Raw genomic sequence first — 56459 nt, 5'->3', positions numbered from 1 at the left:
CAGGAATGAGAGATTTAAGCCATAAATCAAAAGCATGGCGGTTGATATTAATGTAGCTACGCTGATAGTTACGCGTCAAAGAGGCTGCAACATCAACCGTTTTAACGCTAAATATTTGTGGGTTAGCGATGACATCAACGGGTAAGGTTATCCCGTCGCGGATAAACGAACGCTGGGCATCCGGGGCTAACAGACCGCCGCAGGGTTTGGTGAAACCTTCGTTGCCGCACTGGTGTTTTTTATCCAACGCGATCACGCGCATTTTTCCACTCAACTGCCGCGCCAGCGCTGCGCCTGCCGGGCCTAACCCGATAATGGCTACGTCAAAATGTTCCATCTTTCTGTCCGCAAAAATGAAGATGGCGATACGCTAAAGCCTGAAAGTGAAGTGCTTGTGAAGTATGATTGCTGAAATCGTCTTGTATCAGGGCATTCCATGAAGCAAATCACCTTTACGCCGCGTAATCATCAGCTTACCAATATCAATACCTGGACACCGGACAGCCAGTGGCTGGTCTTTGATGTGCGCCCTTCCGGTGCCTCTTTTACCGGCGACACAATTGAGCGCGTCAATATTCATACTGGCGAGCTGGAGGTGATTTATCGGGCCATGCAGGGATCGCACGTTGGCGTGGTGACCGTTCATCCAAAGTTGGAAAAATATGTGTTTATTCATGGGCCTGAAAATCCTGATGAAACATGGCATTACGACTTCCATCATCGGCGTGGGGTGATAGCTACGCAGGCAAAAGTGGAGAATCTGGATGCGATGGATATTACCGCCCCATATACGCCGGGTGCGCTGCGCGGTGGTAGCCATGTGCATGTATTTAGCCCGAGCGGCGAGTTTGTCAGTTTCACCTATAACGACCATGTTTTGCATGAGCGCTCACCGGCGCTGGATTTACGCAATGTCGGTGTGGCTGCGCCCTATGGTCCGGTGACGGTCTCCGCGCAGCATCCCCGTGAGTACAGCGGGAGCCATTGGTGCGTGCTGGTAACCCAGACGACACCCACGCCTAAACCGGGTAGCGATGAGATTAACCGCGCCTATGAAGAGGGCTGGGTAGGGGAAAACAGACTGGCGTTTATCGGTGATACGTTATCAGTCACGGGCGAGAAAGTGCCGGAGTTATTTATTGTTGATTTACCACAGGATGAAAGCGGCTGGAAACAGCCGGGCGACGCTCCGCTGGAGGGCACTGAGGCAACAATGCCTGCGCCGCCATTCGGTATTAATCAACGCCGCCTGACGTTTACTCATGCGCGCGCCTTTCCCGGTCTGCTAAATCAGCCGCGCCATTGGGTGCGCAGTAATCCAAAGGCATCTGAGATTGCGTTTTTAATGCGTGATGACGTCGGCATTGTGCAACTGTGGCTGATTTCCCCACAAGGAGGGGAACCGCGTCAGCTTACCCGCTGCGCCACGGATATTCAGTCAGCATTCAACTGGCATCCGTCGGGGAAATGGCTGGGGTTTGTACTGGATAACAAAATTGCTTGTTGTGATGCTCAGACGGGAGAGGTAGATTTTTTAACGGACCGTCACGGCAACCCACCATCGGGCGATGCGATCATCTTCTCTCCTGATGGTCGACAGGTTGCATGGATGGAAGACGTCGAGGGTTTCCGCCAGCTGTGGGTGACAGAGACTGGACGTTAACTTAAGGTGCAGGCATTTCAGCCGGAGGGATAACGGCGTTCGCGGCCTGCGTTCTCTTCTCGCTTTTTTCTACACGGGATCTCACCGAGTTATCTTTGCGAAAGAGATCCCACGGAAGTAATACTGTATCCAGTACTGCGGTAAACGGCATATCCAGAATCGCCAGTGACTTGGTTCCCCAGTTTGTATCACTTTCGCTAATCATTGTGGCGCTGGCGCGCGTGCCAGGATACGTCCCTTCTTTGCCCCCGGTATGCGACATAATGCTGGAACAGCCGCTCACAAACGCCATCCCGCTGCACATTGTCAGTGTTACCAACATTTTTTTTATCATCATTTTTTCATCTGTATTTATTGTGTTTGCATGGTGAGTTAAAGCGATCCGTTGCGAAAATAACATCACCATTTCGTCACACTGTGGCGGCTATCGCGATTTAACGATAACAACTGCTCCCACCAGTGTATGCAATAGACAACAAACTGCAAAAAAAGTCAGATGAATACGCTTGAAAAGTTTGTATTAAGACCCATTTTTAGAGTGTAGACAAATGAAGGGCATGCCTGATGGGTGTCCTGGCTACCTGACCTGTCCATGATGGAAGGTCTATTATTCTCGCTGATTTCAGGAGCTATTGATTATGCGTAACTTTGATTTATCCCCGCTGTACCGTTCTGCTATTGGTTTTGATCGCCTGTTTAACCTGCTGGAAAACAATCAGGGCCAGAGCAATGGCGGCTACCCTCCGTATAACGTTGAGCTGGTAGACGAAAACCATTACCGAATTGCGATTGCCGTTGCTGGTTTTGCTGAAAGCGAACTGGAAATTACTGCCCAGGACAATCTGCTGGTGGTGAAAGGCGCCCATGCGGACGATCAAAAAGAACGTACTTACCTGTATCAGGGGATTGCCGAGCGCAACTTCGAACGTAAGTTCCAGTTAGCGGAGAACATTCATGTTCGCGGCGCGAACCTGGTGAATGGTCTGCTGTATATCGATCTCGAACGCGTGATTCCCGAGGCGAATAAGCCGCGCCGCATCGAAATCAACTAATTCTGTGGGCCGCTTCAGGCGGCCCTGCTAAGCAATCGGCTTGCCGTCAGGGAGCCAAAAGGTACTTACTCGCTTCTTAGAAGGAGATTATTATGCGTAACTACGATTTATCCCCACTGCTGCGTCAATGGATCGGTTTTGACAAACTGGCCAATGCCTTGCAAAACACGGGCGAAAGCCAGAGCTTCCCGCCTTATAACATCGAAAAGAGCGATGATAACCACTACCGCATTACCCTTGCGTTAGCCGGTTTCCGCCAGGAAGATCTGGATATTCAACTGGAAGGCACGCGCCTGACCGTGAAAGGTACGCCGCAGCAGCCGGAAAAAGAGACCAAATGGTTGCATCAGGGGCTGGTCACTCAGCCGTTCAGCCTGAGCTTTACGCTGGCTGAAAATATGGAAGTCTCCGGCGCAAGCTTCACTAACGGCTTGCTGCATATCGATTTGACCCGGAATGAACCTGAAACCATCGCTCCACAACGTATCGCCATCAGCGAACGTCCCGCATTAGACAGTTAAATAGCTCCATGCCTTTGCCCCGCCAGAAATGACGGGGCTTTTTTGTGCCTCAGCCCACATGAAACTATTATCTGGGAGGGCAGGATGCCGGAAGCGCTGCCATTGCCAGAAAAAAGCATTCAGCAATTTCAAATCGACGTGAAGAAAAACAGTAAAGAACGCCCTTCTCAAGCGCTCCTGGGCGCTTTGTAGCATGATAATGTGCGCCACTCTGCATTCATGCCTGAACGGTTCAGTCATAATCCTCGTTAAATAAAATGTTATTCACAGGGAACAGGAAAATGAGTGATATAGCATTGACGGTCAGCGTTCTGGCAATGGTGGCAGTTGTCGGATTATGGATCGGCAACATAAAAATACGTGGTGTTGGTTTTGGCATCGGAGGCGTGCTGTTCGGCGGTATTATTGTCGGGCATTTTGTCGATCAGGCAGGGATGACCCTGAGCGGTGACATGCTGCATTTTATTCAGGAATTTGGCCTGATTCTTTTCGTCTACACCATCGGTATTCAGGTGGGGCCGGGCTTTTTTGCGTCACTGCGCGTTTCGGGCCTACGGCTGAATCTGTTTGCCGTGCTGATTGTTATCATGGGTGGCCTGGTCACCGCGATCCTGCATAAGATTTTTGCCATTCCCCTTCCCGTGGTGCTGGGCATTTTTTCCGGTGCGGTCACCAATACTCCGGCGTTAGGCGCGGGGCAGCAGATTCTGCGCGATCTGGGTACTCCTGTTGATGTGGTGGATCAGATGGGGATGAGCTATGCCATGGCTTATCCTTTTGGTATCTGCGGTATTTTGCTCACTATGTGGCTGATGCGCCTAATTTTTCGCGTTAACGTCGATGCCGAAGCCCATCAGCATGAATCCACGCTGACCAACGGACACGCGCTGATTCAGACGATGAATATCCGTGTGGAAAACCCGAACCTCAACAATATGGCGATTCAGGATGTCCCAATCCTGAACAGCGACAAAATCATCTGCTCACGTTTGAAACGTGAAGAAACATTGATGGTGCCGTCGCCGGGGACGATTATTCAGATGGGTGACCTGCTACACCTGGTTGGTCAGCCTGCTGATCTGCACAACGCGCAGGTAGTGATTGGGCAGGAGGTGGACACATCGCTGTCGACGCGAGGTACCGATTTACGCGTTGAGCGCGTGGTGGTGACCAACGAACAGGTGCTGGGGAAACGAATCCGCGACCTGCATTTCAAAGAACGTTACGACGTGGTTATCTCCCGTCTGAACCGTGCGGGGGTTGAGCTGGTAGCCAGCAGCGACGCCAGCCTGCAGTTTGGCGACATCCTCAATCTGGTCGGCCGACCTTCCTCGATTGATACTGTTGCCAATGTGGTGGGTAACGCCCAACAAAAACTGCAGCAGGTGCAGATGCTGCCGGTATTTATCGGGATCGGGCTGGGTGTTCTGCTGGGTTCAATCCCGCTATTCATTCCGGGGTTCCCGGTGGCGCTAAAACTGGGGCTGGCCGGTGGGCCGCTGATTATGGCGTTGATCCTGGGGCGTATTGGCAGCATTGGTAAGCTGTATTGGTTTATGCCCCCCAGCGCTAACCTGGCGCTGCGAGAGTTGGGTATCGTGCTGTTTCTCGCAGTGGTTGGTCTGAAGTCAGGCGGTGATTTTGTTCATACCCTGACGCAGGGAGATGGCCTGAGCTGGGTGGGCTACGGTATTTTCATCACCGCGATTCCGCTGATTACCGTGGGGCTGCTGGCGAGGATTTTCGTCAAAATGAACTACCTCACGCTGTGCGGCATGCTGGCTGGCTCAATGACCGATCCGCCTGCACTGGCATTTGCTAACAACCTGCATGCTACCAGCGGGGCTGCGGCGCTGTCGTATGCGACCGTTTATCCGCTGGTGATGTTCCTGCGAATTATCACGCCGCAACTGCTGGCGGTGATTTTTTGGGGGATGGGTTAAAGAGCGAGTATCCGGCCTGCATCACCTGTAGGCCGGGTAAGATGAACGTCGCCATCTGGCATGCAAACTAAACCGGTGAAACGTTGCCGAGAAAGGAGAAGATCAGAATAAGCAGGATGATGGCGCAGATAATTCCAATACCAAAAAGCAGGGCGTGAAAGGCGAGCGTTCCGCCACCAAAGCACATCGCACCACAAATACCCCAACGATTTTCTTTGCGCATGCCGCCAATAAATGCACATACCAGCGCGATGACGGCAAGAGCAATGCCGCTGTTATCCAGTATCTTATCGATATCTGTTGCTGGTTTTTCCACTGCGGCAGACGCTTGTTCGCCTTTCAGTCCAGCAAGAATACCGTTTTTAACGGCAGATACCTTCTCTGATACCACGCTTTCAAGCGTAGGAGGCGGGGCGGAAAAAGGGCCGAAAGAAAAATGAAAAATGCCAAGGATCAATGCAATGGCGCCAAAAAGCATTCCCAATGAGCTACATTTGTTTTGCGATAATATGTCCATCAGACCTCCTTGTGCTGGATGGCATAAAGAGTATCAGCAATACCATGTTCGCAATTCTGAAAGTGAGCAGCGTTGTAGCTGAACTGTGAAAGTAAAAAGGAGTCCTGATGAAAATTTCCCGCCTTGGAGAAGCCCCGGATTACCGCTTCTCACTGGCAAATGAGCGTACCTTTCTGGCGTGGATCCGTACCGCGCTGGGGTTTCTGGCGGCGGGGGTTGGTCTCGACCAACTGGCTCCGGATTTTGCCACGCCGGTAATTCGTGAGCTTTTGGCGCTGTTGCTGTGCCTGTTTGCCGGTGGTCTGGCGATTTATGGCTACCTGCGCTGGCTGCGTAATGAGAGGGCGATGCGCCTGAAAGAGGATTTGCCCTATACCCATAGCCTGTTAATCATCAGTCTGATTTTGTTTATTGTCGCGGTGATTGTCATGGGACTGGTGCTGTATGCCGGATAGCCGTAAGTCGCGACGTATCGCCGATCCGGGGTTACAACCGGAGCGAACATCGCTGGCCTGGTTTCGTACGCTTCTGGGTTATGGCGCGCTAATGGCGTTGGCGCTGAAGCACAACTGGCATCAGGCGGGCTTCCTGTTTTGGGTTTCAATTGTGGTGCTGGCGATGGTGGCGATCGTTCTGTGGCGCTATACCCGCAGCCGTAATCTGATGGATGTTACGCATAGCGATTTTTCTGAATCTCGCGCGGTGCGTGACAAATTTATGATCTCCCTCGCGGTGTTATCCCTCGCAATACTGTTTGCTGTAACGCATGTCAGCCAACTTATTGCGTTTATCGGGAATTTAGCATGACAGGATGTCAGGTCATGGCCAAACCAGCCAGCTCTCGTTGTAACCTGGATTGTCGTTACTGTTTTTACATCGATAAACCCACTCAACCCGAAATGGATGACGCCACCTTAGAGACGTTTATTCGTCAGCATATCACCGCACAGCCGGGGGCTGACGTGATGTTCGCCTGGCAGGGCGGAGAGCCAACCCTCTGTGGCATCGACTTTTTCCGCCGCGTAGTGACGTTGCAAAAACAGTACGGGGAAGGGAAGAAAATCCATAACGCGTTCCAGACCAACGGGATTTTGCTCAACGACGAATGGTGTCAGTTTTTGCACGATAACGGCTGGCTGGTGGGGATTTCGTTGGATGGCCCCGCCGAGTTGCACGATGCTTATCGTGTTAACCGCAGCGGAAAACCGACTCACCATAAGGTGGTGGACGCCATTGCCAGGCTCCGTAAGCATCAGGTGGAGTTCAATCTGCTGGTAGTGGTTAATTCTCTGAACAGCCAGCGACCAGGGCAGATGTATCGCTACCTACGCCAGCTTGGCACACCTTTTTTGCAGTTCATTCCGCTGGTTGAAAATGATGAAGACGGCGAGCTTACCGCCGAATCCGTCCCGCCTCAGGCGTGGGGAACCTTCCTGAATTCCGTCTTTGATATCTGGGTCAGAGAAGATATTGGCCGCGTATTCGTCCAGTTATTTGATTCAACTCTGGGCGTATGGTGCGGACACCCGGCGCAGATGTGTTCGCTAAGCTCCACCTGCGGACATGCTTTTGCTCTGGAAGCGAATGGCGATTTGTATCAGTGCGATCACTATGTTCACCCTGATTTTCGCCTGGGTAATATTCATCGCACGTCGTTGAGTGAGCTCAACGCCAGCCCGAGGGCAGCGGCGTTTGGTCAGTCCAAGAGAACCACGCTGAGCGCGGAATGCCAGGCGTGTTCGCTATTACGCTTTTGCCATGGTGATTGCCCAAAGCATCGCGACAGCAGTGGAAAGAGTGCGATTTGCGGCGGATACAGCGCTTTCTTCAATCATACCGCGCCGCATATGCGCGTGATGCGTGACCTTCTGAAGCAACATCGCTCACCGATGGAACTGATGGCGATGCTGCGTTAAGTTCAGCGGCGTTTAACGTCCTTTGGTCAGATACTGCGCCATTTCGGCTTCCGGCACCATGCCGCCGCCGGTCGCCCACACCAGGTGGGTGGCGTTATTGAGCTGCTCCGCGCTGAAGCCGTGCATTTGCTGATAGTCAGCAGAAGCGCAAACGTGCTGCGGACCGGCCATCCCGGCCAGCGCCGACGGCTCAAGGCGAATGCCTTCTTCCTGCGCCAGCCAGCCCAGCATGTCGTACATAGTCTGATCGTCCAGGGTGTACAGACCGTCGAGCAGACGTTCCATTGCCCGGCCAACAAAGCCGGACGCGCGGCCCACCGCCAGCCCATCAGCCGCTGTCAGGTTATCGATACCAATGTCCTGCACAGAAATCGTATCGTGCAGCCCGGTATAAATCCCCAGCAGCATGCACGGTGAATGGGTAGGTTCTGCGAAGAAACAGTGCACGTTATCGCCGAATGCCAGCTTCAGGCCAAACGCTACCCCGCCAGGCCCACCGCCGACGCCGCACGGCAGGTAAACAAACAGCGGATGGTCGGCATCCACCACGCGCCCCTGCTGCGCGAACTGCGCCTTCAGACGCTGGCCGGCGACCGCATAACCTAAAAACAACGTGCGGGAATTTTCATCATCGATAAAGAAACAGTTCGGATCGGATTGTGCCGCCTTACGGCCCTGCTCAACCGCCACGCCATAATCTTCTTCATACTCCACGACCGTCACGCCGTGGCTGCGCAGTTTGGCTTTTTTCCATGCGCGAGCGTCTGCAGACATATGAACCGTCACCTTAAAGCCGATACGGGCACTCATAATGCCGATCGACATCCCAAGGTTGCCAGTGGAGCCTACGGCGATGCTGTACTGACTGAAGAACTGTTTAAACTCAGGCGAAAGCAGAATGCTGTAATCGTCTTGTGTGGTCAGCAGACCGGCTTCCAGCGCCAGTTTTTCCGCGTGGGTTAGCACTTCATAAATACCGCCACGCGCTTTAATTGAGCCGGAAATCGGTAGATGGCTGTCTTTCTTCAGCAGAATTTCGCCGTTGATGCGCTGCCCATACTCTTTTTCCAGCCGCTTTTGCATCGCCGGGATCACGGCCAGTTCAGATTCGATAATGCCGCCGGTGGCTGCGGTTTCCGGGAATGCCTGCGCCAGATACGGCGCGAAGCGCGTCAGACGAGCGTGGGCATCCTGAACATCGTGCTCTGTCAGGCCAACATACGGTAAACCTTCCGCAAGAGAGGTAGTGCCAGGGTTAAACCAGGTCGTCTCCTTGAGAGCGACCAGATCTTCCACTAAAGGATGCTGGGCGATAAGTGTTTGAATGTTTTCCATAGTCAGTCTCTTTGCGCTTAGATAATAAAGGAAAGCAGGAATGTGCAAACCAGTGCAATAACGGACGCGATAAATGTCGCGGTCGTATAATATTTGAACGTCTCATTTAGGGTGGCGCCGCAGTACTGCTTCACCAGCCAGAAGAGGGAATCGGTGACGATCGTGCAGCCAATCGCGCCGGAACCGATGGCAATGGCGATGATCTCCGGGCTAACGTTGGGGTAGAGCGGCAGCATCGGGGCCACGATTGCCGTCGCACCCATCATCGCCACCGTGGCAGAGCCCACCGCAGCATGCAGGATTAACGCCACCAGCCAAGCCAGCAGAATCGGGTGCATATGCATGTTCGAGAGGATCAGCGCGAGAGTATCCGCCAGTCCGCTGCTCTTGAGGATAGCGTTGAATGCGCCGCCTGCGCCGATAATCAGCAAAATGTTAGCAATGGAGCCAAAACCGTTTTCGGTGTGGGTCAGCAGCGCACCCATGCCAATGTGCTGACGCAGACCGAGAATGTAATAGGCCACGAAAACGGCAATAAACATCGCGGTGATCGGGTTACCAATAAACTCCAACAGCGTATAAACCGTGCTGCCTTTCGCCATGTTCAGCTCAGCGACGGTTTTTACCAGCATCAGGCCAATCGGCAGCAGTACGGTAAACAGCGTAGCGCCCAGCGATGGCAGCGTACTTTCGTCGCGCACCTTGAGGTCGGAAAACTCAGCCGGAACCGGTTTAAACGGCAGACGGTTACCGAGGAATTTCAGATACAGCGGACCGCCGATCAGCGAAGCCATTAAGCCCACCAGTAAGCCGTAGACAATCACGGTGCCAATGTCCGCGCCCAGCTTGTTCGCCACGAACAGGGCGGCTGGATGCGGCGGCACGACGCAGTGTACCGCCATCAGCGCTGTACATAACGGAATCGCCAGCTTCAGTAGCGAGGTATTGGTTTTTTTGGCAATTGAAAAGGCCAGAGGAATCAACAGCACTACGCCGACTTCAACAAACAGCGTGATCCCGCAAATCAGCCCGACCAGTACCATAATGACGTCAGCGGAAAGCCAGCGACAGCGCTGTAGCGTCAGGCCGATACGTTCGGCCGCGCCGGACACTTCCATCATTTTGCCAAGAATGGTCCCAAGGCCGATAACCGCGGCGAGGAAGCCCAGCGTACCGCCGATGCCACTCTCAATGGCATTGACCATATCCAGCGGCCCCATACCCATCATCGTACCCACGAAGAAGCTGGCTAACAGCAGCGCCAGAAACGGGTGGAATTTGAACTTCACGATGGTCAAAACGATTAACACGATGCTTATCAGCAGCGTGCTCACAACCCAGATTTGAGAGTGCATAACTCACCTTGCCCTGTGATTAATATAGGGTTATTGGACAAAAATAAGGCATGGTCTGACAAACGATATAAATCCCCTTTCACATGAACCAGATTGCATCAAGTAGGTGATTTACGTCTAATTACGCTTTGTTTATGCGATATGGTTCACCTTGATTCATCTTTGTGCTGATTTTTGCAGCGAACTTTTTTACACTCCGGCGAATGAATCAGGAGGACAGGAGGTGAACATGGATCCCTTACGCGAGGTCAGAAATCGGCTGCTCAACGGCTGGCAGTTGTCAAAGCTGTATACCTTTGAAGTGGCGGCCCGACATCAGTCGTTTGCGCTGGCGGCAGATGAGCTGTCATTAAGCCCAAGCGCTGTCAGCCATCGCATTAATCAGCTGGAAGATGAGCTGGGTATTCAGCTGTTTGTTCGTTCGCATCGTAAAGTGGAACTCACCCACGAGGGCAAGCGGGTGTTCTGGGCGCTGAAATCATCGCTGGATACGCTGAATCAGGAAATCCTTGATATTAAAAATCAGGAGTTGTCCGGGACCCTTACTGTGTACTCACGGCCTTCTATCGCTCAGTGCTGGCTGGTTCCGGCGCTCGGCGACTTTACCCGTCGCTATCCGTCGATTTCGCTGACCATGCTGACCGGGAACGACAACGTCAATCTGCAGCGTGCCGGGGTCGATCTGGCTATCTATTTTGACGACGCACCCTCCGCGCAGCTCACGCACCACTTCCTGATGGATGAAGAGATCCTGCCGGTATGCAGCCCGGACTACGCTCGCCGCCATGACCTTACCGGTTCGCTGGTGAATTTACCGCACTGTACGTTGCTGCATGACAGACAGGCGTGGAGTAACGACTCCGGGACCGATGAATGGCACAGTTGGGCGCAGCATTTTTCGGTGAATCTGCCGACATCGTCGGGAATTGGTTTCGATCGTTCTGATTTGGCGGTGATTGCGGCGATGAATCATATCGGCGTGGCGATGGGCCGAAAGCGGCTGGTGCAAAAACGCCTCGACAGCGGAGAGCTGGTTGCGCCTTTTGGCGATATGGCGCTGAAATGCCATCAGCACTACTACATCACTACCCTGCCTGGCAGACAATGGCCGAAAATCGAGGCGTTTATTCGCTGGCTTCAGGAACAGGTTAAATAAGCGGGTCGCGAATATTTTTTACGCTTTCTCGCTACACGCAAAGTGAAAAAGCATGCTAAATACGTGATATCACTCCTGATGATTTGCGTAAGGACGACCGTGTTAAAGCCGATTGTTTCCCTTTTACTGTTAGCCAGCTCCACCGTGTGTGCCGCGCAACCTGTGCTGACCGCGGCGCAGTATGCGCAGCAGCTTGGCGTTGGGATGGACGTAGACTGGGCGCGCACCGATCGGGGTATCCGTGAATTCGATCCGCTGGTGGTGCGGGATTACAAGGCGAAAGGGTTAACCCACGTGCGCATTCGCGTAGCGGGAGAGCCTACGGAGGCGCGGCTTATACATCTGCGCAAGCTGGTGGAAGCCTGCGAGCAGTATGGCGTGATCCCGATAATTGCCTATCAGGCTGACGAATATAAAAAAGATCCCAGTACCGGTAACGAAAAAGAGGTGGTTAACTGGTGGGTGGCGGTGGCGCATTACTTTGGTCAAAGCTCGCCGTTGCTGGGTTTCGACCTGATATACGAACCCTCTGATAAGCTCAACCATAATCAGGTGTCGCTCAATCGGGTGTATGACAAAACCATTCGTACTGTCCATGCCATCGACCCGCAGCGGATGATTTTTATCGCGCCGCGACTACGCGCCGCGCCGGAAGATTTGCCTGACCTGAAACTGCCGCCGCAAAGTCAGAATACCGTGCTGGCTCAATGGCATATTTTTCCGTGGGGGCCGCTGAAAAATAACGGTAAATATCCGTGGACCTCAGGCACAGCGGCAGAAAAGGCCGCTATTCGCGCCCGTATCAATACCGCCATTCACTGGCAGCAGAAAACGGGTCATGTCAGTTGGGTGGGAGGCTGGTCGCCAGGAGAAACTATCAGGAACGCGCCTTCTGCCTCGCAAATGGCGTTTGCCCGATTTATGGCGTGCGAACTGAAAAAAGCGAAAATTCCCTATGCTATCAATGCGGATACGCAGTTTTATGATGGTGAGGAAGGCGCCTGGCGTCCGGCGCTGGAGCCGTTACTGACGACGATGATCGCGCCTGAATGCGAAAAGCCCGGCGATAAGCCGGGCCATCATACGCTTAAACCGCCTGCCCCTGATGCGACACGCGTGACGCCAGCGGAAGCCAGCAAACAAAAATCAACAGTCCCATAAGGGTCATCAGCAGGCCCAGACTGGCTTGCCCGGTCTGCGGCAGCATTGCAGAGAACCACGCCAGCACGCCGGAACCAATATTCTGTAATCCCCCAACCAGCGCACCGGCAGTGCCTGCCAGGAATGGGAAAGGCTCCATTGCGCCACTGGTTGCCAGCGGAAACAGCATCCCGGCACCGAAGAAAAATAGTGCGGCGGGAATCAGCAGCGTCCAGACGTTCATCACGTCAAACAGGCCCGGGATCCACATCATTAAACCGGCTACCAGACAGCAGATAACCGACTGCCACATCAGCGTCGAGAAACGCTTATTCGGGCGACCGGCGAACCAGGCGCCGAAAAATGCCGCCGGGATGGGCAGAATAAACAGGATACTGACCACCATGCTGCTTAAACCGAGTCTTGCGCCCAACAATACCCCGGAGCAGGCCTCGAAGACTGCAACGCCCGCCAGGCCGCCGATCAGCATCAGCACGTAACAGGTGAAAGAACTGTTACCAAACAGCGTTTTATAGCTGGCGATAAGGCGTGGACGCGGTGCGCCCGCAGGACGCGTTTCCGGCATCCAGCGCGCCATGCTAAACGTGACGCCCGCGCACAGAACCAGCAGGAAAATGTAACAGGCGCGCCAGTTCCACAAGGTATCCAGCATGCCGCCAATCAGCGGGGCCAGCAGCGGACTCACCAGAATCCCCATGTTTAACAAACTATTCGCGTGGCGCAGCTGCGTGCCTTCGTACAGATCGCGCGGTAAGGTTCGCGCCATTACACCGCCGACGCCTGTTCCCATGCCCTGGATTGCACTGGCGATAATCAGTACCGTCAGGCTGCGGGTGGTTATGGCGACCAGGGTAGCCAGCATAAAAATGGACATCCCGGCGAGGATCACCGGACGGCGGCCAACGCGATCGGAAAGTGGGCCGTAAAACAGTTGTGACAGGCCGTAGGTCAGCAGGTAGGCGGCCATTACGCTTTGCACCGCTCCTTCGCGAACGTTCAGTTCACGCGCCATATCAGCAATCGCGGGGATATAAATGGTTTGCGCCATCTGACCTACCGCCACCAGTAATACCAACATCAACAACAAATTGACGCTTCTATGCCTTTTCATTTCGCTGATTACTTTTAAAAAAGAGAAAAAATAAGAATAAGGTGCTGTACTTTCCCATAAATGCGCGTGGAATCTACCACAACAGAAAAAGAAGGCCAGATAGTGGGCTGGAATGTTTACGCGATGAACGGCAGGAAATGTAAACAAAAAGCGGCAACAAATGTTGCCGGATTGCATCGGCTTTACGGCGCGATCATGACAAGCGAAGTAAGACAGCGCCTACGGCAATACCGGCGGCCGCGACAAGGCGTATTCCGGCAACCTTTTCTTTCAGCAGCAGCCAGGCGAGCAGAGCGCCAAACAGAATGGAGGTTTCACGCAGCGCTGCGACCACCGCCAACGGAGCCTGGGTCATGGCCCACAGCGCCAGACCGTAAGAACCCATCGTACCAATTCCACCCAGAATACCTTTCTTCCACTGTTGTACCAGATAGCGTGACGCTTCCCGGCGCCGGGCGATCATCGCCCAGCCCAGCAGACAGGAACCGTTCAGAAAGAAGGTCCACAGCGTATAACCGAGCGCGGTTTCTGATAAGCGTACGCCGGTGCCATCAACCAGCGTGTAACCAGCGATAAAGCAGGCGTTAATGAGCGCCAGTACGATCCCGCGTTGTGAGCTGCTGCGTCCGTTAAATGCCATGCCGAGAATGGCCAGACAGATCGTAGCAATCCCCACCCAGGCAAACACAGACAGGCTATCGCCAAGGAACAAGACGCTGATAATCGCAACCAGCAGCGGTGCTGTTCCACGCATCAGAGGATAGGTCTGACTCATATCCGAAACCTGATAGGTTTTGGCGACCAGGACCGTATACACCACTTGCAACGCGGTTGAGATGGCCAAAAACGGCAGGCTGGCGGCGGAAGGCTGAGGCGCGAAGGGTAAGCAGATCAATGCCATAATCGCCGCGGAGCCGCTGACGCCAATCGCCGAGTACAGTTTATCGTTTCCAGCTTTAACAATGGCATTCCAACTGGCATGCAGCAGTGCGGCGAACAGCAAAATGCAGAAAACAGAAAGCGTCATGGTGGCGTTCTTCCCTGAGAATGTCATAAAAACGTAACATATTGGCGCGAGACAAGCACAAGGGAGAAGGTGAAAGGGGAGCGGAGTGTTACCCGCTCCCCTTAAGTGCGACTTGAATCCGAATTACTTAACGTATTTCAGAACGGCATCAAGTAGTTGCAGTGCTGCAACAATGAGTTTGAGGATAAGAATAGCGATATCCACGAGGCTCATACGCTCTCCTTTTGGTACAAGGAGCACGGTGCTGACGTACCTCGCCGCTGCCTGTTGCCAGCACCTTTGTTGACATAACACAGTGTGCTCACACGGGGGTTAAGGCGCTGACGGCACCACCCGTTTCAGCCAGGACTTTGATGCGCCGGTTTACGATGCGGCCCCCGCATAACACATTGCGTACCGAGACATTATAGATAAACACTGTATAAATTAACAGTGTTTTGTGGACATTGTGCCATTCATGTTCCATACTCAAAACCATCAAAATTCGTGCCGAAATTGCGTGTTCTTCGCAGAACGCGTATACTTTTTCCGTTGACATAACACAGTGTGTTCGGCGGCTACCAACCGCACAGCGCTGAAAAAAACCTCGCTCCGGCGGGGTTTTTTGTTTTCCGACTCTGCACAGCGAAATGTGATCGTTGACGCATTTTTATGCAGATGAAAATTTTTCCATTGTCACGCTGAAAAACCTGTGTTTGTATAAATCCAGTTAATCAACAAACAGACAGGTCCCTAATGAACCCTTCCATGCTGACTGCGACCCTACTAAAAACTGCGCCATCTCGCGCAGCGGTCGTCGTGCGTGTGGTGGTGGTCGTCGGCAATGCGCCGTAGGGTCCGGATCAACACACGATTCCAAAACCCCGCCGGCGCAAACCGGGCGGGGTTTTTCGTTTAAGAGACCTGCCCGAAGCAAAGGCCCAGAATAAAAGGACTGGAGCATGGCAAGTTCGGGCATAACATCCAAGCGTACGCGTTTTACGGGCGCAGAATTCATCGTTCATTTCATGGAACGCCAGGGGATTCAGGTGGTCACCGGTATTCCTGGCGGATCGATTCTTCCCGTCTATGACGCTTTAAGCCAAAGCACGCAAATCCGTCATATCCTGGCGCGCCACGAGCAGGGCGCGGGGTTTATCGCGCAGGGGATGGCGAGAACCGATGGTAAACCCGCCGTCTGTATGGCCTGTAGCGGACCGGGCGCGACCAACCTGGTGACCGCCATTGCCGACGCGCGGCTGGATTCCATCCCGCTGGTGTGTATCACCGGGCAGGTTCCGGCCTCAATGATCGGGACCGACGCCTTCCAGGAAGTCGACACCTACGGCATCTCTATCCCCATCACCAAGCACAACTATCTGGTCCGCCATATCAGTGAATTACCGCAGGTCATGAGCGATGCGTTCCGCATTGCGCAGTCCGGCCGTCCGGGCCCGGTGTGGATAGACATTCCTAAGGATATTCAAACCGCCGTTTTTGAAATTGAAGAGATGCCGGAGCCCGCGCAGAAAATGGCGGCACCGGCGTTCAGCCAGGACAGCATTCGCGATGCCGCAGCTATGATTAACGCCGCACAGCGTCCGGTGCTGTATCTCGGCGGCGGCGTGATTAACGCGCCTGAGCGGGTTCGTGAACTGGCAGAAAAAGCTATGCTGCCCACCACCATGACCTTAATGGCGCTCGGTATGCTGCCGAAAGCGCATCCGCTGTCGTTAGGCATGCTGGGTATGCACGGCGCGCGCAGCACTAACTTTATTCTGCAAGAATCGGACTTATTGATTGTTCTGGGCGCACGTTTTGATGACCGGGCGATTGGTAAAACCGAGCAGTTCTGTCCGAACGCCAAAATCATCCATGTGGATATCGACCGTGCGGAGCTGGGTAAAATCAAACAGCCGCACGTGGCGATTCAGGCGGATGTCGATGAGGTTCTGGCACAACTGATCCCATTAATTAACGCGCAGCCGCGAGAGTCGTGGCATCAAATGGTGGCCGATTTACAACGCGAATTCCCCTGCAGCATTCCGCAGGAAAGCGACCCGCTCAGCCACTATGGGCTGATCAACGCCGTAGCGGCCTGCGTGGATGACAATGCCATTATCACCACCGACGTAGGCCAGCATCAGATGTGGGCCGCACAGGCTTACCCGCTGAACCGTCCGCGTCAGTGGCTGACCTCCGGCGGTCTGGGAACCATGGGCTTTGGCCTGCCGGCGGCAATTGGCGCAGCGCTGGTCAACCCGGACAAAAAGGTGCTGTGCTTCTCCGGCGACGGTAGCCTGATGATGAATATTCAGGAAATGGCGACGGCCAGCGAAAATCAGCTGGATATTAAAATCATCCTGATGAATAACGAAGCGTTGGGTCTGGTGTATCAGCAGCAGAGTTTGTTCTATAAGCAGGGCGTTTTTGCGGCGACATATCCGGGGATGATTAACTTTATGCAGATAGCCGCCGGGTTTGGCCTCGAAACCTGCGATTTGAATAACGAAGCGGATCCACAGGCAGCGTTGCAGGAGATTATTAATCGCCCTGGACCTGCGCTGATCCACGTGCGCATCGATGCCGAAGAAAAAGTGTACCCGATGGTGCCGCCGGGTGCGGCAAACACAGAAATGGTGGGGGAATAAGCCATGCAACAGCAGACTCATGACAACGTAATCCTGGAACTCACTGTACGCAACCATCCGGGCGTAATGACCCACGTCTGCGGGCTGTTTGCCCGCCGCGCGTTCAACGTGGAAGGCATTCTCTGTCTACCGATTCAGGACAGCGACAAGAGCCGCATCTGGCTACTGGTCAATGACGATCAGCGTCTTGAGCAGATGATAAGCCAGATCGACAAGCTGGAAGATGTGGTGAAAGTGGCCCGCAACCAGTCCGACCCGTCGATGTTTAACAAAATCACGGTTTTCTTTGAGTGAGTTAGTCGCCGTCTGAATCCGGGGTGATGACTTTGACAGAGCCGTTCCGGCAGTGGGTTGCATAATCTGCCGGCAACGGGCGATCGCTTATCAGTACGTCAAAAGTGGAAAGCGGACCAATGCTGGCGGGAGCAACCTCATCAAACAGGGCGTGGCGCGTCAGCAGAATTTTGCGCAATCCGCGTTCCATCGCTTTGCGTTTGGTGGCCAGATCGTCCGGATTGAACCAGCTAACGCCGAAATGCTCATGGACTCCGCTGGCAGAGATAAACACTTTTCGTGGGTTGAGCGCATCCAGCGGAGAGGGATTGCTGGTGTCGTAAAAGGCATCACTTTTCGCCCGATAGGTGCCCCCGCAAAGAATCGCCGTGGCGTTGGGTTTTTCATTTAGCGCCACGAATACCCGGTGTGAGTAGCAAATTCCGGTAAAGGTAATATCGTCCGGGATCATGCTGACGACTAATGGCATTTCGGCACCATTATCAAAAAAGACCAGATCGTTTTCACTGACCAGTCCCGCGGCCAGAATGGCAACCGGTAAATCGTCGCGATGATACTGCTTTTGCACGGGGAGCGGAGCGTTAACGAGGGTGGCGGGCTTGTTCACCATCACGATGTAACCACCGAGTAGCGTAAGCGGCAATGGTTCGTCATCCTGGCTGAGATCCCGACGGATGGTCATCACGGAAACCTCCAGCATGCGCGCCGCCTCTTTCAGATGGATTCTGTCGGTCTTCTTCAACAATTCCATCAGACGTCGAATACGTTCTTTTTGCTTGGTTTCCATGCACACTCTCCACGAATCATGTTTTCATGTTCCTTCAGTAACATTTATGTGTTTCTGGGAACATGATATTGCTGCATTACTATACGTCTGACCATTGGGAAATAAAAGCGTGTTTTTACACGTTTTATTGATTATAAGCAGCGAGTTTTCAGTCAATTGTAAGCAAGTTAATCATTTTGAGTGTGATAGAGACGCAACATTTAGCATAATAAATAAACAATAAAATGATCCTCCAATCGCGATCCTAGTCACAAATGATACGGAAGTAACATGATAATGTTATTTTAATATCATTGTTGTGTGATTGTTTCTGAGAGGTAGTAAAATGGATATCGCGGTTATTGGCTCCAACATGGTGGATCTCATCACCTACATCAACCAGATGCCCAAAGAAGGGGAAACGCTGGAAGCACCCGCCTTCAAAATTGGTTGTGGCGGTAAAGGGGCAAATCAGGCCGTTGCGGCTGCTAAGCTCAATTCCAAAGTGCTGATGCTGACGAAAGTCGGTGATGATATTTTTGCGGATAACACCATTCGTAATCTCGAATCCTGGGGGATTAATACGACCTATGTCGAAAAGGTACCCTGCACCAGCAGCGGCGTTGCACCGATCTTTGTTAATGCAAACTCCAGCAACAGCATTCTGATTATTAAAGGTGCCAACAAGTTTCTCTCCCCGGAAGATATCGATCGCGCGGCGGAAGATCTGAAAAAGTGTCAACTTATTGTCCTGCAGCTGGAAGTACAGTTGGAAACGGTTTATCACGCGATTGAATTCGGTAAAAAACACGGTATTGAAGTGTTATTAAATCCCGCCCCTGCATTACGGGAATTAGATATGTCTTATGCCTGTAAATGCGATTTCTTCGTGCCAAATGAAACCGAGCTCGAAATATTAACCGGTATGCCGGTGGATACCTATGACCATATTCGCACCGCGGCACGTTCTTTGGTCGATAAAGGTCTGAACAATATTATCGTCACCATGGGGGAGAAAGGTGCTCTGTGGATGACGCGTGACCAGGAAGTCCATGTCCCGGCGTTTAAAGTGAACGCTGTCGATACCAGTGGCGCAGGTGACGCTTTCATCGGTTGTTTTGCCCACTATTACGTTCAAAGCGGTGATGTCGAAGCCGCCATGAAAAAAGCCGCTCTCTTCGCTGCATTCAGCGTTACCGGGAAAGGCACTCAATCATCTTATCCAAGCATCGAACAATTTAATGAGTTTCTTACCTTAAACGAATAATACTCCTGCATTGTAAAAGGTAGCACTATGAACGATAAAAACATCATTCAGATGCCCGACGGCTATCTGAATAAGACGCCTCTGTTCCAGTTTATTTTGTTATCCTGTTTATTCCCTTTATGGGGATGCGCAGCCGCATTAAATGATATTCTGATTACGCAATTCAAAAGCGTATTTTCACTCAGCAACTTTGCTTCGGCATTAGTTCAGAGTGCCTTTTATGGCGGTTATTTTTTAATTGCGATTCCGGCATCTTTGGTGATTAAAAAGACCAGTTATAAAATCGCCATCTTAATGGGACTGACCCTTTATATTGTTGGCTGTACGCTCTTTTTCCCGGCATCGCACATGGCCACCTACACCATGTTCCTCGCGGCAATTTTTGCGATTGCGATTGGCCTGAGCTTCCTGGAAACCGCAGCCAACACCTACAGCTCCATGATAGGCCCAAAAGCGTATGCCACCCTGCGCCTGAACATCAGCCAGACCTTTTACCCCATTGGTGCAGCCGCTGGTATTCTGCTGGGTAAATATCTGGTCTTCTCTGAAGGCGAGAGTCTGGAAAAACAGATGGCTGGGATGAACGCGGAGCAGATCCACAACTTTAAAGTGTTGATGCTGGAAAATACCCTTGAGCCTTACAAGTACATGATTATGGTGCTGGTTGTGGTGATGGTGTTGTTCCTGCTGACCCGCTTCCCGACCTGTAAAGTCGCGCAAACGGCGAGTCATAAACGTCCGTCAGCGATGGATACGCTGCGTTATCTGGCCAGCAATGCCCGTTTCCGCCGTGGGATTGTGGCGCAGTTCCTGTACGTGGGGATGCAGGTCGCGGTGTGGTCATTTACCATCCGTCTGGCGCTGGAATTGGGTGATATCAACGAGCGCGACGCCTCAACCTTCATGGTCTATAGCTTTGCCTGCTTCTTTATCGGCAAGTTTATCGCCAACATCTTGATGACACGCTTCAATCCGGAAAAAGTGCTGATCCTCTACTCCATCATTGGCGCACTGTTTCTGGTCTATGTTGCGCTGGCGCCAAGCTTCAGCGCCGTGTACGTTGCCGTACTGGTGAGCGTCCTGTTTGGACCCTGCTGGGCGACAATCTATGCCGGTACGCTAGATACCGTGGATAACGAACACACTGAAATGGCGGGAGCAGTCATTGTCATGGCGATTGTTGGTGCAGCGGTGGTTCCGGCAATTCAGGGCTATGTGGCCGATATGTTCCACTCGCTACAACTCTCGTTCCTGGTCTCCATGTTGTGCTTCGTGTACGTCGGTATCTACTTCTGGCGTGAAAGCAAAGTGCGCAATAACTTGGCTGAAGCGACTGTTTCCTGAGGAGAGCGATCATGACAACACGTATCATGCTGTGGCGGGAACTCTTTGCAGAGCATCCGCGAATCTTACTGAAGAATAGCGACTTCACGGTTACCGCATTTCGTTACGCCAGCGGTGTGGAAGGGCTGAAGATAGAAAACAGTCGTGGACATCTGGTTATTCTGCCCTGGATGGGGCAGATGATCTGGGATGCTCAGTTTGACGGGCATGAACTGACCATGCGCAACATGTTCAGTCAGCCAAAACCGGCTGCGGAAGTGGTAGCGACTTACGGCTGCTTTGCTTTCCACTCGGGTATATTGGCTAATGGCTGCCCTTCGCCGGAAGATTCTCACCCGTTGCATGGCGAAATGGCCTGTGCCGCGATGGATGAGGCCTGGCTGGAGCTGGAGGGAGAGAATTTGCGCGTGAGCGGACGCTACGAGTATGTGATGGGGTTCGGTCATCATTATCAGGCGCATCCTGCGGTGGTTATGCGCAAAGCGAGTGCGCTGTTTGATATTCAGATGGCGGTCACCAACCTCGCCTCAGTGGCAATGCCTTTACAGTATATGTGCCATATGAACTATGCCTACGTACCGGAAGCGACCTTCAGCCAGAATATCCCGGATGAAGCCATGAAGCTGCGTGAGTCGGTACCCGCGCATGTTAAGCCTACCGAGCAGTGGCTGGCGTTTAATCAGCGGATCATCCAGGGCGAGACCTCGCTGGGGCGCCTCAACGAGCCCGATTTTTACGATCCGGAAATCGTTTTCTTCGCTGACCAACTGGACCGATACACGGATAAGCCTGAATTTCGCATGATCGCACCTGATGGCACCACGTTCGTGACGCGTTTCTCCAGCGCGGAGCTGAATTATGTCACCCGTTGGATCCTCTATAACGGCGATCAACAGGTGGCAGCCTTCGCCCTACCTGCGACCTGTCGCCCTGAAGGCTTCCTGGCGGCGCAGCGAAAAGGCACGTTGATTCAGCTAGAACCGCAGCACACCCGCACATTTACCGTCACAACTGGCATCGCCTGATCGCTCAAGGCTTAAACAGCAGCGCGTCGGAACACAAAATCCTTCAAGCTGCATAAGGCGGCAAGTCTGCTCACCTCAGAAGCTTACTCAAGTCAGTGACTCGGGTGAGCAGACCAAGCCAACGCAGAGGCTGCTTGAAGGATAAAGTGTATATCGTTAAGGTAAGCACGTTTTTTATCCCCCAGGACAGAACCCATGATCACCGTTGCCCTTATCGACGACCACACTATCGTCCGCTCCGGCTTTGCCCAGTTGCTGGGGCTGGAACCTGATTTGCAGGTTGTGGCTGAGTTCGGCTCAGGCAGCGAGGCGCTGGCGGGATTACCGGGACGTGGCGTGCAGGTATGTATCTGTGATATCTCGATGCCTGATATCTCCGGTCTTGAACTGTTAAGCCAGTTGCCAAAAGGGATGGCGATTATCATGCTCTCCGTCCACGACAGCCCCGCGCTGGTGGAGCAGGCGCTCAACGCGGGCGCGCGTGGTTTCCTTTCTAAACGCTGTAGTCCTGATGAGCTGATCGCGGCGGTGCATACCGTGGCGACCGGCGGCTGCTATTTGACGCCGGATATCGCCGTCAAACTGGCGGCTGGTCGTCAGGATCCGCTGACCAAACGCGAACGTCAGGTGGCGGAGAAACTGGCGCAAGGCATGGCGGTAAAAGAGATTGCCGCCGAACTGGGCCTGTCGCCGAAAACGGTGCACGTGCATCGCGCTAACCTGATGGAAAAACTGGGCGTTAGCAACGATGTCGAACTGGCCCGCCGGATGTTTGACGGCTGGCAATGAACACGCTCTGTTCCCGGTTAATCACCGTTGTTGCCTGCTTCTTTATCTTCTCTGCCGCGTGGTTCTGCTTGTGGAGTATCAGCCTGCACCTGGTTGAGCGCCCGGAGCTGGCGGTACTGCTGTTTCCGTTTGGCCTGCGTCTGGGGCTGATGCTGCAATGTCCACGCGGCTACTGGCCGGTGCTGCTGGGTGCGGAATGGCTGCTTCTTTTCTGGCTGGCGCAGGAAGTGGCGCTGGCTCACTTGCTACTTTTGATGATCGGGAGCTTCCTCACGTTACTCCCGGTGATGCTGATTTCGCGCTACCGCCATCAGCGCGACTGGCGCACGCTGCTGTTGCAGGGCGCGGCGCTGACGGCGGCGGCGTTGCTGCAATCGCTGCCCTGGCTTGGGCAAGGCGAAGAGGCGTGGAATGCCCTACTGCTGACGCTCACCGGTGGATTAACGCTGGCTCCGATCTGTCTGGTTTTCTGGCACTATCTTACCAGCACCACCTGGTTGCCGCTGGGTCCGGCGGTGGTGTCTCAGCCGGTGAACTGGCGCGGGCGGCATCTGGTCTGGTATCTGCTGCTGTTTAGCGTCAGCCTGTGGTTGCAGCTTGGCCTGCCCGATGAACTGTCGCGCTTCACGCCGTTTTGCCTCGCGCTGCCGATCATTGCGCTCGCCTGGCACTACGGCTGGCAGGGGGCACTGATTGCCACGTTAATGAACGCCATTGCGCTGATTGCCAGCCAGACCTGGCACGATCATCCCGTCGACCTGTTGCTCTCCCTGCTGGTGCAAAGCCTGACCGGGCTGCTGCTCGGCGCGGGGATCCAGCGTCTGCGCGAGCTTAACCAGTCGCTGCAAAACGAATTAGCGCGCAACCATCGTCTGGCTGAACGCCTGCTGGAGACCGAAGAGAGCGTCCGCCGGGATGTGGCGCGCGAACTGCACGATGATATCGGTCAGACCATCACCGCCATTCGCACCCAGGCGGGCATTGTCCAGCGGCTGGCACCGGAAAACGCAGGGGTGAAGCGCAGCGGGGCGCATATCGAACAACTTTCTCTTGGCGTGTACGATTCGGTGCGTCGTCTGTTGGGTCGTCTGCGTCCGCGCCAGTTGGATGATCTCACGCTGGAACAAGCGATCCGCTCATTGATGCGTGAAATGGAGCTGGAAAGCCGTGGCATTGTCAGCCACCTTGACTGGCGAATTGACGAATCTGCACTCAGCGAAAGTCAGCGGGTGACGCTGTTTCGCGTCTGTCAGGAAGGGCTGAACAACATCGTTAAGCACGCCAACGCCAGCGCGGTGACGCTTCAGGGCTGGCAGCAGGATGAACGGCTGATGCTGGTGATTGAGGACGACGGCAGCGGCCTGCCGCCGGGGTCGAATCAGCAGGGATTTGGCCTCACCGGGATGCGTGAACGTATTACCGCCCTCGGGGGATCGCTCTCGATTTCCTGTACGCACGGCACGCGGGTCAGCGTGTCGTTACCCCAGCGTTATGTGTAAGGAGCGGTCATGTTTTCGTTTTTAAAAGCCCCAGTCAGCGCGCCGCTCATCACCGATAAGCGTGAAGTGGATGCCCTCTACCGCTACTGGCGGCGGCATATTCTGACCACTATCTGGCTCGGCTACGCGCTGTTCTATTTCACACGCAAGAGCTTCAACGCCGCCGTACCGGATATCCTCACCAGCGGCGTGCTGACCCGCAGCGACATTGGTCTGCTGGCGACGCTGTTTTACATCACCTACGGCCTGTCGAAGTTTGTTTCCGGTATCGTCAGTGACCGTTCCAACGCCCGCTATTTTATGGGGTTTGGGCTTATCGCCACCGGCGTGGTGAACATTCTGTTTGGCTTCTCCACCTCGCTCTGGGCTTTTGCGGTGCTCTGGGCGCTGAACGCCTTTTTCCAGGGCTGGGGGTCGCCGGTCTGCGCGCGTTTATTGACTGCGTGGTATTCGCGTACCGAACGCGGCGGCTGGTGGGCGCTGTGGAATACTGCGCACAATGTTGGCGGGGCGCTGATCCCTATCGTGATGGCGGCGACGGCGCTGCACTACGGCTGGCGTGCCGGGATGATGATCGCCGGGCTGCTGGCGATTGTGGTGGGGGTTTTTCTCTGCTGGCGGCTGCGCGACAGGCCGCAGGCGATTGGTCTGCCGCCGATTGGCGACTGGCGCCATGATGAGCTGGAAATCGCCCAGCAGCAGGAAGGCGCAGGGCTGAGCCGTAAAGAGATCCTCACCCGCTATGTATTGCTGAATCCCTATATCTGGTTGCTGTCGCTGTGTTACGTGCTGGTGTACGTCGTCCGCGCCGCCATCAACGACTGGGGCAATCTGTATATGTCGGAGACGCTCGGCGTGGATCTGGTGACCGCCAATACCGCCGTGACCATGTTCGAATTGGGCGGATTTATCGGCGCGCTGGTCGCAGGCTGGGGCTCGGACAAACTGTTTAACGGCAACCGCGGTCCAATGAACCTGATTTTCGCTGCCGGAATTTTGCTCTCCGTGGGCTCGTTGTGGCTGATGCCGTTCGCCAGTTACGTGATGCAGGCGGCGTGCTTCTTCACCACCGGATTCTTCGTCTTCGGCCCGCAAATGCTGATCGGCATGGCGGCGGCGGAGTGCTCGCACAAAGAGGCAGCGGGCGCGGCAACCGGATTTGTCGGGCTGTTTGCCTATCTGGGGGCATCGCTTTCCGGCTGGCCGCTGGCGAAGGTGATGGAGGTCTGGCACTGGACCGGATTCTTTGTGGTGATCGCCATTGCGGCGGGGATATCCGCGCTGCTGCTGCTGCCGTTTTTGAACGCCCAGGCTCCACGCGAACTCAACGAAGCGTGATGCACCTCACCTTTTTGCCCCGAGTAGGGTAAAACTAAGAAATTTTCCCGGTTTCACCTGGACGCTGTCTCAGGCGCGTCCCCCGGCTGATTTTTACAATGCCTGCCATTCGCAGGTATAAAAATTAGCTCGGGAGTGTCAAATGCTGGCCTTTCTAAACCAGGTACGCAAGCCGACCCTGGATCTGCCGCTCGATGTGCGGCGCAAAATGTGGTTCAAACCGTTCATGCAGTCCTATCTGGTAGTCTTTATTGGCTACCTGACCATGTATTTGATCCGCAAAAACTTCAACATCGCGCAGAACGACATGATCTCCACCTACGGGCTGAGCATGACGCAGCTGGGGATGATTGGCCTGGGCTTCTCCATCACCTACGGCGTGGGTAAAACGCTGGTTTCCTACTATGCCGACGGCAAAAATACCAAGCAGTTCCTGCCATTTATGCTGATCCTCTCCGCCATCTGTATGCTCGGCTTCAGCGCCAGCATGGGTGCGGGTTCAACCAGCCTGTTCCTGATGATCGCCTTCTACGCGCTGAGCGGTTTTTTCCAGAGTACCGGCGGCTCGTGTAGCTATTCCACCATCACCAAATGGACGCCGCGTCGCAAGCGGGGTTCTTACCTCGGTATGTGGAATATCTCCCATAACCTCGGTGGTGCGGGTGCGGCTGGCGTGGCGCTGTTTGGTGCCAACTATCTGTTCGACGGTCACGTCATTGGTATGTTTATCTTCCCGTCGATTATCGCCCTGATTGTCGGTTTTATCGGCCTGCGCTACGGCAGCGACTCCCCGGAGTCTTATGGCCTCGGTAAAGCTGAAGAGCTGTTCGGCGAGGAGATAAGCGAAGAGGACAAAGAGACTGAAGAAAATGAGATGACCAAATGGCAGATCTTTGTTGAGTACGTGCTGAAAAACAAAGTGATCTGGCTGCTGTGCTTCTCCAACATTTTCCTGTACGTGGTGCGCATCGGTATCGACCAGTGGTCCACTGTCTACGCTTTCCAGGAGCTGAAGCTCTCCAAAGAAGTGGCGATTCAGGGTTTTACCCTGTTTGAAGTGGGCGCGTTGGTCGGCACGCTATTGTGGGGTTGGCTCTCTGACCTGGCTAACGGTCGTCGTGCGCTGGTAGCTTGCGTGGCGCTGGCGTTGATTATCGCTACCCTGGGCGTTTATCAGCACGCCAGCAACCAGTATGTCTATCTGGCTTCGCTGTTTGCGCTGGGCTTCCTGGTGTTCGGTCCTCAGCTGTTAATCGGCGTTGCTGCCGTCGGATTCGTACCGAAAAAAGCGATCGGCGCAGCCGATGGGATTAAAGGCACCTTCGCATATCTGATTGGTGACAGCTTCGCCAAGCTGGGTCTGGGGATGATTGCCGACGGCACGCCGATTTTCGGTCTGACCGGCTGGGCGGGCACGTTCGCCGCGCTGGATACCGCCGCCATCGGTTGTATCTGCCTGATGGCCATCGTGGCCGTGTTTGAAGAACGTAAAATTCGCCGCGAGAAAAAAATTCAACAATTGAAAGTCGCTTAAGTTAAGTGTGCATTGGTAACTTTTGCCCGCCTGGATGGCGGGCTTTTTTATGTCGCGGAACCATCCTGAATCGTGTTGATACGTTCAGTCGTCGACAGAGAGGAATTTGCCGTTATGATGGGCATCCTGTCTGGTAATGGATGTGCGCATGATTTGGATAATGCTGGCCACATTGGTCGTTGTTTTTGTAGTGGGTTTTCGGGTGTTGACGTCCGGATCTCGACGGGCAATTCGCCGTCTGAGCGAGCGACTGAATATTGATGTTGTGCCGGTAGAGTCGATGATCGATCAGATGGGAAAAGTACAGGGTGAGGCTTTTTTACAGTACCTCCACCGCCCAGATGAATCGCATCTGCAAAATGCTGCCCAGGTGTTGTTGATCTGGCAAATCGTTATTGTCGACGGCAGTGAGTCGAATCTGCTGCAATGGCACCGTTGGCTGCAAAAAGCCCGATTGGCCACGCCGATTACTGACGCACAGGTGCGTCTGGCGCTTGGTTTTCTGCGCGAGATAGAGCCGGATATGCAGGAGTTTAATGCGTTTCAGATGCGCTATAACGCCTTTTTCCAGCCCGAAGATGGCGTGCACTGGCTGCACTGACAGTCATGCCTGTTGGCGAATTAATTGTGCAAATATAAATTGATTTAATAGCTAATGGGCTATAATTTACCTATAGCTTATTAGCTATGAGGGATCGTTGATGTGGGAAGTGGAAACAACGGATGTTTTCGATAAATGGTTTGACGTACAGACCGAGGCGCTCAAGGAAGATATGCTCGCAGCGATGATGATTTTATCCGAGTATGGTCCTCAGTTAGGCAGGCCGTTTGCTGATACGGTAAATGCTTCTGCTTTTTCAAATATGAAAGAGTTGCGAGTGCAGCATCAGGGCAACCCGATTCGGGCGTTCTTCGTGTTTGATCCTTCTCGCCATGGCATCGTGTTATGCGCTGGCGACAAAACAGGGTTAAACGAGAAGAAATTCTATAAAGAGATGATCAGGCTTGCTGACGCTGAGTACCGAAATCACCTTAATAAGTAAGGAAAATTATGGCGACGCTTAAAGAATTGATGGCGAAACAAAGCCCGGAAAGCCAGGAGCGCATTGCTGAAAAAGTAGAAGTGCTACGTCAGGTGATTGCGTTAAATATGTTACGGGAAGAACTGAATCTCTCTCAGGCGGAACTTGCCTCGGCAATGGGCGTTAAGCAGCCAACAATCGCAAAAATGGAACAGGCGGATAACGATCCTCGTCTGTCGACGCTTAAGCGTTATGTCACGGCGTTAGGTGGCGAACTGAGCATTGATGTTAAGTTACCGACAGGTAAAAGAGTCGCGTTTCATCTTTAAAAATCCGTGTGGCCTGGATTTTGTGTTAGATGAAAGTAGTTGCCAAAACGTTAAATACGTCACAAATTTAATGTTACACTGCGTAACTTTTCTGCAATAACCCCACGCAGGTAACAAAATGAGTGAAGCTGTTGAACAAAAATCCCGCGCTGAGGCAAATGCCCGACCGAACTGGTCGGCGGTATTCGCCGTGGCGTTCTGCGTTGCCTGCCTGATAACCGTTGAGTTTCTGCCCGTTAGCCTGTTAACGCCGATGGCGCAGGATCTGGGGATTTCTGAAGGTGTTGCCGGACAATCGGTGACTGTGACGGCATTTGTTGCCATGTTCGCCAGCCTGTTTGTGACGCAAATTATCCAGGCGACCGATCGTCGCTACGTGGTGATCGTGTTTTCGGTGCTGCTGACGCTCTCCTGCCTGCTGGTTTCCTTTGCCAACTCTTTTTCACTGCTGCTCATTGGCCGCGCCTGTCTCGGTCTGGCGCTTGGCGGATTCTGGGCGATGTCGGCGTCGCTGACCATGCGTCTGGTTCCCGCCCGTACGGTACCGAAAGCGCTGTCGGTGATTTTTGGCGCGGTCTCTGTCGCGCTGGTGATTGCCGCGCCGCTGGGGAGTTTTTTGGGCGGTATTATCGGCTGGCGCAACGTGTTTAATGCGGCGGCGGTAATGGGCGTGCTGTGCACGATTTGGGTGGTGAGAGCGCTGCCGTCGTTGCCAGGTGAACCTTCGCATCAGAAACAAAATATGTTCAGCCTGCTGCAGCGCCCGGGGGTGATGGCCGGGATGATTGCCATCTTTATGTCCTTTGCCGGACAGTTCGCCTTCTTTACCTATATTCGCCCGATCTATATGAATCTGGCAGGCTTTGAAGTTGATGGCCTGACGTTGGTGCTGCTGAGTTTTGGTATCGCCAGCTTTGTCGGGACGTCGCTCTCCTCGGTGGTTCTGAAGCGCTCGGTCAAACTGGCCTTAGCCGGTGCGCCGCTGGTGCTGGCGCTTAGCGCGCTGGTCCTGATCCTGTGGGGTAGCGACAAAGTTGTGGCGGCAGGTATTGCGATTATCTGGGGCCTGGCGTTTGCGTTGGTTCCGGTCGGCTGGTCGACGTGGATCACCCGATCGCTTGCCGATCAGGCAGAAAAAGCCGGATCCGTCCAGGTCGCCGTGATCCAACTTGCCAATACCTGCGGGGCAGCGGTGGGAGGCTATGCGCTCGATAACCTCGGACTGCTTTCACCCCTGATGCTTTCCGGCAGCCTGATGCTGCTGACGGCGCTTCTGGTCACGATGAAGGTCAGAATACAGTGAGATTGTTGCCTGATGGCGCGCAGCTTTCAGGCAACACCGTTATCTGACGACTGAATCAATCAAAACCCTTGTTTTCGGCGGTATGGGCAAACCATTCGCCGCTTTTCTTCACCGTACGTTTTTGCGTATCTAAATCTAACTGGACAAAACCGTAGCGGTTTTTATATCCATTGAGCCAGGACCAGTTATCAATAAAGGTCCACATATGGTAGCCAAGACAATTACACCCTTCGCTAATGCCTTTATGTAGCCATTTAAGATGCGCGGAAACAAATTCAATGCGGTAGCTGTCGTTGATTTGGTCCTGCTGAATAAAACGTTGCTCATTTTCGACTCCCATGCCGTTTTCAGAAATAAAACAGCGCGGGTTGCCGTAGTTATCACGCAGATTAGTAATAATATCGTAAATACCTGGCTCGTAAATTTCCCAGCCACGGTAAGGGTTCATTTTACGCCCCGGCATTTCGTAATAATCAAACAGCCACTCCGGCATAAACGGCGCGTCAGGATTGACGGCAGTATCACGACATTTCACGCGGCGCGGCTGATAATAATTAATACCGAGCAGGTCGATTTTGCCATCGGCGATGAGCTGACTGTCGCCTGGCTGACATGCTGGGAGTTGATCGTACTCTTTTAGCAGCTCTATCAGATCCGCCGGATATTCACCTTTTAGCACCGGGTCAAGGAAGCTGCGGTTAAACAGCAGATCCGCATGGTGCGCAGCTTTTACATCCGCTGGGTGTTGTGAGCGCGGATAAGAGGGCGTTAAATTCAGGATCACACCGATTTCACCGTCATAACTTCCGGCGTGGTACGCGCGTACCGCCGTGGAATGCGCCAGTACGGTGTGATACGCCACGGTGGCCGCGCGTTTGAAATCCACCACGTTAGGGTAATGGAAGTCATACAGATAGCCGCCTTCTACCGGGACAATCGGTTCGTTAAAGGTGAACCAGTGCTTCACCCGATTGCCGAACAAGGTAAAACAGGTTTGTGCGTAGCGACCAAACGCCTCAACCACATCTCGGTTTTCCCAGCCACCTTTCTCCTGCATCACCATCGGCATATCAAAGTGAAACAGGGTGATAAATGGCGTAATGCCTTGCGCCAGCAGCTCATCGATGACATTGTTATAGAAATCAACTGCCTGCGGGTTGACGTCGCCAGTACCGTCTGGGATCAGTCGTGACCAACTGATTGAAGTGCGGAAGCTGTTGTGCTTCAGCTGTTTGAGCAGTGCGATGTCCTGTTTCCAGTGCTGATAAAAGGTCGAGGTGTTCGCCGGGCCAACCCCCTGATGGAAACGCCCAGGCTGGCGGTCGAACCACACGTCCCATGTCGTCTGGCTTTTGCCGCCGTTCAGACTATCCCCTTCGGTTTGCAGCGCCGAGCAGGCACTGCCCCACCAAAAGTTTTCGGGAAAACGGTATCGCATTATCTTGCTCCTTGATGTGTTTCATTTCCCTACACAATAGGCGATTTTGCAAAACAGAAACCGGTTACAGCACTCGTTTTTCAATGCGATAGTTACAAATCCGGGCATTCAACTTTGCCCAGCGCTTCCCAGTAGTTGTTCTGATTGTTTCTTTGTATTGCCAGAATGGCTTCGCGGATGTGTTGCTGATTACGGGTATCAGCCATAATCGTTTTTTCCCACACCTCATCCGATGGCGACCCCTGCGGGGTACAAATCTTGCGTAAATCCTTCAATACGGTGTTTTTTTCATGAACGGACTGTAGAGAGCCATAAGCCGAATCGGCCTGCGCCAAACCCGGCAGCATGAAAAGAATGGCAATAAGCGGTAAAACGGCTTTTTTCATGATAATAATCCTTGTTGTCGATGCGCATCATCTCAAGAGTAAGTGTAGACGGCATGCGCCTCACTCATCAGCCTGTGTTAATTTCTAAAAAGAAAATCAGCCAGAAGTTTTAGTTTTTCAGGAGGATAGGATGCAAATACAGATTACAGATACCATTACTGAAGACGATCAAAATGCTCTGCTTGTTGGATTGCGCGCCTACAATCGCCAGTTCCTGAGGACCACCAATTTTGGCGACCTGGCGGTGTACTGGCGTGATGAGCACAATGAAATACTGGGCGGGCTGATCGGTAAAATCAAAGGCGAATGGCTGTGCATTGATTTTCTGTGGATGCATGACTCGCTGCGTAAAGGCGGTTACGGCACAAAGTTGATGCAGGCCGCTGAACAGACGGCGCGTGAGAGAGGATGCCTGCATGCGCTGGTGGACACGATGAGTTTCCAGGCGCTGCCGTTTTATCAGAAAAACGGCTATCAGTTGCAAATGACCCTCGATAACTTTCCAGAAACCGGTTCCGCGCGCCATTATTTGTCGAAAACGTTTTGATGACCGGAAGGACTGCAAAAGGGATGACCTAACGGCACCTTCCGACTCATTTTCCTTTTCGCATTATGCTTTTTTCTTCTTGCTGATGCTTTTTCGTTTTTTAAACCGCAGCGGCCTTCCCGCTATAGTCATTTCATTACTCATCAGGCGGTTATTGCAAAAGGAAAAAACGTGAAACTGAAGATACCTTATTTCGGGGCTGGGGCGGCGTTATTACTGGCGGGATTATTGTTGGCAGGATGCGATCAGCAGAACAATGATGCAAAGCATATTAAAGTGGGCGTGATTAACGGTGCAGAGCAGGATGTGGCGGAAGTCGCGAAGAAAGTCGCTAAAGAAAAATATGGCCTGGAGGTGGAATTGGTGGGGTTTAGCGGTTCTCTGCTGCCCAACGATGCCACTAATCATGGTGAGCTGGATGCCAACGTCTTCCAGCATCGTCCGTTCCTTGAACAAGATAATAAAGCGCACGGCTATAAGCTGGTAGCGGTGGGTAATACCTTTGTGTTCCCGATGGCGGGTTATTCGAAGAAAATCAAAACTGTTACTGAACTAAAAGACGGTGCGACGATTGCGATACCTAACGATCCGACCAACCTTGGGCGGGCGCTGTTGCTGCTACAAAAAGAGAAGTTAATCACTCTGAAAGCGGATACCGGCCTGCTGCCAACGGCGCTGGATATTACGGATAATCCGCGACATCTGAAAATTATGGAACTGGAAGGGGCGCAGCTACCGCGCGTGCTGGACGATCAAAAAGTGGATGTGGCGATTATCAGTACCACCTACATCCAGCAAACCGGGCTTTCTCCGGTACATGACAGCGTATTTATCGAAGACAAAAATTCACCGTACGTGAACATTCTGGTGGCGCGAGAAGACAATAAAGATGCCGAGAATGTGAAAGAATTCCTGCAATCTTATCAGTCACCGGAAGTGGCGAAGGCGGCAGAAACTATCTTTAACGGCGGCGCAGTTCCGGGCTGGTAATCATCACCCGTTGCCGCGCCGGTTGGGGTTAAACCGCTCTGGCGCGGCGACGTGAGTCCATTGAGATAAGCACGACCGATGAGAGGATCAAAAGCGTACCCAGCCAGTCTGGCAGGGTAAAGGTGATGCCTAACAGCAGCAGGGACAGCAACGCACTGCTCAACGGTTCCGCGCAGCTTAAAATGCTCGCTTTCGGTCCGCCAATCATCTGCGCGCCTTTCAGGTACAGGCTAAACGTGAGCGACGTGCCGATGACCACCAGATAGAAAAACGCCAGAATTAAACTGCCATTCACCACGAAATGAGTTCCCTGCCCGGCATAGAACGGCAGTAGGATCATTCCACCGATTAACATACTCCAGCCGACGACCGGCAACGTGCCGTAGCGCGCGATGAGCGTTGAGGGGTAGGTGGTATAGAACGCGGCGGCAAACGCCGAGGCTATTCCCCAAAACAGCGCGGCAGCTGAGATAGATAACGACGTCGGGTTACCGTGGGTGACCAGTAAGAAAGTACCGATGAGCGAGGTGAAGATCGCCGTCAGCACTAAAACCCCCGGCCGCGCTTTGCGCACCACGGAGAACCACGCCACGATAATGGTCGGTGACAAAAATTGCAGCACCGTCGCGGTGGCGGCGTTGGATTTTTCGATGGTCAGCAGGAAGGTTAGCTGTACGGTGAGTGCCCCGACCACGGAAAAAATCAGCAGGCTGATGGCGTCCTTGCGGTTTTTGATAATGGAGAATACGTTGTCGCCGTGAACGAAAGAGAGCATCAGCAGAATGAGCCCCGCGAAAATCAGGCGCGTCATGGTCAGAAACTGCGACGACATCTGGCTTTGTTCCATGATGTACTGCGCGCAAACGCCTGAACTTCCCCATAATACGGCGGCAATCAGGACGTTCATCATCCCTCTTCTGGTGGAACTCATCTTTCCCTCTGCATGTTGTTTTGTTTTATTTGTGTGCAGGCATCATAGCAGAGATAGCGAAGCGAGTGAGACATGACGGGCACAGCCCCCCACACCGCAGGGGGCTTCGGCAGTCATCTTACGGCGCAATCGGCGTCAGATAATCCAGTCGTAGCGGTTCGGCCAGCAGCTCGTTCATTTGCAGAATAAACGTCTGGAAATGGGGCAGGGCGATATGCTCGTCCAGACCGGCCTGACCGCGCCAGGATTCACGAACGTAGAAGACATCCGGTGTGTCGCGCAACTGGAACAGGGCATAGTCAATATTGCCCGGCTCCTGGCGCGTGGGCAGCAGCAGAGCCTGCAGCGCCTGTTTCAGTGCGTCGATTTTCCCCGGTCTGGCTTTCAGTACCGCAATAATTGAAATCACCTCTGAATCAGACATGTTAAAACCCCTCCAGCACAATCTTGCCGACTGAACGACCGGTTTCAATTTGCGCGTGCGCTTTTTGCAGATTCGCCGCGTTGATTGCGCCAAAATGCTCGCCCAGCGTGGTGCGAATGGTGTTGTCATCGATCAACCGTGCCACGCGGGTTAATAGTTGATGCTGCGCAATGATGTCGTGGGTGGTAAACATCGAACGGGTAAACATAAATTCCCAGTGTAGCGAAATGCTTTTGGCCTTCAGTGGACGTGCATCGAGGGTTTGCGGATCGTCAATCAGCGCCAGTTTGCCCTGCGGCGCCAGGGCGGCAATAATTTGCGGGTAGTGCTGCTCGGTATTGTTCAGGCTGGCAACGTGCGTCACCTCTTTAATGCCTATCTGAGCCAGCTCTTCCATCAGCGGCTTGCTGTGGTCAATCACATGATGAGCGCCTGCTTCACGTACCCATTTCTGGCTCTGTGGACGAGAAGCGGTACCGATGACAGTCATTTTGGTCAGCTTACTGGCCAGTTGCGTCAGGATAGAACCGACGCCGCCAGCAGCGCCAACAATCAATAACACATCATTTTCATTGCCATTTTCCTCAACGCCCAGGCGGTCGAACAGCATTTCCCAGGCGGTGATGGCGGTCAGCGGCAGTGCCGCAGCAGAAGCGTTGTCCAGCGATTGCGGCTTCAGCGCGGTAATACGTTCATCAACCAGCTGAAATTCACTGTTACTGCCAGCACGACCCAGCGCACCGGCATACCAGACTTCATCGCCAGGAGCGAACAGAGTGACTGCTTCACCCACGGACTTCACTACGCCAACGGCGTCCCAACCCAGCACGCGGGGCACATCAGCGTTAAAACCTTCGCGGACCTTGGTATCAACGGGGTTGACGGAAATGGCCTTCACTTCAACCAGCAGATCGTGCCCGGAGGCGACGGGCATGGGCAGGTCAATCTCTTGTAAAAATTCAATGTTACTGCCGTCGGTTGCGGCGCGGGTAATAGCGATGGCTTTCATAATCTCTCCGGTTAATAAACCTTCTATCTGTTGAATAATTCGATGGTAAACCGGTAGCAGAACGGGAAAAATAGCCCTTCGGCGACAGGACTTATACTCGGGGAGTGAAAATGTTCCGGCTTGAAGATCTCACGTTGTTTGTCCGCGCCGCGGCGCTAAATAGTTTTAGCGATGCCGCACGCGAAGTCGGCGTTCAGCCTGCTCAGGTCAGTTCTGCTATTAAGCGCCTGGAGTCTACGCTGGCTATCCGCTTGTTCGCCCGCTCCACGCGCAGTCTGCGCCTGACGCCGGAAGGTGAGGTCTGGCTACCCTATGCCCGCCAGATGCTGGACGTGATGCATGCCGGACTGCAAAAAATTCAGACCCCGGATGATGAAGTTTCAGGCACGCTGCAAATCGCCGTACCTTCCGATCTCGGTCGGAACCTACTGCTGCCGGTCTTTCAGTCGTTTCGACGCCGCTATCCCGCGCTGCGCCTGCGGATTTTTTTCTCCGACCAAGTGACGGATGTCTTTAAAGACCCCGTCGATGTAGCGTTTCGCTATGGCAACACCGAAGACGCATCTTACATTGCGCTGCCTGTCGCACCGGGTAACCGACGCGTGCTGGTGGCATCACCGGAATGGGTTGTGCAAAACGGCGCGCCGCAAACTCCGGATGATTTAACACAGCTCAACGCCATGACCTTCGTCTTACGCGGACGCCTGCACGATCGCTGGACGTTTACGCATAACGGCGAGGTTAGCAGTGTGCAGGTTAACGGCACCATTATGAGCGACGATGCTGAAGTAATCCGACGGCTGGCGATTGCCGGAGAAGGCATCGCGTACAAGTCGTGGCTGGATGTCAGCGAGGATGTGCGTGATGGACGATTGCAGCTACTGATGCCTGATTACCTGGGCGAGAAAGCCCCGCTAAATATGATTTGCCCACATCGTAAGCAGCTTTCAACGGCGGTCCGTCTGCTGCATGACGCCGTGAAGGTGCGGTGTGACACGTTGGGCATTTTCCCGTGAGGTGTTCAATCGCAGGAATATTATTCGATAGCCATACGCATAAATAATAGCTAATCTCTGTTGCTGGCATTAATCTGATCGGAACGCCGATCAGTTAGTGATAATTGTTTCAATGAGTATAGTTTCTTCGATAAATATTGTTTCTTAAACTAATGCAGTGTTTATAATATTTATGTTAAGAATTTTTTGGTCGATGATTTAATGACTTGTATATTTATTAAAAGGTATTTGACGAGATACCTTCTGCTACGATATAAAACATAATAGCCCCGATACATACCTATTTCTTTGCCTGATTGTTAAACGCATTGATGCTTTTTGTTATTACGTTATTTATTGGGGTAGGAGAGGGCCATTGAAGTCAAAGACTATAAATGATGTATTGTATTATATAGAAGATAATTTTGTTTCAGGCATTGGTATTGATGACATTTCACAGTTTTCCGGATACAGCCGCAGGCATATACAGAATATTTTAAAACAGCGAATAAATATGCCTGTGGGGCTTTATATTCGTAGGCGACGGATAACCAAAGCAGCAAGCTTGTTACGACTTACTCATATGGATATTATCGATATCTCAGTGCGGGTGGGATTCGATTCTCAGCAATCTTTCTGTCGTGAATTCAAAAAACTAACCGGTTATACCCCCACAGAATACCGTAAAAATCCCAGTTGGGACCTTTCGCCGTTAATGTCGTTTGTACTGCGCAGTGATATTGTTGTCGGCGAATTGCAACTACGTACCTTACCTGCTGATACCGTGCATGGATTTCAGTACAATTATGACACACCAATCCCGCCTGCCAGTGACTCACATCTGCATCGATTAAATCTAATATTTGAGCAACTTACCAGTTCAAAACAAAATGTGTGGGCATTAACTGATTTCTCGTCTAATCCAAACTCAATGATGCGGTTGAAAGTTAAAAGCATCATTGGTAATAAAAGTCATCATTCGCCCAATGCCTATAATCGTTATGAGTGTCCTTCGGGAACGTATGCCTGTTTTTCATTCAGATTCAAGAAAGAGGACTATCCACTCTATTCAAGATATATTTATTTTAAGATGTTACCGGAGAGTAAATTAAAAAGAAAGGCAGGCTATGATATTGAAATATTCCATTATAACCAAGAGGATCTTAAAAATAAAATAATCACCTGTGAACATTACATTCCGATAGATGTGTAATGTAAAAAAGCTCCACTTGCGTGGAGCAAAGACCTCGCAGTACGCCTAAATTAGGATTAATTATTGGTACTCAGCATTGAAATACAAAACTGAACGTATAATGCCGGGACTGACATTGTTAGCTGTTTGAAAATACTGAGCATAAAACGGGATGGAATGATTACCTTTATCTTGAGGCGCTAAATAGACATATGAAGGTGTATTGAATTTAACAGGCTGTTGTTGTTGATCTAACACCTGAATGCCGATGCCAGCAGCGCCTTTGAGGTGGATATTCTTTAGTACACCGATAATACTTTGGTGACCATTCTCTGTGTCGCTCCAGCTTAGAATAACCCGGGAAGGCGTGGTAAAATCACTTTTACAGAGAAGGTCGATAGTAAATGGTTTTCTTCCCGCAGTGCTTCCATAGCCTCTGAATTGCTCAAGTGCTATATCGGGCAGTTTGACGTTGATCGAGCGGTTACCTTTGATTGCGCATGACCGGTTGAGCATCGTGATATATTTTGCCGGCACAATGATATCCACCACGGGCAATGATTGAGCCTCACTTCTGATTTGCAGGTTGATGGAACCCGCAGCGGCTCCTGCCGCAAGCTGATCATCCAGTTTGATCAGCTCAATCTTTATTTTGCTGTTCCTGAATTCATCTGCCGTCGCTCTGAAAGTTGATGGCCACTGGATCGTTTGTCCGGTTGAGGTTTCCAGAGTGACTTTAATGCCAATTCCACTCACATTGCTGCGTATAATACCGGGTTGTTTCATTGCGGACCGATCGCCAATAATCTGTGCGGAAAAAGGCTGGTTGTCAGTACAGCCTGACGCCTGAATATTCTGTAGCGAAAGCGTGCGCGTCTGAATAACTCCCCCTGACTGGATTGATTGCTTATCGTTAACGATTTCCGGCGACAAAATAAACTTTTGTGTGGTCAGGGTACATGCAGCACTGGCTGTCTGATGAATGCCCAAGGCACAGCCCAGAATTAAAGCGGTACGTATTACCGACATGTGGCCTCCTGGTTTTTTAACACGATCGTGCATTTCCCTGTTTCCAGTGAAACGAACACTTCTGGTGAGGTGGTTTCATCAATATAAAGCGCACCGCCTTGTCCGACGTAGCCGACATGATTATTGGCATTGTCGCGGATGATGGCACCGAATGGCATTCTCTGCTGACCCTGCAGGCGGGGATAAATAATGTTCTGTTTTCTGAGCGTCGTTTCAAAGGTGACTGGAATGACATTACCTTCGTAAGGCGCAATCTTGGCCTGGGTTTTAGTAAAGTTCAGACCTTCAGTTGAACCTTTTGGATCGATAGTAACGTCATTCACGCGCCACGGACGAAGCCAGGGCAGAATGGCGTAGCCATTTTTATCGAAGCGGGTTCCAGGTACGCCTTCAAGATGAGCGCCATGCGCATCAGGCGCATAGACCAGCGCGACGGTATCTGAGCGCTCTGGCGAGAAGGTTATTCCCCCCGCGTGCCCAACCAGCATGCCACTCATTCCACCGCTTACCTGGTGCCATGAGTTACTCTGACTCCACGTCCCGTTCAGCGAGGTATAAGGCGTACGCACCATGCCGTTTGCTCCCCATTCCACACTACCGCCGCGGAGATAGCCGGTATTGACCCCCCAAACGATATTGTTTTCCTCATCAGTCGAGGTCGTGAAGCCGAGGCGTGTATTGCTGGCTTTGCCGTTATTGCTGTAGCTATCAGAGGAGATCTGCGTAAAACCGGCGTTATCCCGGGGCAGGAAATAGCTGAATGAGAGCATGATTTGGTCATCTTTGGTGACCGAACCCTGTTGATCCTCATTCCAGAAACGCTGGGCGGATATACTCCAGGTCAGGTTGCCCCAGGCATTGGTGTATCCCACGGCATACTGGCGATAATTATCCTGCTGATCCCAGAACTTCTTAAGAGAGCCGGATAAATAGAATGAACCCCAGGTATCGGATAACGGCTGATTAATACTGGCGCTAAACGACTGCTTCTCGCGTGACGAGAAATATTGGCTGACGAATGCCTGTGCATCCAGGGCATCCAGCGCATCGCGTTGACCGTAAAAGTGATGTGAACTGTATTTTGCTTCCAGCCAGAGCGCGGTTGCCGACCAGGGTAGGGTGCTATTCCATGTCAGACGATACTGTTGTCCTTGTTGACGATTGTCCTCAAGCTTTAGGCGCGATTGGGTGATATCAAGGGCGAATGCGCCGAGCTGGGTGTTCAGACCGCTACCGATGAGGGCTGACTGATAGCGCTCGAATCCAGAGGCCCCGGTATACAACGTTAAATAGTTGTTCAGGCCATACTGCCAGTAGGCCTGGGCTAAAAACGGATCTTCATCATAATTATCTTCATCGACGGTCCCGAGAGTGATGCCATAGCGCGAAATGCCGGGTTTTAGTAGCTGTGGTACCGAAGAGTATGGAACGGTAAAGCGGCGGATACGCCCGTCTGATTCCTGAATCGTGACCAGCAACTCGCCGCCAGTATTCGCGGGCAACACGGAATCAATCGAGAATGACCCAGCCGGAACCGAGGACTGATGAATGGTTTGACCATCCTGGGTGACGGTGATGCGGGCGTTGGTCTCAGCTACGCCGCGAATAATCGGCGCCCAGTTCAGCGTGCTATCCGGGCGCATTAAATCCTCAGAAGCCAATCCCACTCCGAGAATAGCCATACTGTCGAACATCTGGCTGTCAGTATAGAACTTGCCAGCGCTTAACATGGATTTCCAACGAGTGATGGGCCGTTTTAGCGTCGTGCGATTATTGGCGTAATGGCTACCTGTTTTGCTGTCCCAATTTTGGCTACCAAAATGTTCAATTAGCCACCCTCCAGCAGAGCTTCGGATATCCATTCCCACCCAGGCGCTGTCCGTACTTGAACGATCGTTACCACGTTGCTGGGTGCTGTAGTAATCGGCGTTATAGCTGAAATTAATCGCCGGCGCCCCTGGTTGCCAGAGTTCAGGTTGGACATAATTGTTTTCGATATTATCAACATAAGCCTGCGGGATGGTGATGCGCAGCTCAAGCTGGCTGGTGTTGAGTCTCTCCGTTGCTTTCCCGCTGGTGTCCCAATCGGCAATGCTGCCGCAGCGTGAAGGGTGAGCTGCCAGCGTTTGATTCATTTTTTCTGGGTTAATGCCCACGCCTTTGAGAAATGCTTCTGAATAACAGCTAACTAAATCGCCGTGATTATCTTTTTTGAATAAGAGTTCACGACGTCCACGCCAGTTATCATTAATATAAATATCTACGATATATGTCCCAGGCAATAAGCCTGCGGCATTAAAGGATTTCAAATCGTTAAGTGAAGCATTGCCCATTAAGATGGCATTATCGAACTCGTAGCGAGTGCTGTCTTCTGCGTGAGCTCCAACGGAAAATAATGAACCATGAAAAATAATGAAACAGGGTATGGTGAGGATCCTTTTACATAAACCCATTACTAATTCCTTTTTATCCCTTTTTATTAATTAATGGTTGTTTTGTGTTCCACAACTCCGCCGTAATCGCTGATTGCTTGTAAAACAACCGATTCCCCCTGGCTGACTTGTTGTTTTGCATTGATAGTCGTTCTGCTTTTCGGGGCGATCATGACCCCTTCGTTTATGAGTCCATGGCCTGAAGACGTCACAATATCCGCAACCGTGATGAAGAAGGGGGTGGGGTTTACCAGCGTTATGTCACGTTGGTCAGCAATAATTTTTACCTTATTTTCCGCGTTTTGACGGTCACCTAACCCACTGGGTCGCCAGAAAAACTTAAAGCGTGAGCGAATGGCTAAATTGAGCACAGCTGAATTGTCCGTGACGCTATTCTTATCCACGGAAGGAATATCCAGTATGTTAAGCCACCACATAGACTCACGGTCGGTGGCGACAATATTTTTATCAACGGCTTTTTTTATTCTGAGTGATTGCCCATTGCCTGCGTCAACGCGGGCAATGGGTGGAGAAATAATAAATGGAGTGGAAATTTCTTCCGGTAACTTTTCTGGATTTCCCTCATCCAACCATACCTGGGCCAACGATGGATAGTTTCCCGTATTCGTCATTTGTATCGTGATCTCTGCGGAATCTTCAGAGTAAATAAATCGGGTGCCATTGACAATGATATTATTTGCATGTGCGGTAGAGAGAGCAAATAGAGCTAATAAATAAATGAAAATTTTCATGAAGCCTCTATTAAAATAAATGCTATAGCGCAAGGCAGCTATAGCATTGTGTATTTAGAGATAAGTAATGCTATAGTTTGCCTGAGCGCTTACCGGTCCCGGTTGAACATATGATGAACCACTATTTTCACGTGGTATAATGTAACCTACGCTGAATTTATAAGTTAAAGTCGGGCTATCATTGCCATGTAGGAGATAATCTTTCTCAGGTTCAAATCGGTCATTCTTATTCCTCAGGTTAATATTTTTTTCACGATTATCCTTAAGGACTAGCGCTACGTTTTGGGCTCCACCCCTTGTCGTATTTTTGAGATATCCATCGTGAGTTAGAGGGGAATTAACATTCCAGGCTAATTTGGGAACTATTTTTTCATTAATATAACAACCCTTCACTTTAATACTGAATTGCTGGAGTTGCGTTGCATGTAATTTGCTAACTAATGTATTGAGAACTGGGTTTAATTTTACCTGTTTATCTTTATCACCGGCTTCAATTATGCACGAATTGGAATAAACATGACCGGAAAAATTAACAACGCCTTTTTGATCCCTGTTGGGGCCATGTCCAAAATCTGCCATAGCGGAAGGAATTGCGATGGCACAGCTAATTAAACTTATAATGGATAGTTTACTCATAATGCGCTCCTCATTTAGAGATAGATCGTCCCTATTATCAGTAACATTGTCTGGGCTCCTTTTTTCTTGCGCCCTGTAAGGCTGTCGCCCGCTATCAATTATGTTAGATAAATTATTGTTGTACATCGTAGATTGGACGTATTTCACTCATCCTATAATATTAAGAATGATCATTAACTATGAGTATTAATGAATTATTATTATCTATAAGCAGATTGTGATTAAGATAGTCCTCTACTCAAAGGTTAAATAAAAATACTTGGAATACAATATGTTATGTTTGTATTGTGATACTTCTTTAAATGCTATAAAGAAAAATCGAATCCTGCACTCGGAAAAAGCGAATGATCGAATTGCACAATTAGCTAAATTCTTATAATTCAATCAGATTATCTTTAATCTTAAGTAGTGACTTGTTATTGGCTTGGCATGCAATAACGATAAGGAATATTGTCAATCATCATTTGAATGAAGGCTACATATGCTTAACATGGACAGTAAGATAATACTCATTAGCAATCAATCAATACAGACGCAACTCTTGCTGGATTATCTCAATAAGCAAAACGATATCTTGGTTGATTTTGTTAACATTAGCAGACCAGACATGTCATTTATCGTTGAGGGAAGTATCATCCTCTATGATATACAGGCATCAAGCCGTAAATTAAAAAATGTCTGGTCAAAATTACTCAATGACAGCGCATATAGTTTGCGCGTTTATATTATTAACTGCCTGCGGTCGCTCCCACTCTATGAGAGCATGCTATGGCCAAATTTTGAGTCGATCGTACCAAATAATTGCTCTACAGAATATTTGTTAGAACTCCTTAAAGAGGGGCTAAAAACCTCCCGTCCACCACGCTCACTGTCACCGCTGCCAGAGTATGTAAACCTCACGCCATCAGATAATAACTACGGCGTTTTAACCGAAAGAGAATATGAAATTTTGACCGAGTTGTCGAAAGGTGCGTCTAATGTAGAAATTGCTAACGCATTTTTTATTAGTGAAAATACAGTGAGAACGCATATTTATAATATATTTAAAAAGATATCAGTGAATAACCGAACACAGGCAGCCTGCTGGGCCAACTTGCATCTAAGAAGTCTGGCTCTCGATCAACTGCCGCGGAAGGAAATGTAAGCCGTACTACTGGCGCAAAGTTTTGAAGCTTACTTTGCGCCAGCATGTCATCGTGTCGTTACTCAGTCTTTTTTCGCAGCGTTTGCAAAGAAGATATCAGACTGAATGTCCTTAGTGCGGATGGTAAAGAGCTGATTAGTCAGATCTTCCGTCAGCTTCTCGGCATCGGCCATGATGCGCAAGTTGAAGTCATTCAGCATCTTATCTGCGGCAGGTTTATCGGTTTTCGCCATCTTCAGATATTTTGCTTCGACCTCTTTTTGCTCCTTCGCCACTTTATCTTCCCATGCTTTGTAGGCTTTTTTGACGATTGGCGCGAGCTTCGGATAATCGGTCATCGTCAGCGTCTGTAACTTACGGTATTTCCAGTAAATGGACTGATCGTCCGCTTTATCGGTACCCATCGTATAGTTTGCCGGATACGCTTTCAGGCCGCTGTAGTACGGAACAAACGCGGTGAGGTCGGCCATACCCAGACCAATGTAGGTCGTTTCACCAATCTCTTTTGGCAACCACGGACGGACCTGCATCACGTGCGCTTCATAGGTGCGGAAGACGCTAACCGGACGCCATGGCTCTTTGCCGTTCAGACCGTTGGTGTACGGGTCATGGCTGGTGCCTTCGTAATGGTTACGCAGCACGGCCTTCACATCATCCAGCGTCATCTTCTTCTCTGGCGTCATGAACACCGGGAATTCGCGCCCTTTGGCCATATCCTGATTTACGGAAGGATTGAACTCTTTCTGGATGGTCCATACGCGAGGATCGTTATACGTGCGGTCACGCTCATCATCACGGGTATAGGCTTTGGAGAAGTTGAATTTGCCATCTTTTGCCGGTTCGTACAGACCTTTTTCGGTCGCAAATTGAATCAGGTTTTTTGACGCCATCATGTCTGGGTTTTTAGGGTCGTAATCCTGTAAGCGGCCCTGATTACCGGTGGCAAAATACTGGTTATTCGGCAGGCGCTGCGCCATCCACTGGTGACCGCTGCCGGTTTCCAGGTACCAGATTTCGTTATCGTCGACGACGGCCACGCCAAAACCTTCCCCAGCGCCGGCGGTCTCAACGATATGACCCAGTAACGCCACGGCTTCACGCGCGGTTTTGCTCTGGGACAACAGAATATCCGGGATATCATCTTCGGTGATCCCTTTATCTTCAACGTAGGGGTCGGCAGCCAGCGCTTTTGCTGAGGCAAAAATAGATTCTGTACCGCTCACGCCAACGCCCAATTCGTTAAATCCGGTCGCGCCGTGCAGTTGGGTTTTCCAGTTTGGAACGGTGGTATAACGCAGAGAGTTTTTGGGTAGCGGCCAGGTAAAGTCATTCGCGCCATTATGTGCTTTGGTGCTGTATATCCCGGTCTGATTCTGCTTGGCCGGATGAATGACAAAATGCTGCGCTTTCAGGGCATCGCTGTCAGCGCTACGGGCTACCAGCATGGAGCCGTCCGCTGATGCTTCATTACCGACCAATAGGGTCGTACAAGCAAAACCTGATGAAACAACGGCCAAATTTATAGAAAGTGCAATCAGGCACTTTTTAAAAGTAAACATTACGTATCCCTCATATGTACGCCAAAAATACACCGGAAACACACCGTTTCCTGAAATGCGATAACGCCTGAACGCTCAGACATTGCTCGCGAGAGAGATAAACGCCCCTGTCCACGTCTTCTCCAAATATCCATCCGTAGGTTGAAGTCTTCTGGGCAAAATAAAACGCCCATTTCGCTTAATTATTGCGCAATGGATATCGTGGTATTCAGGATGTTTCCTGATTCGGGATGAAGAATAGCAATGGGATATGAGTGGATTCAGTGACCCATGTCGCGTAAGTCGATGATGGCAAATATGAATTCTATTGAAGGGGGCGTGCTTTTTGTATCCGGATATGACGTTACCTTTTGCGGCAATACAGCGAGGGGACATTTGAGCTGGCAAAAATCCATGCGCCCTTATACTCCTCCATAACCAGGCTCAGGTTTCGTCCGCTTTGACGGTAAAATCCGGGTAATGTGTTGTTAATATCAGCTTCATCGGCGCTATCAGCGAAGGTTTTGACCACCTGCATTGCCTGTAGCACTCGGGCTTCGTGCTGCCGGGTATAACTGAAATAGATGTTCCTGCTAATGTCTGAGGTATTACGTCCGTACAGTTTTCCGGTAATGGTCGCTAGCCCTGCATCTTTGTACATCCGAAATGAAACCGTACCTGCAAAGCGGTTGCTGCCAATATTCCATTCGACATTTCCAACGCAATTTAGCTGCTTTTCGGCATAGCGTGAATGCCATAGCCATCCGCCTGAGCCGAGCAATGTCGCCACGCCGATTACGATTAAAATAAGGTGGTGTATTTTTTTCATTGCCCGCGCATCCAGTAATAATGGGTAGTACAAAACGCGTACGCATCTACCCGTGCATCTTTATCACAAACAAATGCCACGATCCTCTCCGCTTTACGGTAGCCAGAAAGGAAAACATGCTTGTTGTTTTCACAGAGAGAAGGGTGCAGTTGCATCAGATTGAAATAATTTTCCTGATCGTGATCATTCAGTGAGTAATAAATTTTACAGTTTTGCCGAGATGGGACCTGCATAGAAACAGAAATGAATTTACTAAACGGCATAACAGGACGTGTCTGATACCACACCAGCCAGATAATCAAAGTGGCAATAACGATGCCAGCGCTAAATATAATATTCCACCAGGGGACCCGCGTCGTTTGTTGTGCCGCGGGAGGAATTATCTTTGGGGGCGCGTATTCCTCTATTAGCGGTGACTGGAAAACTTCACTCTGAAGATGCGTTATCGCCTCTACCTGCGTATTTCCATTTAATCTGAGTCCGCGTCGTGAAATAGTTTTCACCGTATCACGTGGCAGACCCACATCCGCCAGCGCGTTACGTAGCGTCAGAATAGCCTGGTAAAATGTGTTGGTTGTGGTCACATTATTTCTCTCACCCCAACCCACTTTTATCAATGTGTTCTGCGAAACAATGTCACTTGCGTGAGTAATTAAATAGAGAAAGCAAAGCGAAGCTGGGAGCTGAAGTTGTATTGCGCGCCCGGTCTGACGATTGACCAGACTTTTGCTGTCAGGATTAAATTCGACCAACTGATTGATAAGGTACAATTGCCCAGCCCTCAGTAACTATAACGTATCACCGCGTGTGCCTACACATACCTTAAATTTTACATCCAAATCGTGAATATGCCTCACTCTTTGTACGTGATCGAAGATAAGAATTTCACTTAAGGATTAAAAATACTTTAAATACAACGTGTTACGTGTGTAAATTCTTAGGTGAGTATTAACTAATGTTAAATAATGAGAATTCATTACAGTTTTATCTGAATTCTCATTATATTTATCAACAGCACTTCAAGGGGGATTGAGTTATCAGGATTGTGTAATTAATAAGAGCCCCTTTCATTGGTTAATTTTTAGCAAATAGTGCTTTTTTAATTTTTATTCTGGGATTTGGATTTATGCATAAAATTCCTAATACCCAGACTGTTATTCTGAGATAAAGCAGAAAAAAGCTTAGCGCAATCGCATTACTTATAGCCTATACATAATAACATATCAGGAGTTTATTACATTTTTTAGGTGTCACTGTTATTAACTGACAAGGAATGTCACACGTGTCGGATTGACACATTTATTTACCAATGAAATATTTATGGAAAAATAACAGGAGTCATTTTTGATGAAGAGATCACCATCACAGAGTGTTCGTTGCATAAGCTGTGAATTATCCTGTCAATTATTTCCGGATACTGTGGTACGCGCCAGCTACTGTCACCGAGCCACTTTTGCGATCTGGCCAGAGGGAAATAGTTTTCTGCAAAAAGGAATTATTGAAAAACTTCTCCTTAATAATCAAAATCATTTGTCGCGTGGGTTTATTTTTGTGGACTTTTCCTTCCCAAACCTGCGCCTGTTCGCCGATCCGCAATGGGTTGACCGGCTGGCCTACAGCGGTATGTATATTGTGTTGATAGCGGACAGGAATCTCGCGCCGTTAGCCAACTACTGGCTGTCGAAAAGCAATAAAATACAAGGGATTATATATTCCGATGATGATGATGAAGTTCAGCATCAGAAAATTCGCCGATTATTTACCGGCCACCTTGCGAACAGTAAACGCGGACGCTCACTCAACTATACAGAAATGATATTACTGAAGCGGTTTGTGTCAGGGAAAAGTATTCAGCAAATTACCAAAATAGATAATATAGATATTAAGAAAATATATGTCTACAAGCTCAGGCTTGAAGATAAATTAGGCCATAGCATTCATCAAATACTGTCGAATATTTTATAACGCATTTTTGATTTTTACTATTTTCACATCTTTGCGATGTGGTGGACGCCCTACGCCCGAAAGCAGGAGGCTATTATGAAAAAACCTAAGCATTACTCACGCATTGCGATAGCGGTATCAACCGCGTTAACGTCAATGGTATTTTCAACCCACGCGGCCTGGATTGATATTGATAGTCTTCCTGCCAGTGGATTGGTGAGCAGTCTTTCGCCGGAGTTGCAGGCTTTATTTCCTGCACAGACGAATGACAGTTTCAAAAAAAACAGCGAAACGCCGAATTATGTTTATCAGTGGAGTGCCGGTACCATTCCCGTTTATGGTCATGGATTAACGCTGAATGGGCCAGGAGGAGAAGCCTTCGAACACACCATTACCGTTATTCAGAACAGCGCGACGGGTAGCCCGGGCGTTATTTTCGGTGACGACCTTACAATTCGCACACAGTCAAAGAATGCCGCTAATAATGGTAAAGATGTTGACGGTATCCGCACGCACGGGGCTAATACGCCGGATAATCCAGTCTTTATTATCACCGGGGATCGCACCAGTATTTATGTGGACGGCCAGGATGGTGATGGTATTAACGCCGGATACAACGCCATCGGTCAGGGTGGGATAGGCTCAGCAAACATCTACGTCGGCGACGATCTGTATATTCAAACCACCGGTAACCAGGGACGTGGCATCACCGCCAACGCGTTTAGAGACGCAACGCTTGCCAAAAATACGATTATTGTCGGCGATCGTGCCCACATTGTGACTACCGGTAACAGCTCAGAGGGAATCCGCTCCGGACAGAGTGGGTCCTCAATCCGCCTTGGCAATGACGCCACCATCGAGACATCGGGCACTTCCTCAATAGGGGTCTACGCCGCCTCATCTTCCAAAACGGAACTGGGCAATAACGCCACTATTTCGGTGAGCGGAGCCAGCGCCCATGCGGTCTATTCCTATAATGCGACGGTGAATCTGGGTGATAATGCGACGATTCGTGTTAACAGCATCGATAAAGTTTACTCATTCAGCAAGGCCCCACGCGGCCTGTATGCGATTTCACGCGGCACGGTAAATCTCGGTGGCGGCGCTACTATTGCTATGGCGGGCAATCACAGCAATGAAAGCTATGCCATCAGTACAGAAACGGGCGGCATCGTCGACGGTTCTGCTGGCGGGCGTTTCCTTATCGACGGCGATCTTCACGCCGCCGGTGCTACTGCCGCAAACAACACCCAGCCGCAGCAAAACAGTACCATCAAACTCAATATGACTGACAACTCGTTGTGGAGTGGGGCGTCATACGTCACCAGCGCCACTGCCGGGACGGGGGTTATCTCGCTGCAAATGAGCGATGCGACCTGGAACATGACCAACAGCTCAACGCTCACTGACCTGACGCTGAACGGCGGGTCAGTGGTGAACTTTGGGCATGCTGACGGCGAACCGTGGCAGACGCTTACTATCAATGAAGATTTTACCGGCAACGGCGGAAAACTCGTTTTCAATACCGTCCTGAATGACGATGCCTCCGAAACCGACAAGCTGAAAGTGCTCGGCAACACCGCGGGTAACGCGTTTGTGGCGGTGAACAATATTGGCGGAACCGGGGCGCAAACCGTTGAGGGAATTGAGATCATCGAAGTGGCCGGTAATTCTGACGGTACTTTTGAGAAAGCGGGCCGTATTGTTGCCGGTGCGTACGACTATAACGTGGTGCAAAAGGGCAGCAACTGGTATCTGACCAGCTTTATTCCTGCTCCGCCGGATCCGGAAGAGCCGGACCCTGTCGATCCGGACCCGGTTGACCCTATTGACCCAGATCCCGTTGACCCGGACCCGGTTGACCCTATTGACCCAGGTCCTGTTGACCCGGACCCGGTCGATCCTGTCGACCCGATTATCCCTGAGCCGGAAGAACCTGTTGAGCCCCCTGTCACTGAGCAGCAGTACCGCCCGGAAGCAGGCAGTTATCTGGCGAACAACTACGCTGCTAACACGCTGTTCATGACCCGACTCCACGATCGTCTGGGGGAAACGCAGTACGTCGATATGCTGACGGGCGAGAAAAAAGTCACCAGTCTGTGGATGCGTAACGTCGGGGCACATACCCGCTTCAAAGACGGTAGCGGACAGTTGAAAACCCAAAGCAACAGCTATGTCCTGCAGTTAGGCGGTGACCTGGCGCAGTGGAGCAGCGACGGCCTCGACCGCTGGCACCTCGGCGCGATGGCTGGTTATGCCAACAGCCAGAACCGTACGCAGTCCAGTCTGACCGGCTACCATTCACGTGGTCAGGTCACTGGTTACAGCGTGGGACTGTACGGCACCTGGTATGCCAATGACGCTGACAAGACCGGCACTTATGTAGACACCTGGATGCTGTACAACTGGTTTGATAACAAGGTGATGGGTCAGGAGCAGGCGATGGAGAAATATAAATCCAGCGGGATCACCGCTTCTGTTGAAGCCGGTTACAGCTTCAAACTGGGTGAAAACGAGCGCAACAGCTATTGGCTGCAACCGAAAGCTCAGGTGGTGTGGATGGACGTGCAGGCCGACAGCCACCGCGAAGCGAACGGCACCCGCGTGAAGGACAACACCGATGGCAACCTGATGACCCGTCTGGGGGTAAAAGCCTTTATTAACGGTCACAACGCCATCGACGACGGTAAATCTCGTGAGTTCCAGCCGTTTGTTGAAGCCAACTGGATCCACAACACGCAGACGACTCGCGTGAAGATGGATGATGTGAGCAACGACATGCGTGGCACCAAGAACATTGGCGAGCTGAAAGTCGGTGTTGAAGGTCAAATCACTCCGCGCCTCAACGTGTGGAGCAACGTGGCCCAACAGGTTGGTGACAAAGGCTACAGCGATACCCGCGGTATGCTGGGCGTGAAATATAACTTCTGACGTAACTGCAGGTGACAAAAAGCCGCTGATTAACCGATCGGCGGCTTTATTTTTTGTGGGGGGAGGCCGGATAAGCGTTAGCGCCATCCGGCACCTGGTAAACCTGTAATTAACGCTTACAGGTTCAGTTATACGTTACTGGAGAGTCGCCAGCGTGCTCTCAATTCTTTTTAACTTCTGATTTGCTTCTTGCAGCTCATCCTGCAGCCGTTGTTCCTGCTCGCCATAGACCATCAGGACGATACAGCCATTCATCACTTTTACGGTAATCTGTTGCCCGGTATCAAACCCCGCTTCGCGTAGCCACTTGCCGGAAAGAATAATTTTGGGTGTGGATTTGTCGAAAACATTCGGGCGATATCCCACAATTACCGAATGCTCGGTTCCGGATTGGTCGGTGTCTGGGGTAGAATGCGAATCAGCCATAATCAACTCCTTGATAGTTGGTGAGGTTAGCTCTCGTCGGGTACTGCGAATACCGGGCGAGAGCGTTTATGAGTCAGGTCGTCAGATATAAAGGTACGTACCTGATTGGTGATATCTTGCGCTTGTAGGTACGTATATGTCAACGGCTAAACGCGACCCAAATCAGTCCAAATCTGGAAAAGCACCGACTTTCCAGATTCGTATCACTCCGGAGTTAAAGGCGCAATTTGAGGCTGCCGCAAAAGCAGAGGGGATGAGTTTGGGGAATTGGCTCAAAACCTTGGGGAGAAATGAATTACGTAAATTAGGTATTGAACCAGAAATGTAGGTTAATTCTATTAAGAATTTTAAGCGTCAGAGGATTCGGGAAAAGAAACTACATCCATTTTCAATGCTGTTTAACCAGAGAAAATTGAAGCCATCCCTTTGCGAATTTTTAGATTATCTAAATTTATTTGCCCGTGAGCAACAGCTATATAAATAGTATTCTGCAAATGAACTCGATCAAAATCGTAGCCTATATCTTTAGCCATAACAGAAAGTAAATTCGCAAAAAGTCTATGGCTAGTCTGATCCCATATCGTGTTACCACTCTCACTTTCTGGAAAGTGTGTGCATAAAGGAGTGTTTTTCGATAAGTTTTTGTACTCGGACTGCGAGCAAAGGACTTAAAAGCGTAGCAAAACAGTAGCGACAGTTAGTGCTAAATTTATTGTCTTTTCCTTAATTCTGAAGGTTATGACAATTGAGACGAAATAAAATCTTTGAGGATGATATGAGCATTTTGGCGGAAGATCACAGGAGTCAAAAAACACGCGTAACGTAATGTTTTTATTGATTTAAAAATATATAACACATCAATAATATACACATCGCTATACACATGAGCGGATGTGCTCATTTTTCGCACAAGCTCAAACTACGAAAAAAACTTTTTTTACGGAAAACTGTTCACACTGTTCACTCGCCATTATTTGTGTTTATTTTCAATGCGATATACAGTGAACAGTCCGTGAACAGTGAACACTTTACTGTTCACTTTCCGGGATTTCAGGTAAAAAAAGACCGGCTGATGCCGGTCCGGGTAGGTTATGTCGCGGTGGTTTCATCACACCGGGGTAGCCAGTCGGCGTTGCTTTCCTCCCTGAGCGCAAGATTCGTCTGCATCCCCTGATTCGTTCGCCGCCTGGCGTAATTCAGCCCGTACTCTTTCAGCATCGATGACAGCCCTTTGCCGAACATGGTCAGGCTGAGTGTGTTCTTGTAGCCGTGTGCCTCCATGTACACCAGATAGGCGTGATACAGGTACAGACGCGGCTGTCGCGGGATGATATTCGCATTCCCCATATACATACCGTCAGGCTCCGGCAGCGCCTCCAGATAGCCACAAAAATCGAATGTCGGGTCGGCGTCGCGCTTGATGCTGAGCGCCTCGTCGGAGTTCTGCTGCGACTGGAGTAATGTACGTGCGGTCATCGGGTCGCTGAACGTCTGCATGAGCTGGCGCACGATGACGGCCAGTTCACGGGCAATTTTATCTTTCAGCGTCGGGTCACGCTCTTCCGGGGCTATTTGTTCCGGGAAGTGCATTATCACCCGGCGACGCGACACCCCGCCGCTGCGGTCGGTGAAGCGCATCGGGTTGTTGTTTACGGCCAGTATCACCGCCGGAATATGGGTGGAGTACGCATCGCGGTATTTCGGGTCGACGGAGACCGCATCCCCGCCGGTGATGGCCTTGAGTCCTGCCCCGTCACCGCTCCATTTCTCCTGGTCAGGCAGACGTATCAGCGAGAAACCAATCAGCGCCGCGCGCTCGCGGGGGGATTCCAGCGTCTCGATAGTCGCCGACGTGGCGTTATCTTCCCCGGCGAGCATCGTCGCAATTTCGGCCAGAATACTTTTCCCGCTGCCGCCCGGACCGGTCACTTCGAGGAAGAGCTGCCAGTCGTAACGGTTCGCCAGCACCATAAACAGCGCGGCGAGTATCACATCCCGTTTATCGGCACGCGAACCGGCGGCGCGGTCGAGCCAGCGCCAGAAATTCGGCGCGTGCGTCTCCAGCGTTTCCCCCTCCACCGGTGGGGTGAAATCCACATCGCACAGGGTGCGCAGCCAGTGCGTTTTGCTGTGCGGGCTGAATATACCGCTTTTGGTATCGAGCACGCCGTTGCGAAAACCAATCAGCCGCCGTGGCGGGGCGTCCTGCTGCGGAATAATCAGTTTCAGGGTGTCCACCACCGAGGCAATTTTCCCCGATGAGAACGGGGCGCGCAGGCGCTGGAACAGCCCGGCCACGTCGCGTGCAAAGTCCGACGGCGGAATGATTTTCCATATACCGGCCTCATAGCGGGACAGGAGCTGGCCGTTCGCATCCACGGCCAGCGCTTCGCCGTAATGCTCATGCACCCGCATCGCTTTCTCACTGGTGCTCATGGCGGTAAATTCCGCCTCGCTCATGGTAGAGAAAGGGCTGTCAGCCGGTGGCCGGATGGCGTCATACATGGCTTTACGCGTGGCCTCCCCGCCGTGCTGTGTATACGCATCATTCCAGTCACCGAACACCGGCGGCAGGGCGACCACGCCCTCACAGGCTTCTGCGGCCGCAGCGGCTTTTATCTGGCCGTCGCCGCTGAGGTCACGGTCGGCGGCCAGCACAATCCGGCAGGCAGGATATTTGTGACGGGCAAGGCTCGCCAGAGAAAGGAGGTTCACCGACGACAGCGCCACCATGACGGTTTCCCCGGTCAGGTGATGCACGGTGAGCGCGGTCGCATAGCCCTCCGCTATCCACAGCCGTTTTCCCGCCTCTTTTTTCCCGTCGAGAATATGACATGCCCCTTTCACCTGCCCCCCTTTCAGGGTGCGCTTGAGACCGTCAGCGTTAATGAGCTGGACGTTAACCAGTGCGCCGCTATCGTCATAAAGCGGGACAACCACATCCCCGGCGCGGTACGTCACACCGCCGGTTTTATGCAGGGTGGTGAGCGTCAGACATTCCCGGTCGGGGAAGCCCTTGCGGGTGAGGTAGGCATTGCCGGTGGCCGGGCGGGCTTTCTCCATCAGTTTTACGGCCAGCGCGGCGGCGGCTTTGCGGTCGGCCTCAGTTTCAGCGTCTGCGGCCACAGTCACCGCCGGGGAAACCGGCGGCAGGTTGCCGGTGACGGCGTTCACCTTCCCGGCCGCCTCTGACGGGGTCACGCCGAACACTTTCTCAACCAGTTTCAGGCCGTCCCCCGCGCCGCACTGGTTACAGAACCACGTCCCGCGCCCCTCTTTATCGTCAAAGCGAAAGCGGTCGGAGCCGCCACACACCGGACAGGCCTGATGGTGGTTTTTAATCACCTTCACACCCAGCGCAGGGAGAATGCGCGGCCAGTGGCCGCACGCCTGTTTTACGGTGTCCGTTACGTTCATTTTCATCGTTACTTTCTCCCTCAGTGCAGTGCCGGTGCGGTGATATGACGGGCGCAGAGTTCATCCATCACGGCCAGCCCGAGAAAGGACAGCGACGGCGCGGCTTTCAATGGTCCGGCTTCCATTAAATCTTCGAGCAGCGCACAGGCAATCTGGCGGCCTTTTTCCTCGCCATGCTGGCGCAGATAGAAGCCCTCCAGCTCGGCGGCAATGGCGCTTTCCAGCGTACTGAGCGTGAGCTGCGGGTAGCGGTGCTGACGTTCGCACAGGGTCAGCCAGGCACAGGCGACCGCCCGGCGGTAAAGTGCAGCGCGCAGAACGGGAGATAATGCGGTTTTCATACACTGCCCTCCCCGGTCAGCCAGCGCTGATTGCAGCGGTCGACCACGCCGTCGAGCCGGGCAGTCATGAGGTAAATCACCGAGGTGAGCTGTAGCTGCTGCGCCGGATTGTGGCGCAAAGAGGTGCAGCCCTGCACCTGCATCAGGTCGCCGACAAGCTGGCCGACATTGCGAAGATGTTCGAGACATTCAAGGTCTGCCCGGCTGATGGTGGGCTGGTTTATATTCTGCGGCCGTTCCGTACTGTTAACAGGCATTATTTCGTCTCCTGAGGACGTGCGTATCCCTGCGCAGATACGCACATTTTATTTTTTGGGTGTCATTTTTAATTACAGATAATGGCGGTAGCTGTTATCCGGTTTTATTTCCGTTTCCGGCCTGAAATTATTCCGCCATTTATGCGCCACCGGCGCCGGGCGTTTAACCGGGGGAATATCGTCAGGATAGTTATCGATATTCCGCGCCCGGTATTGCTGTAATGCCGGGTCAGCCGCTATTTCGCGTAATACGACGTGGCGGTTTTCAGGGTTGCGCTTAAATACATCGGGATGCTCACAGGTAAAGTCCCGCAAAAAACGACCGAGCGGAATTTCTGCCATACGGCCACCGGCAATTATACGAATGAGGATGGTGTAGGTGCGCCGGTACGGATTCCAGACCAGCCCCGGACAGCGGTACGGCATTTCCCACGGAATACCATCGGCCAGCACGCCCGACACCACCACATCAGGAAATCCTGTACAGCGATATGTTTCGCCCGGCTGAGGGAAATCAAACATGGTGCTCCCCTCCGTTTCCCGACGTCGTGGCGAGAAAGTCACGGCACAGGCCTTTGGCCTTGAGTTCTTCGAGCACATGGCTGATGTCCTCATGCACATAACTCAGGATTTGCGGGGTATAAAGCTGGCTGAGTCCGTTGATTTCATGGCGTCGTAAATCACTGCCGAAATACTGCAGGGTTTCACAGGCACGGTTGAGTTTATGGAATGATTCGAGGCTCAGGTGTTCACTGATGGCGTTGAGGTCATCACGACGCGCTGAGACGGTCTGAGGGGTGTTTTTATTATGCATGTGACACCTCCACAACCGGCAGACGGGCGGCAAGGGAAAGCACGTATTCGCGGACAAGGGTGCGGCGGGCGGCCAGTTCGTCACCGGCAACGGTGCGGAGCATACAGATACGGGGCTTACGGTCTGCGCGACGGACGGCGGCAAACACAAAGACAAACTG

At 51.7% G+C, this 56459-nt stretch carries 60 protein-coding genes, 1 pseudogene and 1 other annotated feature (1 of these 62 running past the window's edge); of the genes and pseudogenes, 31 read left to right on the top strand and 30 right to left on the bottom strand.

Going from position 1 to position 56459, the window contains the following annotated elements:
- Positions 1–337 carry the 5' end (the start) of a colicin M resistance lipid reductase CbrA gene (cbrA, locus tag OGV75_RS07290; RefSeq protein WP_049271669.1) on the bottom strand. It extends 782 nt beyond the left edge of the window, so only the first 337 of its 1119 coding nucleotides appear in the window; the start codon lies at positions 335–337; the stop codon falls past the left edge of the window.
- A 99-nt stretch (positions 338–436) separates the two neighbouring features.
- On the opposite strand from cbrA, the gene OGV75_RS07285 reads away from it, so the two are divergent.
- Complete coding sequence (locus OGV75_RS07285) at positions 437–1663, top strand: YidR family protein (RefSeq protein ID WP_131405458.1); 1227 nt, start codon at positions 437–439, stop codon at positions 1661–1663.
- A gap of 1 nt (position 1664) precedes the next feature.
- Here OGV75_RS07285 and OGV75_RS07280 read toward each other — a convergent pair whose 3' ends face one another.
- A complete protein-coding gene (locus OGV75_RS07280) occupies positions 1665–1997 on the bottom strand; it encodes a YceK/YidQ family lipoprotein (protein ID WP_165501425.1) in 333 nt (110 codons plus the stop codon).
- A 238-nt stretch (positions 1998–2235) separates the two neighbouring features.
- Positions 2236–2308, top strand: a sequence feature (ROSE (Repression Of Heat Shock gene Expression) occurs in the 5'-region of heat shock genes and acts as an RNA thermometer to modulate expression.).
- On the opposite strand from OGV75_RS07280, the gene ibpA reads away from it, so the two are divergent.
- Both ibpA and ibpB read left to right on the top strand, forming a co-directional pair.
- The gene (gene ibpA / locus OGV75_RS07275; RefSeq protein ID WP_003023882.1) at positions 2302–2715 is read left to right on the top strand and encodes a small heat shock chaperone IbpA; all 414 of its coding nucleotides are present in this window, start codon (positions 2302–2304) and stop codon (positions 2713–2715) included. (Overlaps the previous feature by 7 nt.)
- Before the next feature lie 92 nt (positions 2716–2807).
- On the top strand, positions 2808–3236 hold the full coding sequence (gene ibpB / locus OGV75_RS07270; protein ID WP_003827096.1) for a small heat shock chaperone IbpB: 429 nt from the start codon (positions 2808–2810) through the stop codon (positions 3234–3236).
- On the opposite strand, the gene OGV75_RS07265 is transcribed toward ibpB, so the two are convergent.
- On the bottom strand, positions 3225–3476 hold the full coding sequence (locus tag OGV75_RS07265; RefSeq protein WP_143367152.1) for a hypothetical protein: 252 nt from the start codon (positions 3474–3476) through the stop codon (positions 3225–3227). The genes ibpB and OGV75_RS07265 overlap by 12 nt on opposite strands.
- A gap of 41 nt (positions 3477–3517) precedes the next feature.
- Here OGV75_RS07265 and OGV75_RS07260 point away from each other — a divergent pair, with 41 nt between their 5' ends.
- On the top strand, positions 3518–5179 hold the full coding sequence (locus OGV75_RS07260) for a putative transporter (protein WP_046276202.1): 1662 nt from the start codon (positions 3518–3520) through the stop codon (positions 5177–5179).
- A 67-nt stretch (positions 5180–5246) separates the two neighbouring features.
- On the opposite strand, the gene yidI is transcribed toward OGV75_RS07260, so the two are convergent.
- Positions 5247–5696 carry an inner membrane protein YidI gene (gene yidI / locus OGV75_RS07255; RefSeq protein ID WP_200014320.1) on the bottom strand — a complete coding sequence of 150 codons (450 nt, stop codon included), beginning with the start codon at positions 5694–5696 and terminating at the stop codon, positions 5247–5249.
- 107 nt (positions 5697–5803) lie between these two features.
- Between yidI and OGV75_RS07250 the strand changes: the two genes are divergently transcribed.
- The 3 genes from OGV75_RS07250 to OGV75_RS07240 are packed head-to-tail and all read left to right on the top strand — an operon-like array spanning position 5804 to position 7612.
- A complete protein-coding gene (locus OGV75_RS07250) occupies positions 5804–6151 on the top strand; it encodes a YidH family protein (protein WP_016157812.1) in 348 nt (115 codons plus the stop codon).
- Positions 6141–6503, top strand: a complete 363-nt coding sequence (locus OGV75_RS07245) for a DUF202 domain-containing protein (protein WP_200014318.1) — start codon at positions 6141–6143, stop codon at positions 6501–6503. The genes OGV75_RS07250 and OGV75_RS07245 overlap by 11 nt, the downstream gene beginning before the upstream one ends.
- Positions 6500–7612, top strand: coding sequence for an anaerobic sulfatase maturase (locus OGV75_RS07240; protein WP_186336850.1), 1113 nt, complete (start codon positions 6500–6502; stop codon positions 7610–7612). The genes OGV75_RS07245 and OGV75_RS07240 overlap by 4 nt, the downstream gene beginning before the upstream one ends.
- A gap of 12 nt (positions 7613–7624) precedes the next feature.
- On the opposite strand, the gene dsdA is transcribed toward OGV75_RS07240, so the two are convergent.
- On the bottom strand, positions 7625–8947 hold the full coding sequence (gene dsdA, locus OGV75_RS07235) for a D-serine ammonia-lyase (RefSeq protein ID WP_213239667.1): 1323 nt from the start codon (positions 8945–8947) through the stop codon (positions 7625–7627).
- A gap of 17 nt (positions 8948–8964) precedes the next feature.
- Entirely contained in the window at positions 8965–10302 is a 1338-nt protein-coding gene (gene dsdX / locus OGV75_RS07230; RefSeq protein WP_016157809.1) for a D-serine transporter DsdX, read from the bottom strand.
- A gap of 229 nt (positions 10303–10531) precedes the next feature.
- Between dsdX and dsdC the strand changes: the two genes are divergently transcribed.
- A complete protein-coding gene (gene dsdC, locus OGV75_RS07225) occupies positions 10532–11458 on the top strand; it encodes a DNA-binding transcriptional regulator DsdC (RefSeq protein ID WP_016155054.1) in 927 nt (308 codons plus the stop codon).
- A gap of 78 nt (positions 11459–11536) precedes the next feature.
- Positions 11537–12619 carry a cellulase family glycosylhydrolase gene (locus OGV75_RS07220; protein ID WP_286480495.1) on the top strand — a complete coding sequence of 361 codons (1083 nt, stop codon included), beginning with the start codon at positions 11537–11539 and terminating at the stop codon, positions 12617–12619.
- Here OGV75_RS07220 and emrD read toward each other — a convergent pair.
- The 3 genes from emrD to tisB all read right to left on the bottom strand — a co-directional run bounded on the left by emrD (position 12546) and on the right by tisB (position 14970).
- On the bottom strand, positions 12546–13730 hold the full coding sequence (gene emrD / locus OGV75_RS07215; RefSeq protein WP_200014315.1) for a multidrug efflux MFS transporter EmrD: 1185 nt from the start codon (positions 13728–13730) through the stop codon (positions 12546–12548). The genes OGV75_RS07220 and emrD overlap by 74 nt on opposite strands.
- Positions 13731–13923: 193 nt before the next feature.
- Positions 13924–14757, bottom strand: a complete 834-nt coding sequence (locus OGV75_RS07210; RefSeq protein WP_181629544.1) for an EamA family transporter — start codon at positions 14755–14757, stop codon at positions 13924–13926.
- Positions 14758–14880: 123 nt separating this feature from the next.
- Entirely contained in the window at positions 14881–14970 is a 90-nt protein-coding gene (tisB, locus tag OGV75_RS07205) for a type I toxin-antitoxin system toxin TisB (protein ID WP_003023909.1), read from the bottom strand.
- Between the two features lie 522 nt (positions 14971–15492).
- Between tisB and ivbL the strand changes: the two genes are divergently transcribed.
- From ivbL to ilvN, 3 genes are all read left to right on the top strand, one after another.
- Entirely contained in the window at positions 15493–15591 is a 99-nt protein-coding gene (gene ivbL, locus OGV75_RS07200; protein WP_003827118.1) for an ilvB operon leader peptide IvbL, read from the top strand.
- Positions 15592–15698: 107 nt separating this feature from the next.
- Entirely contained in the window at positions 15699–17387 is a 1689-nt protein-coding gene (gene ilvB, locus OGV75_RS07195; protein ID WP_286480493.1) for an acetolactate synthase large subunit, read from the top strand.
- A 3-nt stretch (positions 17388–17390) separates the two neighbouring features.
- Entirely contained in the window at positions 17391–17681 is a 291-nt protein-coding gene (gene ilvN / locus OGV75_RS07190; protein WP_003023914.1) for an acetolactate synthase small subunit, read from the top strand.
- Position 17682: 1 nt separating this feature from the next.
- Here ilvN and OGV75_RS07185 read toward each other — a convergent pair whose 3' ends face one another.
- Positions 17683–18468 (bottom strand): DeoR family transcriptional regulator, encoded by a 786-nt coding sequence (locus OGV75_RS07185; RefSeq protein ID WP_047415709.1) that lies wholly within the window; start codon positions 18466–18468, stop codon positions 17683–17685.
- Between the two features lie 325 nt (positions 18469–18793).
- On the opposite strand from OGV75_RS07185, the gene rbsK reads away from it, so the two are divergent.
- From rbsK to nepI, 11 genes are all read left to right on the top strand, one after another.
- A complete protein-coding gene (gene rbsK / locus OGV75_RS07180; protein ID WP_286480492.1) occupies positions 18794–19714 on the top strand; it encodes a ribokinase in 921 nt (306 codons plus the stop codon).
- A gap of 27 nt (positions 19715–19741) precedes the next feature.
- Complete coding sequence (fucP, locus tag OGV75_RS07175; RefSeq protein ID WP_003023919.1) at positions 19742–21058, top strand: L-fucose:H+ symporter permease; 1317 nt, start codon at positions 19742–19744, stop codon at positions 21056–21058.
- Positions 21059–21069: 11 nt separating this feature from the next.
- Entirely contained in the window at positions 21070–22083 is a 1014-nt protein-coding gene (locus OGV75_RS07170) for an aldose 1-epimerase family protein (RefSeq protein ID WP_094168874.1), read from the top strand.
- Positions 22084–22278: 195 nt separating this feature from the next.
- Complete coding sequence (gene uhpA / locus OGV75_RS07165) at positions 22279–22872, top strand: response regulator transcription factor UhpA (RefSeq protein ID WP_016155044.1); 594 nt, start codon at positions 22279–22281, stop codon at positions 22870–22872.
- On the top strand, positions 22869–24371 hold the full coding sequence (gene uhpB, locus OGV75_RS07160; RefSeq protein WP_075848948.1) for a signal transduction histidine-protein kinase/phosphatase UhpB: 1503 nt from the start codon (positions 22869–22871) through the stop codon (positions 24369–24371). Before uhpA ends, uhpB begins: the two co-directional genes overlap by 4 nt.
- A 9-nt stretch (positions 24372–24380) precedes the next feature.
- Complete coding sequence (locus tag OGV75_RS07155; RefSeq protein WP_049042685.1) at positions 24381–25709, top strand: MFS transporter; 1329 nt, start codon at positions 24381–24383, stop codon at positions 25707–25709.
- 142 nt (positions 25710–25851) lie between these two features.
- Positions 25852–27243 (top strand): hexose-6-phosphate:phosphate antiporter UhpT, encoded by a 1392-nt coding sequence (uhpT, locus tag OGV75_RS07150; protein ID WP_003023929.1) that lies wholly within the window; start codon positions 25852–25854, stop codon positions 27241–27243.
- A 148-nt stretch (positions 27244–27391) separates the two neighbouring features.
- Positions 27392–27844: a DUF1198 family protein gene (locus OGV75_RS07145; protein ID WP_016157801.1), complete on the top strand. Its 453-nt coding sequence runs from the start codon at positions 27392–27394 to the stop codon at positions 27842–27844.
- Positions 27845–27944: 100 nt separating this feature from the next.
- Entirely contained in the window at positions 27945–28286 is a 342-nt protein-coding gene (locus OGV75_RS07140) for a type II toxin-antitoxin system RelE/ParE family toxin (RefSeq protein ID WP_016157800.1), read from the top strand.
- Positions 28287–28294: 8 nt separating this feature from the next.
- Positions 28295–28594, top strand: coding sequence for a helix-turn-helix domain-containing protein (locus OGV75_RS07135; protein ID WP_016157799.1), 300 nt, complete (start codon positions 28295–28297; stop codon positions 28592–28594).
- Between the two features lie 118 nt (positions 28595–28712).
- On the top strand, positions 28713–29897 hold the full coding sequence (nepI, locus tag OGV75_RS07130; protein ID WP_016155040.1) for a purine ribonucleoside efflux pump NepI: 1185 nt from the start codon (positions 28713–28715) through the stop codon (positions 29895–29897).
- A gap of 55 nt (positions 29898–29952) precedes the next feature.
- Here nepI and gmuD read toward each other — a convergent pair whose 3' ends face one another.
- Both gmuD and OGV75_RS07120 read right to left on the bottom strand, forming a co-directional pair.
- Positions 29953–31335: a 6-phospho-beta-glucosidase GmuD gene (gene gmuD / locus OGV75_RS07125; RefSeq protein ID WP_047358473.1), complete on the bottom strand. Its 1383-nt coding sequence runs from the start codon at positions 31333–31335 to the stop codon at positions 29953–29955.
- Between the two features lie 92 nt (positions 31336–31427).
- A complete protein-coding gene (locus OGV75_RS07120) occupies positions 31428–31721 on the bottom strand; it encodes a YicS family protein (RefSeq protein WP_286480491.1) in 294 nt (97 codons plus the stop codon).
- Positions 31722–31851: 130 nt separating this feature from the next.
- On the opposite strand from OGV75_RS07120, the gene OGV75_RS07115 reads away from it, so the two are divergent.
- Positions 31852–32268 (top strand): GNAT family N-acetyltransferase, encoded by a 417-nt coding sequence (locus tag OGV75_RS07115; protein ID WP_016155037.1) that lies wholly within the window; start codon positions 31852–31854, stop codon positions 32266–32268.
- A gap of 171 nt (positions 32269–32439) precedes the next feature.
- A complete protein-coding gene (gene nlpA, locus OGV75_RS07110) occupies positions 32440–33258 on the top strand; it encodes a lipoprotein NlpA (RefSeq protein WP_286480489.1) in 819 nt (272 codons plus the stop codon).
- 28 nt (positions 33259–33286) lie between these two features.
- Here nlpA and OGV75_RS07105 read toward each other — a convergent pair whose 3' ends face one another.
- The 3 genes from OGV75_RS07105 to OGV75_RS07095 all read right to left on the bottom strand — a co-directional run bounded on the left by OGV75_RS07105 (position 33287) and on the right by OGV75_RS07095 (position 35622).
- A complete protein-coding gene (locus OGV75_RS07105; RefSeq protein ID WP_016155035.1) occupies positions 33287–34189 on the bottom strand; it encodes a carboxylate/amino acid/amine transporter in 903 nt (300 codons plus the stop codon).
- Between the two features lie 118 nt (positions 34190–34307).
- Positions 34308–34613 carry a putative quinol monooxygenase gene (locus OGV75_RS07100; RefSeq protein ID WP_047358474.1) on the bottom strand — a complete coding sequence of 102 codons (306 nt, stop codon included), beginning with the start codon at positions 34611–34613 and terminating at the stop codon, positions 34308–34310.
- Position 34614: 1 nt separating this feature from the next.
- Entirely contained in the window at positions 34615–35622 is a 1008-nt protein-coding gene (locus OGV75_RS07095; RefSeq protein ID WP_094169434.1) for a zinc-binding alcohol dehydrogenase family protein, read from the bottom strand.
- Between the two features lie 110 nt (positions 35623–35732).
- Here OGV75_RS07095 and OGV75_RS07090 point away from each other — a divergent pair, with 110 nt between their 5' ends.
- Together OGV75_RS07090 and OGV75_RS07085 are read left to right on the top strand one after the other, a co-directional pair.
- Complete coding sequence (locus OGV75_RS07090) at positions 35733–36638, top strand: LysR family transcriptional regulator (RefSeq protein ID WP_286480488.1); 906 nt, start codon at positions 35733–35735, stop codon at positions 36636–36638.
- Positions 36639–36993: 355 nt separating this feature from the next.
- Positions 36994–37830 (top strand): helix-turn-helix domain-containing protein, encoded by an 837-nt coding sequence (locus OGV75_RS07085; RefSeq protein ID WP_046275320.1) that lies wholly within the window; start codon positions 36994–36996, stop codon positions 37828–37830.
- Between the two features lie 60 nt (positions 37831–37890).
- Here OGV75_RS07085 and OGV75_RS07080 read toward each other — a convergent pair whose 3' ends face one another.
- From OGV75_RS07080 to OGV75_RS07065, 4 genes are read right to left on the bottom strand one after another with little or no spacing between them, the layout of a single operon-like run.
- Positions 37891–38838 (bottom strand): fimbrial protein, encoded by a 948-nt coding sequence (locus OGV75_RS07080; RefSeq protein WP_213239669.1) that lies wholly within the window; start codon positions 38836–38838, stop codon positions 37891–37893.
- Positions 38829–41291 (bottom strand): fimbria/pilus outer membrane usher protein, encoded by a 2463-nt coding sequence (locus tag OGV75_RS07075; RefSeq protein WP_286480487.1) that lies wholly within the window; start codon positions 41289–41291, stop codon positions 38829–38831. Before OGV75_RS07075 ends, OGV75_RS07080 begins: the two co-directional genes overlap by 10 nt.
- A gap of 26 nt (positions 41292–41317) precedes the next feature.
- Positions 41318–42022 (bottom strand): fimbrial biogenesis chaperone, encoded by a 705-nt coding sequence (locus tag OGV75_RS07070; RefSeq protein ID WP_046274748.1) that lies wholly within the window; start codon positions 42020–42022, stop codon positions 41318–41320.
- Positions 42023–42076: 54 nt separating this feature from the next.
- Positions 42077–42658: a fimbrial protein gene (locus OGV75_RS07065; RefSeq protein WP_046274747.1), complete on the bottom strand. Its 582-nt coding sequence runs from the start codon at positions 42656–42658 to the stop codon at positions 42077–42079.
- A 481-nt stretch (positions 42659–43139) separates the two neighbouring features.
- Between OGV75_RS07065 and OGV75_RS07060 the strand changes: the two genes are divergently transcribed.
- On the top strand, positions 43140–43802 hold the full coding sequence (locus tag OGV75_RS07060) for a LuxR C-terminal-related transcriptional regulator (RefSeq protein ID WP_016155026.1): 663 nt from the start codon (positions 43140–43142) through the stop codon (positions 43800–43802).
- Between the two features lie 62 nt (positions 43803–43864).
- Here the strand turns inward: OGV75_RS07060 and OGV75_RS07055 are convergent, their stop codons facing one another.
- From OGV75_RS07055 to OGV75_RS07045, 3 genes are all read right to left on the bottom strand, one after another.
- A complete protein-coding gene (locus OGV75_RS07055) occupies positions 43865–45361 on the bottom strand; it encodes a C69 family dipeptidase (protein WP_047415734.1) in 1497 nt (498 codons plus the stop codon).
- Between the two features lie 343 nt (positions 45362–45704).
- Complete coding sequence (locus OGV75_RS07050) at positions 45705–46169, bottom strand: hypothetical protein (RefSeq protein ID WP_016155024.1); 465 nt, start codon at positions 46167–46169, stop codon at positions 45705–45707.
- Complete coding sequence (locus OGV75_RS07045; protein ID WP_047358481.1) at positions 46166–46939, bottom strand: winged helix-turn-helix domain-containing protein; 774 nt, start codon at positions 46937–46939, stop codon at positions 46166–46168. Before OGV75_RS07045 ends, OGV75_RS07050 begins: the two co-directional genes overlap by 4 nt.
- 577 nt (positions 46940–47516) lie before the next feature.
- On the opposite strand from OGV75_RS07045, the gene OGV75_RS07040 reads away from it, so the two are divergent.
- Both OGV75_RS07040 and misL read left to right on the top strand, forming a co-directional pair.
- A complete protein-coding gene (locus OGV75_RS07040; protein ID WP_046276006.1) occupies positions 47517–48134 on the top strand; it encodes a helix-turn-helix transcriptional regulator in 618 nt (205 codons plus the stop codon).
- Positions 48135–48209: 75 nt separating this feature from the next.
- Positions 48210–51044, top strand: a complete 2835-nt coding sequence (gene misL, locus OGV75_RS07035) for an intestinal colonization autotransporter adhesin MisL (protein ID WP_286480486.1) — start codon at positions 48210–48212, stop codon at positions 51042–51044.
- A gap of 135 nt (positions 51045–51179) precedes the next feature.
- On the opposite strand, the gene OGV75_RS07030 is transcribed toward misL, so the two are convergent.
- Positions 51180–51470 (bottom strand): SymE family type I addiction module toxin, encoded by a 291-nt coding sequence (locus OGV75_RS07030; RefSeq protein WP_141895750.1) that lies wholly within the window; start codon positions 51468–51470, stop codon positions 51180–51182.
- A 136-nt stretch (positions 51471–51606) separates the two neighbouring features.
- On the opposite strand from OGV75_RS07030, the gene OGV75_RS07025 reads away from it, so the two are divergent.
- On the top strand, positions 51607–51798 hold the full coding sequence (locus OGV75_RS07025) for a toxin-antitoxin system HicB family antitoxin (protein WP_003844491.1): 192 nt from the start codon (positions 51607–51609) through the stop codon (positions 51796–51798).
- Positions 51799–51868: 70 nt separating this feature from the next.
- Here OGV75_RS07025 and OGV75_RS23540 read toward each other — a convergent pair.
- From OGV75_RS23540 to OGV75_RS06995, 7 genes and pseudogenes are all read right to left on the bottom strand, one after another.
- Positions 51869–52072, bottom strand: a pseudogene (locus tag OGV75_RS23540) (DUF6680 family protein); the annotation flags it as partial.
- A 487-nt stretch (positions 52073–52559) separates the two neighbouring features.
- Positions 52560–54893 (bottom strand): primase-helicase zinc-binding domain-containing protein, encoded by a 2334-nt coding sequence (locus OGV75_RS07020; protein WP_286480485.1) that lies wholly within the window; start codon positions 54891–54893, stop codon positions 52560–52562.
- Between the two features lie 14 nt (positions 54894–54907).
- Entirely contained in the window at positions 54908–55228 is a 321-nt protein-coding gene (locus OGV75_RS07015) for a DUF5375 domain-containing protein (RefSeq protein ID WP_016151192.1), read from the bottom strand.
- Positions 55225–55485, bottom strand: coding sequence for a hypothetical protein (locus tag OGV75_RS07010; protein WP_052160487.1), 261 nt, complete (start codon positions 55483–55485; stop codon positions 55225–55227). Before OGV75_RS07010 ends, OGV75_RS07015 begins: the two co-directional genes overlap by 4 nt.
- Positions 55486–55557: 72 nt before the next feature.
- Positions 55558–56007, bottom strand: a complete 450-nt coding sequence (locus OGV75_RS07005; RefSeq protein ID WP_155107262.1) for a hypothetical protein — start codon at positions 56005–56007, stop codon at positions 55558–55560.
- On the bottom strand, positions 56000–56299 hold the full coding sequence (locus OGV75_RS07000; RefSeq protein WP_096879244.1) for a derepression protein: 300 nt from the start codon (positions 56297–56299) through the stop codon (positions 56000–56002). The genes OGV75_RS07005 and OGV75_RS07000 overlap by 8 nt, the downstream gene beginning before the upstream one ends.
- The coding region (locus OGV75_RS06995; protein WP_286480484.1) for a host cell division inhibitor Icd-like protein at positions 56292–56459 on the bottom strand (168 nt) is incomplete at its 5' end. The genes OGV75_RS06995 and OGV75_RS07000, both read right to left, overlap by 8 nt.

Source organism: Citrobacter sp. Cb028 (assembly GCF_030336705.1).
GTDB lineage: Bacteria > Pseudomonadota > Gammaproteobacteria > Enterobacterales > Enterobacteriaceae > Citrobacter > Citrobacter braakii.
This window is presented reverse-complemented; position numbering and strand designations above follow the sequence as displayed.

Coding starts and splice junctions, on each gene's coding strand:
- OGV75_RS07285 (WP_131405458.1), top strand. CDS start 437: ATGAAGCAAATCACCTTTACGCCGCGTAATCATCAGCTTACCAATATC.
- OGV75_RS07280 (WP_165501425.1), bottom strand. CDS start 1,997: ATGATAAAAAAAATGTTGGTAACACTGACAATGTGCAGCGGGATGGCG.
- ibpA (WP_003023882.1), top strand. CDS start 2,302: ATGCGTAACTTTGATTTATCCCCGCTGTACCGTTCTGCTATTGGTTTT.
- ibpB (WP_003827096.1), top strand. CDS start 2,808: ATGCGTAACTACGATTTATCCCCACTGCTGCGTCAATGGATCGGTTTT.
- OGV75_RS07265 (WP_143367152.1), bottom strand. CDS start 3,476: ATGACTGAACCGTTCAGGCATGAATGCAGAGTGGCGCACATTATCATG.
- OGV75_RS07260 (WP_046276202.1), top strand. CDS start 3,518: ATGAGTGATATAGCATTGACGGTCAGCGTTCTGGCAATGGTGGCAGTT.
- yidI (WP_200014320.1), bottom strand. CDS start 5,696: ATGGACATATTATCGCAAAACAAATGTAGCTCATTGGGAATGCTTTTT.
- OGV75_RS07250 (WP_016157812.1), top strand. CDS start 5,804: ATGAAAATTTCCCGCCTTGGAGAAGCCCCGGATTACCGCTTCTCACTG.
- OGV75_RS07245 (WP_200014318.1), top strand. CDS start 6,141: ATGCCGGATAGCCGTAAGTCGCGACGTATCGCCGATCCGGGGTTACAA.
- OGV75_RS07240 (WP_186336850.1), top strand. CDS start 6,500: ATGACAGGATGTCAGGTCATGGCCAAACCAGCCAGCTCTCGTTGTAAC.
- dsdA (WP_213239667.1), bottom strand. CDS start 8,947: ATGGAAAACATTCAAACACTTATCGCCCAGCATCCTTTAGTGGAAGAT.
- dsdX (WP_016157809.1), bottom strand. CDS start 10,302: ATGCACTCTCAAATCTGGGTTGTGAGCACGCTGCTGATAAGCATCGTG.
- dsdC (WP_016155054.1), top strand. CDS start 10,532: ATGGATCCCTTACGCGAGGTCAGAAATCGGCTGCTCAACGGCTGGCAG.
- OGV75_RS07220 (WP_286480495.1), top strand. CDS start 11,537: ATGATTTGCGTAAGGACGACCGTGTTAAAGCCGATTGTTTCCCTTTTA.
- emrD (WP_200014315.1), bottom strand. CDS start 13,730: ATGAAAAGGCATAGAAGCGTCAATTTGTTGTTGATGTTGGTATTACTG.
- OGV75_RS07210 (WP_181629544.1), bottom strand. CDS start 14,757: ATGACGCTTTCTGTTTTCTGCATTTTGCTGTTCGCCGCACTGCTGCAT.
- tisB (WP_003023909.1), bottom strand. CDS start 14,970: ATGAGCCTCGTGGATATCGCTATTCTTATCCTCAAACTCATTGTTGCA.
- ivbL (WP_003827118.1), top strand. CDS start 15,493: ATGAACCCTTCCATGCTGACTGCGACCCTACTAAAAACTGCGCCATCT.
- ilvB (WP_286480493.1), top strand. CDS start 15,699: ATGGCAAGTTCGGGCATAACATCCAAGCGTACGCGTTTTACGGGCGCA.
- ilvN (WP_003023914.1), top strand. CDS start 17,391: ATGCAACAGCAGACTCATGACAACGTAATCCTGGAACTCACTGTACGC.
- OGV75_RS07185 (WP_047415709.1), bottom strand. CDS start 18,468: ATGGAAACCAAGCAAAAAGAACGTATTCGACGTCTGATGGAATTGTTG.
- rbsK (WP_286480492.1), top strand. CDS start 18,794: ATGGATATCGCGGTTATTGGCTCCAACATGGTGGATCTCATCACCTAC.
- fucP (WP_003023919.1), top strand. CDS start 19,742: ATGAACGATAAAAACATCATTCAGATGCCCGACGGCTATCTGAATAAG.
- OGV75_RS07170 (WP_094168874.1), top strand. CDS start 21,070: ATGACAACACGTATCATGCTGTGGCGGGAACTCTTTGCAGAGCATCCG.
- uhpA (WP_016155044.1), top strand. CDS start 22,279: ATGATCACCGTTGCCCTTATCGACGACCACACTATCGTCCGCTCCGGC.
- uhpB (WP_075848948.1), top strand. CDS start 22,869: ATGAACACGCTCTGTTCCCGGTTAATCACCGTTGTTGCCTGCTTCTTT.
- OGV75_RS07155 (WP_049042685.1), top strand. CDS start 24,381: ATGTTTTCGTTTTTAAAAGCCCCAGTCAGCGCGCCGCTCATCACCGAT.
- uhpT (WP_003023929.1), top strand. CDS start 25,852: ATGCTGGCCTTTCTAAACCAGGTACGCAAGCCGACCCTGGATCTGCCG.
- OGV75_RS07145 (WP_016157801.1), top strand. CDS start 27,392: ATGATTTGGATAATGCTGGCCACATTGGTCGTTGTTTTTGTAGTGGGT.
- OGV75_RS07140 (WP_016157800.1), top strand. CDS start 27,945: ATGTGGGAAGTGGAAACAACGGATGTTTTCGATAAATGGTTTGACGTA.
- OGV75_RS07135 (WP_016157799.1), top strand. CDS start 28,295: ATGGCGACGCTTAAAGAATTGATGGCGAAACAAAGCCCGGAAAGCCAG.
- nepI (WP_016155040.1), top strand. CDS start 28,713: ATGAGTGAAGCTGTTGAACAAAAATCCCGCGCTGAGGCAAATGCCCGA.
- gmuD (WP_047358473.1), bottom strand. CDS start 31,335: ATGCGATACCGTTTTCCCGAAAACTTTTGGTGGGGCAGTGCCTGCTCG.
- OGV75_RS07120 (WP_286480491.1), bottom strand. CDS start 31,721: ATGAAAAAAGCCGTTTTACCGCTTATTGCCATTCTTTTCATGCTGCCG.
- OGV75_RS07115 (WP_016155037.1), top strand. CDS start 31,852: ATGCAAATACAGATTACAGATACCATTACTGAAGACGATCAAAATGCT.
- OGV75_RS07105 (WP_016155035.1), bottom strand. CDS start 34,189: ATGAGTTCCACCAGAAGAGGGATGATGAACGTCCTGATTGCCGCCGTA.
- OGV75_RS07100 (WP_047358474.1), bottom strand. CDS start 34,613: ATGTCTGATTCAGAGGTGATTTCAATTATTGCGGTACTGAAAGCCAGA.
- OGV75_RS07095 (WP_094169434.1), bottom strand. CDS start 35,622: ATGAAAGCCATCGCTATTACCCGCGCCGCAACCGACGGCAGTAACATT.
- OGV75_RS07090 (WP_286480488.1), top strand. CDS start 35,733: ATGTTCCGGCTTGAAGATCTCACGTTGTTTGTCCGCGCCGCGGCGCTA.
- OGV75_RS07080 (WP_213239669.1), bottom strand. CDS start 38,838: ATGTCGGTAATACGTACCGCTTTAATTCTGGGCTGTGCCTTGGGCATT.
- OGV75_RS07075 (WP_286480487.1), bottom strand. CDS start 41,291: ATGGGTTTATGTAAAAGGATCCTCACCATACCCTGTTTCATTATTTTT.
- OGV75_RS07070 (WP_046274748.1), bottom strand. CDS start 42,022: ATGAAAATTTTCATTTATTTATTAGCTCTATTTGCTCTCTCTACCGCA.
- OGV75_RS07065 (WP_046274747.1), bottom strand. CDS start 42,658: ATGAGTAAACTATCCATTATAAGTTTAATTAGCTGTGCCATCGCAATT.
- OGV75_RS07060 (WP_016155026.1), top strand. CDS start 43,140: ATGCTTAACATGGACAGTAAGATAATACTCATTAGCAATCAATCAATA.
- OGV75_RS07055 (WP_047415734.1), bottom strand. CDS start 45,361: ATGTTTACTTTTAAAAAGTGCCTGATTGCACTTTCTATAAATTTGGCC.
- OGV75_RS07050 (WP_016155024.1), bottom strand. CDS start 46,169: ATGAAAAAAATACACCACCTTATTTTAATCGTAATCGGCGTGGCGACA.
- OGV75_RS07040 (WP_046276006.1), top strand. CDS start 47,517: ATGAAGAGATCACCATCACAGAGTGTTCGTTGCATAAGCTGTGAATTA.
- misL (WP_286480486.1), top strand. CDS start 48,210: ATGAAAAAACCTAAGCATTACTCACGCATTGCGATAGCGGTATCAACC.
- OGV75_RS07030 (WP_141895750.1), bottom strand. CDS start 51,470: ATGGCTGATTCGCATTCTACCCCAGACACCGACCAATCCGGAACCGAG.
- OGV75_RS07025 (WP_003844491.1), top strand. CDS start 51,607: ATGTCAACGGCTAAACGCGACCCAAATCAGTCCAAATCTGGAAAAGCA.
- OGV75_RS07020 (WP_286480485.1), bottom strand. CDS start 54,893: ATGAAAATGAACGTAACGGACACCGTAAAACAGGCGTGCGGCCACTGG.
- OGV75_RS07015 (WP_016151192.1), bottom strand. CDS start 55,228: ATGAAAACCGCATTATCTCCCGTTCTGCGCGCTGCACTTTACCGCCGG.
- OGV75_RS07010 (WP_052160487.1), bottom strand. CDS start 55,485: ATGCCTGTTAACAGTACGGAACGGCCGCAGAATATAAACCAGCCCACC.
- OGV75_RS07005 (WP_155107262.1), bottom strand. CDS start 56,007: ATGTTTGATTTCCCTCAGCCGGGCGAAACATATCGCTGTACAGGATTT.
- OGV75_RS07000 (WP_096879244.1), bottom strand. CDS start 56,299: ATGCATAATAAAAACACCCCTCAGACCGTCTCAGCGCGTCGTGATGAC.